Origin of the sequence: Sphingomonas sp. KRR8, assembly GCF_023559245.1 — a bacterium.
Lineage (GTDB): Bacteria > Pseudomonadota > Alphaproteobacteria > Sphingomonadales > Sphingomonadaceae > Sphingomicrobium.
Genome location: NZ_CP097462.1, coordinates 728,325 through 784,816, shown reverse-complemented (window position 1 = coordinate 784,816; position 56,492 = coordinate 728,325). Strand labels below are relative to the sequence as shown.

Genomic DNA, 56,492 nt, shown 5'->3' with positions numbered 1-56,492 from the left:
CGGCGGGCGCGCGCGGCTCAAGCGTACGGCTGATCGCGGGATCGAGCGAGGTCACCGACAGCGCAACGGCGGCGAGCCCTTCATGCGCGGCCGGGGCGATCAGGTCGAGATCGCGAAGCACCCGGTCACTCTTGGTCGTGATGGTGAAAGGATGCCGGGTCTCGACCAACACCTCGAGGATCGAGCGGGTGATCTCCCACCGCTCTTCGATCGGCTGGTAGGGATCGGTGTTGGTTCCGAGCGCAATGGGCGCCACGTCATACCCAGGCTGGCTGAGCGCCGCATGGAGCAGCTTTGGCGCGTCGGGCTTGGCGAACAGGCGGCTTTCGAAATCCACGCCGGGTGAGAGATCATGATAGGCATGGGTCGGCCGCGCGAAGCAATAGATGCAGCCGTGTTCACATCCACGATAGGGATTGACCGAGCGATCAAAGCCGATGTCGGGTGAGCGATTGCGGGTGATGATCGACTTGGGCCGCTCCACGGTGACGGTTGTCCGGCGCCTGGTCACGCCGTCCAACGCCTCGACCTGATCCAGCCAGTCGCCCTCAGCCGTTCGCTCACCCAGGTTGAAGCGGGTGGGGGTGAGATTGCGGGTGGCCCCGCGGCCGGAGATCGACTCGGCAGGCATGGCATCGAATTACACCGGGAACAAACCCGGAACAAGTCGGCTCATTCGCAGCCGTATTGCATCCGCCACATGGTTGATTCCGAATTGTAACGCTTTAGCTTCAAAGGCTTGACCGTGATCAGCCGAACTCCCGAGGTCCGCACTGGTACCGAGCGGCTCAGCCTTGCCGAGGAGCAGCGCCGTGCGGACGACGCTGACCGCGCCCGCCGCGCCCGTCAGCCCCGCAACGGCTTTCCGCTCAGTTACCTCTTTCGCAACTGAACATCAGCGCCGGCTAGCGACCGGGAAAGCGGGCCACTTGTGCTGCGCCATCTCCGTCAGGCTCGGCGCCGGCCGCCCATCGAGCTGCTCATAGACCCACATGTTCCTGAGCACTGTGGGAATATAGAAGCGCGTCTCCCAGTAGGGCACGCTTTCGATCCACAGCAGGGGGTCGCCCCGGTCGTTGACCTGCCAACGGCCAACCGGAAGCGAGCCGGCATTGTAGCTGGCGATCACCTTGGGCAGCTGGCCCTGCGTCTCCGCCCGGTTTCGCATCGCCTCAATCCAGCGCTGGCCGAACTCCATGTTGGTGGCGGGATCGCGCAGGTCGCCTGTGGGCACGTTACCGATGCGCGCCAGCACGTTCATGGTCGAGGGCACGACCTGCATCAGCCCGACGGCACCGGCAGGGCTGATCGCCTCCGCCCGGAAACTGGATTCCTGCAGCGCGTGAGCCATCGCCAGCGCCGGGTCGATCCGCCACCCGCTGCGCGGACCCCACGACGGCTTGGGATAACGGGCTGCCGAGGGCACCTGCGCCCCAGCCGGGCCGAAATGCGCCAGATAATGCTGCGTCGCTGCCAGCTCCAGCCGGCGTGCGACGTTGATCAGCCCAAGCTGGTCGGCGGGACTCCCCAACCTGGACTGGAAGCGGAGGTACTGGCCGGCAAGATCACGCTCCCCTATCCGTGCCAGCTCGACCGCCCGCTGAACATTGGGCAGCGCCTCCACCCTCGGATCGACGGTTTCCGCCAGGGGCGGAAGCTTGGTATCCATGCCAAGCGAACGCCGCGCGATCATGCCGTAGAACGTCTCGTTATATCGCGCTGCCGCCCGCATCAGCGGGGTAACTTCGGCGGGATGCCGGCACGCCATTTCGGCCCGTGCCGCCCAGTAGAGCCCGCCAGCTCGGAGCGATGTCTCATTGGCGTCCCCGCCGACGACCCGAAACAGTTGCGCCGCTGAGACACAGTCGTTCTGCCGCCAAGCCGCGAGGCCCGACACCCAGGCATTCTGAACCGCCCAATCGCCGGTTGTGCCGAGGCGGCCTGCATCGGCCACGCGTCGAGCGCTCGCATCGTCACCGCGGACGTAATAGATCCATGCCACCCGCTGCGCCGCTTCGGCCCGCGCCTCGGGCGAGAGCAGGGCCGAGCGGCTGTTGACCAGCAGCTCGGCATTGAGTGCGTCATCCACTTTGACCAACGGGTCGAGCTCTGCCCGCAGCTTGTCGGCCTCGGGCTCACCAGTGACCGACCGCGCCCGGCTGCGGCGCGGTGCATAGCCAATCGGAACCACCGCGAACCGCTGAGCGATGCGTGGCGTGTCGATGCCGCCGCGCGCTTCGGCCATGCGCTGCAGCTGGTCGGCCTTGGGCAGGTCGGGCGCTTCGATCAACAGGTCATAAAGAGCGTCAAGGCTGACCTTCGGTGAGCCCTTGGCGGTGTACAGTTCGGCCCGTGCGACCGGCGTCAGGATGTTCCTCGGCAGCGCCGCAATGCCGGCCTGAGCCGCCGCCCACTGGTTCAGGCGAATGGCGTCGAACACTCCCCGCCAGTCCTTGGGCACGGCGACCACGACGGGCGAAGAAGGTGGCGCCTCCGCCGGCGTCGCGTCACTCGGCTCGCCCGGGGGCAACGGTGTCCGGACCGGCTCGGCCGACGGCGCTGCGGCGCCTGGTGGTAGCGGCGCGAGCGGATCGTTGACGGGCTGCGACTGCGCCATAACAGCGGCGGCCAAGCCAAGGAATATACTCATGAAACCTCTTCACTCATCAGCAACAGCAGGTCACGCCATGCATGGGCCTTGTGGGGCGGATGGCTGAGCAGCTGGCGGGGATGGAAAGTGACAACGGCGGGAATATGATCGACGCGATGGATCTTGCCCCGGGCTTGAACCAGACCTTGCCCGGTGAGCGCCTTTGCTGGACCTTCGCCCAGCAGCAGCAGCCGCTTGGGAGCGACCAGGCCGATATGCCGTCGAATCTCATTTCCGCACTCGGCCGCCAGTTGCGGGTCCAACCGGCCGGCGGGCGCGGGGAAGCAGGCGAGGGCGGCGACATAAACCTGGCCGGGCGTGAAGCCGATTGCGACCAGCATCTTCTCCGTCAGGGTCCAGGCCTCTCCGGTGATCGGGCGGCCCTGGCCTGAACCGTCACGCTCGGGGAGGTCCGAAACGATCATCAGCGGTGCCTGCGCGGGACCATGAGGCAGGGCCCGACCGGCGCCGGCCTGGAATAGCGGCAGGTCGAGGCCTTCGCGCAGCCACGCCTGATATTCGTCGAGACTGCCGATCGGAGTGCGCCCGGGCTCGGCGGCGACGTGGCTGACCGCGGCGGATGCCTCGATATCGTGAGACACGCCTTTTCGCAGCCAGTCGCGCGGAGCTTCGCCGACGGGCACGTCGACGCCGGCTTCCAGCCACCAACCCAGCAGGCTGGAAGCGAGCGCTTTGTCCACTACTGACTGATCCCCACCCGACACCCGCCAATCATACCCCTTGTCGCCATTGACGCCACTATCATCTGAAGGGCAGGGCAGGGGGAATGGCCGATGGCCCGCACGGATGGACGAAGAGCGAATGAGCGAACGCGAGTCGATGGAATATGATGTCGTCATCGTGGGAGCGGGCCCGGCGGGCCTGTCCGCGGCGATCCGGCTCAAACAGTTCGCGAACGAGGCCGGGCGTGAGCTCGGCGTGTGCGTGCTCGAGAAGGGCTCCGAAGTCGGCGCCCACATCCTGTCCGGTGCGGTGATCGATCCCCGTAGCCTCGATGAACTTCTGCCCGAATGGCGCGAGGACGAGAGCTGCCTGCTCAATCGGGTGCCCGTCACCCGGAACGAGCATTGGGTGCTGACCAAGCGCAAGCACTTCCACCTGCCGCACCTGATGATGCCCGGCTTCCTCGACAACAAGGGGACGTTCACGGGCAGCCTGGCCAACCTCTGCCGCTGGCTCGCCGGCAAGGCCGAGGAGCTTGGGGTCGAGATCTTCCCCGGCTTTCCCGCCGCCGAGATCCTCTACAATGACGACGGTTCGGTGAAGGGCGTTGCCACCGGCGACATGGGAATCGCGCGAGACGGCACTCGCAAGCCCGATTACCAGCCGGGCATGGAGATCCACGCCCGCTACACCTTCTTCGCCGAAGGGGCGCGGGGCAGCCTCACCAAGCAGCTCAAGCGCCAGTTCGAGCTGGAAAAGAACTGCCAGCCGCAGGTCTATGGAATCGGCATCAAGGAACTGTGGGACATCGACCCCGCCAAGCATACGCCGGGCCGGGTCATCCACACGCAAGGGTGGCCGCTCGGCGATGCATGGGGCGGCGGCTGGATCTACCATCAGGACAACCATCAGCTGTCGATCGGCTTCGTGGTCGCACTATCTTACAAGAACCCGCACCTTTCGCCCTTCGACGAGATGCAGCGCTGGAAGCATCATCCCGCGATCAAGGAGATGCTCGAAGGGGGGCGCCGTGTCTCCTACGGCGCGCGTGCCATCAACGAGGGCGGCTGGCAGTCGATACCCCAGCTCGCATTCCCAGGCGGTGCCCTGATCGGCTGCTCGGCGGGCTTCGTGAACGTGCCCCGCATCAAGGGCACCCACACCGCGATGAAGAGCGGGATGCTCGCCGCCGAAGCAGCCTTCGAGGCGATTGCGGCAGACCGGCGAGGAGACCTGCTCGACACGTACGAACCCTCCGTCCGCAACGGCTGGGTCGGTGAGGAGCTGCGCAAGGTGAAGAACGCCGAGCCGGCCGTTGCCAAGTTCGGCGCCACCATCGGCACGCTGGTGGCGGGCGCCGACATGTGGATGCGGCAGCTCAAGGTCGGCCTTCCGTTCGAGATGAAGCATCACCCCGACCATGAGACTCTGTGGCGCCGCGACATCGCGCCGCCGATCAACTATCCGAAGCCCGACGGCGTGATCAGCTTTGACAAGCTTTCCTCGGTTTTCCTGTCGAACACCAATCATGAGGAAGATCAGCCGATCCACCTCACCCTCAAGGATCCCACCATCCCGACGCGGGTCAACTTGCCGCAATATGACGGTCCCGAGCAGCGATATTGCCCGGCGGGCGTTTACGAATATGTGGTAGAGGACGGTGCCCCGAGGCTGCAGATCAACGCGCAGAACTGCGTCCACTGCAAGACCTGCGACATCAAGGATCCCTGCCAGAACATCAACTGGGTGACTCCGGAGGGCGGCGGTGGCCCGAACTATCCGAACATGTAGTCTTGCGGGCGCAGCGCTGGCAGTCGTGCTTTTCGCGGCGCCGGCGTCGGCCGCGCGCCTCATCACCTACCGGCCGAGCGCGATGACCCTGTTTGCCGGCGCCCGTGCCGCCGAGCTGCGAGGGGACAGCCGTCGCGCCGCCTCGCTCTACGCTTCGCTTGCGGCCGCCGATCCATCGAACAAGGTGGTTGCCGACCGCGCTGTGGGCCAGGCCATTGCGTCGGGCGACATGGCGCTTGCGCTTCGCCTCATCGGCAAGCGCGCGCCGGTCACTCTGGCCGTGGACGCCCGGCTCCTCCTGGCCGCTGACGCGCTGCGCGGCCGCCGGCCCGAGCAGGCGGTGCAAATACTCCAGCTCGACGCTCCCTCGGGCAGCCTCAAGTTTCTCGCGCAACCAGTCCTGGCCTGGACCCTGATCGAGCGGCGCGATCCGCGCGCTCAGCAGGCGATCGACGCCATCCCCGCCGAAAGCGTCGCTTCGCCGCTACGGGTCGAACTCGGTGCATTTGCCTTGCTTGCGCAGCGCAACACCGCCGCTGCCGATGTGCTGGCGCGCCGAGCCATCGACGCTGGCGGCGGACGGGCGATCGCACTCCGGCTTGCCTTTGCCGACGCCTTTCTGAAGGCCGGCGACCAGGCTCGCGCCCTTGCCTTGCTCGACACTGCAGAGCCTGCCGTCCGGCGAGCCCGTGCCCTCGTTGCCGCAGGACGCCGGCCGGGCACCGGCATCGAGACCGCGGCACAGGGCTTGGCGCTCATCCTTGACGCCCTCGCCCTCGATCTCAACCGGGAGAGCGGCCAGTCCCTGCCAATTGTTCTTACCCAGATCGCGCGGTTCGCGGACCCCGACAACGATTACCACCGCATTCTGTCCGGCTCGCTGATGAGCCAGGCCGATCGGGCCGACGATGCGCTTGCCGCCTTGCGGACCATCGATGATCGCAGCGTCTACGCCTCGCAGGCTCACGACGCTGAGGTCAATGCGCTGACCAAGGCCAATCGAAAGCCGGAAGCACTCGCCCGCGCCCAGGCCTTCGCGCAGGCACGTGATGCAGACTACACCGACTGGGGCCGGCTCGCGGACGCACTGGACGCTTCGGATCGCCAGGCCGACGCCGCCAGCGCCTACGCCCGCGCTATTGCCCTGCTGCCCGCTGACCTGCCGAACGCCTGGCAATTCTATCTGCTGCACGGTGCCATGCTGGAGCGGTCCGGCCGCTGGGATCAGGCGCGCGTGTCGCTGGAGAAAGCGCGGGCACTGGCGCCGCAAAGCCCGACCGTGCTCAACTATCTCGGTTATGCGCAACTCGAACGAGGTGAGAACCTCGACGCTGCCGAAGCGCTAATCTCGGAGGCTCATCGTCTATCGCCTGACGATGCCTCCATCACGGACTCGCTTGGCTGGGCGCAGTTCAAGCGCGGCAAGCTGTCCGAGGCGATCAAGACGCTGACCGAAGCAGCAACGAAGGATGCGACCGAGGCGGAGATCCACGAGCATCTCGGCGATGCCCTCTACAGTGCCGGTCGACGGTTCGAAGCCCGTAACAGCTGGAACGCCGCTCTCGTTGTCGCCGACGACAAGGGCCGGGCCCGAATCCAGTCAAAGCTGCAGTCAGGCCTTGGCGCAACCAACGCTGCGAAGTGACGTGAGCGACGTCGCCCGCTGGAGCGAGGTCGCGCCGGCCAAGGTCAACCTCGCGCTGCACGTGCGTGGGCGGCTTCCAGACGGTCGCCATGCGCTTGAAACGATTTTCGCCTTTTGCACGGACGGCGACCGACTGTGGGGTGAGCCCGCGCCTGAACTGTCGCTGACGATCACCGGTCCATTCGCTGCCATGCTCGATGACGGTGCAGACAATCTGGTCCACCGCGCCGCAACGGCTCTGGCCAGCGAGGCGCGGGTAGGTCGGGGAGCGCGGCTGGTCCTCGACAAGCGCCTGCCGGTCGCTGCAGGGCTTGGTGGGGGATCGGCCGATGCCGCGGCGGCATTGCGTCTGCTGACGGCGATGTGGAGCATCGATCCGGCCATCGCCGAACGTGTTGCGCCTGAACTCGGCGCCGATGTCCCGGCCTGCCTGCTGTCGCTGACAAGCCGCGGCACAGGCGCGGGCGACCAGCTCCAACTCGTCGATGCGGGCGTCGCGGACATGCCGGTGCTGCTCGTCAACCCGCGCCAGGCACTCTCCACCGGGTTGGTCTTCGCCGCTTGGGACGGGCAGGACAGGGGGCCGCTGGGCGACTGGCGCATGGGGCGCAACGACCTTGAGGCACCCGCCAGGAACCTCGTCCCCGCGATCGGACTTGTGCTCAATTGGCTACGGGAGCGGCCCGGTGCGCAATACGTGCGCATGTCCGGCTCTGGCGCCACATGCTTCGCCCTCTTCGCTGACGAGGCTGCGCGGGACGCGGCCGCGGCCGCTTGTCCCACCGCCTGGTGGCACCTCGCGAGCGTGCTTCGCTAGCATGCGCCCGATCCTGACCGCCGCTGCCATGCGCACTGCCGAAGAGCAGGCGATCGCGGCCGGCACCAGCATCGAGACACTCATGGGGCGTGCCGGGGCAAGCCTTGCCCTGGCCGTTCTGCGGTTCGCGGGCCCGGAGCCCACTTTGGTTCTCTGCGGACCGGGTAATAACGGCGGCGACGGCTATGTCGCTGCCCGCCACCTTGCCGCTGCCGGAGTGGATGTCCGCATTGCCGCCATGGCCGAGCCGGTCACGGACGTGGCGCGATGGGCGCGTGGCCTATGGTCCGGGCCTGTCGAGCGCCTTGAGAATGCCAAGCCGGCGAGCGTGTTGGTCGATTGCCTGTTTGGAACGGGTCTGAAGCGCGGTCTGGAAGATGTTGTCCAGCAACGTTTATGTGATCTTTCGCGCCGTTCGCAGCTGACCGTTTGCGCGGATCTGCCAAGCGGCGTCGAAGCGGACAGTGGTGCCATTCTCTCCGCTGTCCCAAAGGCCCACCTCACGGTCAGCTTCGGCGCTCTCAAGCCGGCACATCGCCTCATGCCAGCGATGGCGTGCACGGGCCGGCTGGTGCTCGCCGACATCGGCATCGCCGCTGATCTGCGCTGGCACGAAATCACCCGCCCCGAACTTCCGCCGATTGCTCCCGATGCCCACAAGTATAATCGCGGGCTCGTCCATGCCTTGGCCGGCAAGATGCCCGGGGCGATCGCACTCGCCGCCAGCGCCGCTGCGCGCACCGGCGCCGGCTATGTGCGTGTTTCGACCAGCCGCGTGATCGAGCATCTCCCTGCCGCAGTGGTCCAGACCGATACCGCTACCCTGGCCGATCCGCGCATCGGCTGCATCCTGGTTGGCCCGGGCATGGGGGACCTGCCACAGATCCTCACCTTGGCGCTCACCAGCCATGCCCCCAAGGTGATCGATGCCGATGGGATCGGGCAGATCGGTGAGCCCGAGCGACTGCGTGGCCAGGATGCGATCGTCACCCCCCATGCGGGTGAGTTCGCCAAGCTGTTCGGGGACTTGCCCGGCACCAAGGCCGAACAGGCGCTCGCCGCCGCCGAGCGCTCGGGTGCCGTGATTGTCTTCAAGGGTCCCGACACCCTCGTCGCGTCGCCCGACGGTCGGCTCGGTTTTGCCCCGCCGGCCCCAAGCTGGCTTGCGACCGCCGGCACGGGAGACGTGCTTGCCGGAATGATCGCCGCTCTTCGCGCGCGTGGGCTCCCTGCGTTCGAGGCCGCAAGCGCCGGCGTGTGGTTGCATGGTCGTGCCGCCGAGCGGGCCGGACCAGCGATGATCGCCGACGACCTGCTCGCGTCCATCCCGCTGGTCCTGTGAGCGAAACCATCGTCCGGATCGCCGCAGGCGGCGACGGTGTCACTGGCTCGGGACGCCACTTCGCGCTCGCCGCGCCTGGCGACACGATCGACGACACCGGCGCCCTCAGCCCTGGGCCCCACCACCAGGTGCCGCCATGCCGTCACTTTCCCGAGTGCGGCGGATGCCAGCTCCAGCATGTCGATGACGCGGCCTACAGCGCGTATCTGGTCGATCGCGTCGCCGGTGCGCTTGCCCAGCACGACCTCGCAACAGACATTCGCGACCCTCATCTGTCTCCACCGCGGAGCCGCCGTCGAGCCACGCTGCGTGCGCTGAGGGCAGGGAAGGGGGTCGTTCTCGGCTTCAACGCTGAACGCTCGCATCGCGTGATCGATATGCGCGAATGTCACGTTCTTCTCCCCGAGATGTTCGCGCTGGTGGCCCCGCTGCGCTCGCTGCTCGCGACGTTGCTCGGCCGTAAGGCAGCTGGCGAAGTGCGAATGACCCTTTGTGATCAGGGTGTCGACGTGGCGCTCAGCGGCGTGGTGGCAGAGGGCCTTGCCGCCGCGGAGGCGTTGACCGACTTTGCCGATCGCTATGCGCTCGCACGGCTCAGCCTCGATGAAGGCTTCGGCCCCGAGGTCCGCTACGAACCCAGACCCGCGACGGTAACCCTTTCAGGCACTCCCGTCGCGCTGCCGCCCGGCGCTTTCCTTCAGGCAACGGAAGATGGCGAGGGCGCGCTGGTCGCCGCCGTGCTCGACGCCGTTAGCCAGCCCAGCCGAAGCGCGGACCTGTTCGCCGGGCTCGGCACCTTCACGCTGGCGCTGCCCGGACAGGTCTATGCCGCCGAAGCGGCGCGCGACGCCGTGCTCGCGCTTAAAGCGGCGCGACCAGGCCAGCCGGCCGAGCACCGCGACCTGTACCGCCGGCCGCTCACGGCTGAAGAACTGGCCGGATTTGACTCTGTCGTGCTCGATCCGCCACGCGCCGGCGCCGAGGCCCAAGTGCGCGAGCTTGCCGGTTCGATGGTGCCACGCCTTGCTTACGTCAGCTGCAATCCCGCGACCTTCGCCCGCGATGCGCGGCTGTTGGTGGACGGCGGCTTTGCGCTCGACTGGGTCAAGCCGGTGGGCCAGTTCCGCTGGTCAACCCATATCGAACTGGCCGCCGCCTTCAGCCGTGGAGCAGGCTGATCGTCGCGTGCAGCGTCAGGGCGGCGAGGCACAGGGTCGAGAGCATGAACAGCGCGAACCTGACCCGAACGACGTTGCTGGTCGCCTGCACCAGGCTGTGAACGATCCTGATCGCCACATACGCCCATGCCAAAGCGAGGTTCAGCGTCATGTGATCGCCCATGGCGACCAGGGTCAGCACGATGGCATAAAACAGCGTGGGCTGTTCATGAAGATGCGCGTAATTGTGGGCCGGCCAGTTCACCTTGCCCGGCACTGCCCGCTCCAGATCGACGCCGCGGCTCCCGGGCGGCGGTTCGATTCCGGCGCGCTTCAACGCCGGCAAGCGCGTCGCGGCCAGCCACACCAGCATCAGAAGGGTCCAGATCACGAGGGCTACCACCGGGCCCAGCAACGGATTGTGCATTGGATCGAACTCCCCCTTCTTGCCCGCTTCAAGCGGTTCTGGTCATGACTGAAGCGAAACGACCGCTGACGCAAGCATGACAAAGACTTAAGTAACAGCCTGCCGACCGTGCTCGTAAACTTGGAGCCACATGCCCGAACGCAGCGTCTTTCACGATCCAACCGGACGGCGGCGCAAGCGCTTCACGCTTGCCGCCACCCTGTTCGTGCTTCTGAACCTGCTCGCCGCGGCCGCCCTGTTCGCCTCCATCCGCCTGCTCCCGGCCGAGCCGCCGCTGCCAATCGCACTGGAACGTGGCAAGCCGCTCCCGCCTCCGCGCCAAAGCCTGCTGCGCCGGACCAGCCTCAGTATCGACCACGCATTCCAGCGTCTGCTCGGAACGCGGCCACCCAGCGCGCGCAGGGTCGGCGCACTACCCGCCGCGAGCGCCGCGGCGGCACTCGGCCAAAGGGTGAGCGTGGGTTTCTACACGCCGTGGGACCCCAGTTCGGTGGCCTCGCTCAAGCAGCATGTCGATGATCTCGACTGGCTCGCACCCGTATGGGTGACCGTGAACGGCCCGGATCATCGCCTGCAGGCCCTGCCGGACACTGCCGGACGTGCAATCATCAACAGTGCAGCCCACCGGCCGCTCATCCTGCCCGTCATCCAGAACGCCGCCAACGGTCTGTTCGACGGACCGAACACGGCCCGCCTGCTCGCCAGCCCCATGCTTCGCAAGCAATTGCTCGATCGGCTTGAACCGTTCCTCGTCGCGAACCACGCCTCGGGAATGCTGTTCGACCTCGAGGAGCTGGATCCCGCGGCACAGGCCAACTTCCGCCTGCTGCTCGGCGAAGCCAGGAAGCGCTTTGCCGCCCGCCACTGGATCATCGCCATGGCGGCTCCGGTCGGCGCCGATTGGAACCTGCGCGCTTTCGCCCGGGTAGCGGACCGCATCTTCCTCATGGCCTATGACGAGCATAGCAATGACGGCGAGCCTGGCCCGATTGCCTCGCAGGTTTGGTGGGCCAACCAGGTCCACGCCGCCTTGCTCCAGCTACCGCGCGACAAGGTGGTCGTGACGCTCGGCAATTATGCCTACGATTGGCACGGCAAGGGCGGTGAGCCGCTGTCGGTCGAGGAAGCGTGGCAGGAGGCTGCCGAGAGCGACGCCGTTCCGACCTGGGATCAGGCGAGTGGCAATTCCACCTTCGCCTTCGATGATGAGCAGGGACAGCGCCACACCGTCTGGATCCTCGACGGCGCGAGCGCCTTCAACCAGCTGAGCCTGCTCGAGCGGGCAGGGGTCCGCAACGTCGCGCTCTGGCGTATGGGCGGCGAGGACCCGTCCATCTGGTCCGCATTCGGCCGATCCGGCAAGCGCCCGCTCAACGCCGGCGCACTGCAATCCTTGCCCGAGGTCAGCAATGTCGACGTCGAGGACAATGGCGAGATTCTCCGCATCGCCTCGCTGCCTTCCCCTGGGCGGCGGCAGATCACCGTCGGACAGAACGGGCTCATCAGCAACGTCGCTTTTCAGCAGCTGCCAAAGCCCTACACCATCAGCCGCACCGGCGCCCGGCCAGGCCTTGTCGCACTGACGTTCGACGACGGCCCCGACCGGCGCTGGACCCCTCGCATTCTCGATATCCTGAAAGCCGATCACGTCCCTGCGACGTTCTTTATCGTCGGCGAGAATGGGCTGACCGAATATGGGCTGCTCCGGCGGATGATCGCGGAAGGGCATGAGATCGGCAGCCACACCTACACTCACCCGAACCTGGCGACCGTCGGCAGAAGCCGCACGCTGTTCGAGTTGAATGCGACCCAGCGGCTGTTCCAGGCTTTCACCGGTCGTTCGTTGAAGCTGTTCCGGGCACCCTATTTCGGCGATGCCGAGCCGACCACCGCGGACGAAATCGGGCCAGCACTCGAGGCGCAGCAGCGCGGCTACATCAGCGTTGGCCTGCACGTCGACAGCGAGGACTGGCGCCGTCCCGGGGTTCCGGCGATCGTTCGCAACGTCGTCGATGGCGTGCTCAGCGCCAATGCCGAGCGAAGCGCCAATATCGTCCTGATGCATGACAGCGGCGGCGACCGCGCCGAAACGATCGCCGCACTTCCGCAGATCATCGCCCAGCTCAAGGCGCGCGGTTACCGGTTCGTGCCGGTGTCGGAACTCGCTGGGCTTACCCCCGCGCAAGCGATGCCAACCCTCAGCACTGCTGATCAGGCAACCGCGCAATTTTCCCTGTTCCTGTTTCTGGCTCTTGGCTTCCTGATCACCAGCCTGGGCGTGCTCTTCGCCGTGGCGCTGGCCCTCGGCGTGGCGCGAGCGGTGGCGCTGAGCGGCCTGGCGCTGCTCAACGCCCGCCGTGAGCTCGCGCGAGTGCGCCCGCCGATCGATCCGGCAACCTTCGTCACGGTTCTGATTCCGGCCTACAATGAGGAAGCGGTGATCGAGCGCTCTGTTCGCACCGTCCTCGCCAGCACCCACGTGCGCCTCGAAGTGATCGTGATCGACGACGGCTCGAAGGATCGCACCTCCGCCATCGTCCGTGAGCAGTTCGGAAAGGAGCCGCGGGTTCGCCTCCTGACCCTCGAGAACGGCGGCAAGGCCCGCGCCTTGAACCAGGGTCTTGCCATCGCCGGGGGCGAGGTCGTCATCGCTCTCGACGCGGATACGCAGTTCGAGTCGACGACCATCGCGCGGCTCGCCCGCTGGTTCGCGGCAGACCCCAGGCTTGGCGCCGTCGCGGGCAATGCAAAGGTCGGCAATCGGGTCAATCTCGTCACCCGCTGGCAGGCGCTGGAATATGTGACTGCTCAGAACCTCGAGCGGCGCGCCCTGGCCTGGCTTGGCGCAATGACCGTGGTGCCGGGCGCGGTGGGCGCCTGGCGCCGTGCGGCGATCGCCGACGTCGGTGGCTACCCTGCGGATACGCTCGCTGAGGACCAGGACCTCACCATCGCCGTCCAGCGTGCCGGCTGGCAGGTCACCTACGATCAATCCGCCGTCGCCTGGACCGAGGCGCCCCACACCATCAGGCAACTCGCCCGCCAGCGCTTCCGCTGGGCGTTCGGCACCATCCAGTGCCTGTGGAAGCACAAGGGTGTCATGGCCACCGGCGAGCCGCGCGGTTTGGCGTTCATCGGACTACCTCAGGCCATCCTCTTTCAGCTGCTGTTTGCCCTCGTCTCGCCGCTGATCGACCTCGCGCTTATCGTCAGCGTCACGACGACTGCGCTGTCGATCCACGATCATGGGCTGACCTATGTGCAGGGCGACCTCAGCCGGATGGCGACCTTCTGGCTGCTGTTCGCCGCGATCGACCTCGTCGCGGGACTGATCGCCTTCGCACTCGAACGGCGCGAGAAGTGGCGCCTGATCGTGTGGCTGCTGCCCATGCGCTTCGTCTACCGGCAGATCATGTATTATGTGGTGATCAAGGCGACCGTGCAGGCGCTGCGCGGGCCCAAGGTGGGCTGGACCACCGTTGCCCGCCGCGGCTCCGTGGAGATGGCTCCCACGGCCCCGCGGCGGGTGCTCGAACCGTCAGACTAGGCGAGCAGGGCGAGGGCGGCGAGCAGGATCAGGCCGAACAGCGCAAGGCTCGCCAGGAAGAACAGTCCAAAGCGGTACCTGACGATGTTCGACGTCACCTGCACCAGGCTATGCGCCACCCGCAGCACGACATATGCCCAGGCGAGCCACACTGCCACCCGGCCTTCCGCGCACATCACCATCAGCAGCAGGCACACCGCGTAGAACAGCGGCGGCTGCTCCAGCAGGTGGTTATAGTTGTGCGCCTTCCACTGCACTTCCTTCGGCAGCACCTCGTCCAGAGTGCTGCCAGTGCCGCCGCGCAGGCCCTTGAGGTCGATCCCGGCCTTCATCATGGCCGGGATGCGCGTCAGGTACATCCAGAAGAAGATGACCATCGTCCAGCCGAGCAGTGCCAGCATCGGCGCTGCAAGTGGTGCTTGAGACATGAAGAAACCCTCCCCCGAATGGCTCCGGAGGAGGGTTGTTCATTTAGTTACCGAAAGCAAATCCGGCTTAGTCGAACAGCTTGGCGAATGCCCGTTTGGCGCGGGTCTTCCAGTGCCCACGATGGTAGGCGTCAGAAGCCAGCAGCGGCAGTACCGACGTCGCTTCAGCGAACACCATCTGTTCAAGCGCGGTCGAAACCTTGCCCCAGCTCGCCGCTTCCTGAAGGGTCGAGGAAGAACAGGCGCCGTCGCGCACGTCCGCGACGGTAATCTGCACGGCATACTTGTGCACCTCGACATCGTCGTGGCCGAGGATCTCCGCACAGACGACGGTGTCCTGTGTGAAGTTCTTCGGCACGCCGCCGCCGATCATCAGCAGCCCAGTAGTGCCCGCCTTGATCTTGATGTCCGTCAGCTCGCGGAAGTCCGCGATGGCGTCGAGCACCATGTACGGCTTTCCTTCCTTCATCCGGTCGACCTGGTGCTTGACCAGCCCGAAGCCGGCCGAGCTGTCGACGAACGCCGGGCAGAAGATCGGCACGTCATGCTCGTAAGCGAGCTGGACGAGGCTGCCTTCCTTCTTGGCGTTGCCTTCGCTTAGCCACTTGCCCATCTCGCGGATGAACGCGCGGCTGGAATAGGGCTTGGGCTCCAGGCTGTCGGCGATCCGGCCGATCGTGAAGTCACAGTCCTGCAGCTGCGTCTCGTCGATGTAGGTGTCGTAGATGCGGTCGATGTAGAGCGAGCGCAGCGTGTCATCGTCAGGGATTTCAAGCGCTTGATAGTGCTTGTGGCCAAGCGCTTCGAAGAAATCCATGTCGACGATCGATGCGCCGGTGGCGACGATGGCGTCGACCATGTTGGAGCGGACGAGCTCGGCATAGAGATCCATGCAGCCGCCGGCCGAGGTCGAGCCGGCGATCACCAGGATGACGGAGCAGTCCGGGTCGGCCAGCATCTGATTGTAGATGCCGGTCGCGCGCGACAGGTCGCGGCTGGTGAAGCTCATCTTGCCCATCGCATCGACGATCGGGCGGGCATCGAACTTGGTGATGTCGATGTGCTCGACCGTGCTCGACAGGAGCTCGGCCTTGCGCGTGTCGTTGATCTTGGTCTCGGTGTTCATGTCCAACTCCAATGAGCCCCCTCCCGCATGGCGCGGAAGGGGGTCATAAACAGCGGCGTGTCGTTCACATCGGAGGGGACAGCCTCACCCTCCATTACCGCTCACCGCCTTGGCAGTGAGCGTATTGAGTTACAGCTTCACCACGTTCGAGCGCTGATCCTCACGGGTCACCGCAGCGTAGAGGCTGGCCATCGGTTCATCGGTGACGATCACCGCACTCGCGGTCGCCGACCCGAAGCCGTTGAAACCGGTTCGCATGGCCGACCCGTAAGCGCCGAGCATGCCGATCTCGATATAGTCACCCGCCTGAACGTCGGCTGGCAGCTCAAACGGTCCCGCCATGCGATCGAGGTCGTCGCAGGTCGGCCCGTAAAAGCTGAATGGCATCGGGCGGGTGTCCGACTCCGGCTCACGAACCAGTGCCACCGGAAAGCGCCAGGCGATGTGCGCCGCATCGAACAGCGTCCCATAGGCACCGTCGTTGATGTACAGCTCGTCACCGCGGCGCTTTTCGACCCGCACCAGGACGCTGGCATATTCCGCGCACAGCGCGCGACCGGGCTCGCACCATAGTTCGGCCGAGTAGCTGATCGGCAGCTTCTCGAACGCTTCGTGGATCACGGCGAAATAGGTTTCGAGCGCCGGCGGCTCCATTCCCGGATAGGAGGACGGGAAACCGCCGCCGACGTCGACAATGTCGACCGTAACCGCCGCCTCGACGATCGCGTTGCGGACGCGTGCCATCGCCTCGGCGTAAGCGGCAGGGGTCATCGCCTGGCTACCGACATGAAAGCAAAGGCCGAGCGCGTCCGCCGCCTGGCGAGCGGCCATCAGCAGCGCCTTCTGCTCGTCTGCCGCGGCGCCAAACTTCGACGCGAGGCTGAGCTTGGCATGCTCGCTCGACACCCGGAGGCGGACCAGCAGGTTGAGGTCGGTAGCCGCCACACCCTCGGTCGACGTCGCCGACACGATCTTGTCGAGCTCCTCCATGCTGTCGAGGCTGAAGGTCTTCACGCCATGCTGAAAATAAGCCTCGGCAATCGCTTCCTCGGCCTTGACCGGGTGCATGAAGCACAGGGTCGCTTGCGGCAGCGTGCCCGCGACCAGCCGCACCTCGCCAATCGACGCCACGTCATAATGCGTGACCCCGCCGTCCCAGAGCACCTGCAGCAGGTCAGGGGAGGGATTGGCCTTGACCGCATAGAGCGAACGGCCCGGAAACTTCTCCACGAAGAAGCGGGCGGCACGGCGGGCGGCATGCGGACGAAGAAGCGTGACCGGCTGCACCGGCTTCGACTTCGCGATTTCGGCCGCACCGGAAACAACGGCGGGTCCGAACGGGGCGGACGCTAGCCCCAGCGCGCGATGATGCTTGTGCAACTCAAGGGACCTCCAAATGCCTCGCGGCAATCATTGACGAAAAGCTGCCTTGCGGTTGGAAGTCCCATGGGGCAGCGGAGGCGCGATATATGGGGGGGGTCCCCTTAACGCAACATTTTTGTCGTATCCTTTTTTGCATAGCGGCCACGCTTCGTCGCTGCCCGGACACACCTCGGCCAAGTTCATGAATCTACAAGAGAAAGATGTACTGAAGTGACGATTGATCGTGACTCGATTGTGGCAGCGGCGCAGCGCCTCGGCGGGCTGGTCGAGCGAACCCCGCTACTCGAAGCAGATCTTCCGGGGGGACGGGTCTGGCTCAAGGCCGAATCCCTCCAGACGGGCGGCAGCTTCAAGCTGCGCGGGGCAACCAACCGCCTCCTCCAGTTGAGCCAGGCGGAGCGGCGGGCCGGTGTGGTCGCCTTTTCGTCCGGCAACCACGCTCAGGGCGTCGCCCTTGCGGCGGCGCGCCTGAACATTCCCGCGATCATCGTCATGCCATCCGATGCGCCGGCACTGAAGGTCGCCGGCACTCGCGCGCATGGGGCCGACATCGTCTTCTATGATCGCGCCACCGAGGATCGCGTGACCATCGCGGCAGCCTTGGCCGAGCAGCGCGGCGCCGTCCTCGTGCCAAGCTTCGACGATCCGGACATCGTGGCCGGCCAGGGCACCGCCGGGCTTGAAGTGGTGGAGCAATGCCCGGAGCCCGTGCGACGCATCCTCGTCTGCACCGGAGGCGGCGGGCTCGCCGCCGGTATCGCGCTGGCGGTGCCGCAGGCCGACATCGTGTGTGTCGAGCCGAAGGGGTGGGACGACATGGGCCGCTCACTGGAAAAGGGCGCGATCGAGCCGGTCGGCCCCAACCCGCCACCAACCCTTTGCGACGCGCTTCAGACGCCGCTCGTCTCGCCAATCACCTTCGGCATTCTCGCGCGGAGCGGTGCTCGCGGGGTTTCGGTCAGCGAGGAAGAGGTCAAGGGCGCAGTGCGCTGGGCCTGGGAGAAGCTTCAGTTAGTCGTAGAGCCTGGTGGCGCGGTGGCGCTCGCCGCGCTGCTGGCCGGCAAGGTGCCCATCGAGAATGGTACGGTGGCAACGCTGTCCGGCGGAAACATCGACCCCGCGCTGCACCTCGCAATCGTCAGCGGTAGCGTCGCTTAAGCTGCCGCGGTCCGATATTCGCCGGGGTTCACGTGAGCCGGTGAACTCCGCTCAATGCTCCGGGTCAGTTCTTCCAGCTCGGCTGCCAGCGTTTGAAGCTCTGCCGCCAGAGCCTTAGGATCGACTTGCGCCAGATTTGACGATGCATCGAGCAGCGTATCGAGCATCATCGCGATGCACGGCAGGATGGTTTCCTCGATCCGGTCGAACGCCTCGGTGAGGCGCGCCTGCTGTTCGCGCACGTTCATGAGCGTGCTAGTTAACCTGAGCGAGTTAAGAAATTGCCAAGCAGGAGGGGGCGTTGAGCGGAATATTGGCGGCGATCTTCTCGGTGGCGGTGATCGCCGCCTTTATCCTACTGGCCTTTGGCATCCGCCTGACGATCGGACCCGAGCACCGCAAGAACGGCGCCCTGATGATCATCGCTGGTGCCGTGATCCTGGTGAACGTCCTGATCTGGACGATCTAGCGGCGTCCGACCGGCGCCTTGGGCAGCGGCTGCGCCAGACGCATGTCGACGTAATCCTCGACGAGTTTCATGAGGACATCCATCTCGTTGGCGAAGAAGTGGTTCGCCCCCGGGATGGTCTCGTGGTGGATCGTGATGTGCCGCTGGGTCCGAAGCTTGTCGACCAGCTTCTGCACGGCGGCCGGCGCGACGACCTCGTCGGCCTCGCCCTGCACGATGATGCCCGACGAAGGGCAGGGCGCCAGGAAGCTGAAGTCATACATGTTCGCGGGCGGGGCGATCGAGATGAAGCCCTTGATCTCCGGCCGGCGCATCAGCAGCTGCATTCCGATCCATGCGCCGAAGCTGACACCCGCGACCCAGGTCTGCTCCGCTTCCGGGTGGATCTGCTGGACCCAGTCCAGCGCGCTTGCCGCGTCTGACAGCTCGCCGACACCATTGTCGAACACGCCCTGGCTCTTGCCGACTCCGCGAAAGTTGAATCGCAGGGTGGCAAAGCCGCGCTTCACGAATGCCTGGTAGAGCAACTGCACCAGCTTGTTGTTCATCGTGCCGCCCGCCTGCGGGTGGCTATGGAGGATCAGCGCGACCGGCGCGCGCGGGCGCACCCCCGGATGAAAGCGGCCTTCGAGACGGCCCTCGGGCCCGGGAAAGATGACTTCGGGCATGACCCTCTAAACGCTTAAGGTGTGACTATGATGTGGCCGCGCCTATATAGGCCGGGTTCATCAACAGGCAATCGGCGGCTTTTTTACCCGTTCCATGACAGGCCAGCGCATCTATCTCGACCATGCGGCGACAACGCGCGTGCTACCCGAAGCGCGAGTGGCGGTAGACGATGCGATGGCCCAGTGGGCCAATCCGTCCAGCCCCCACGCCGACGGCCGCGCCGCCCGCGCCATGCTTGAGCGCGCCCGATCGGATGTCGCCGACGCTCTGGGCTGGCCCCATGACGTCATCTTCACCAGCGGTGCGAGCGAGGCGCTGGCAATCGCCGGTGCCCGCGCGACCGTTCGCGGCCGGTGGCACGGCGCGACGGAGCATGAGGCGGTTCCGGCGGCCATGGGCGAGCTCAGCCGTGTCCTTCCAGTGACGGACAATGGCCTGATCGACCTTGCAGCACTGGGTACCGCACTGGCCGAAGGGCCCGCGCTCGTCGCCATCCAGCAGGTCAACAATGAAACCGGCGTCCTCCAGCCGCTCGATGAGATCGCCGATCGAGTCCGCGCGGCCGGGTCATTGCTGCTCGCCGATTGCGCCCAGGGCGCCGGCAAACTCCGGCTCCCGGATGCCGACTTCATCGCCGTTTCCGCCCACAAGCTTGGCGGCCCACCTGGCGTCGGCGCGTTGCTGGTCAAGGACTTGGGCACGCTTGCTGCCATGGGAGGGCAGGAGCGGGGCTACCGCCGCGGCACGCACAACCTCCCCGGCATCGCCGGTTTCGCCGCCGCCCTGACCACCCGCGCCTTTGCCGACGCCATGCCGCGGATCGTCGAGCTGCGTCGTCAACTCGAGGCGGCGCTTTCGACCACCATCATCGCATCCGACACACCCCGCAGCCCGGCCATCGGCGCTTACGCGGTCGAAGGCGTCACAAGCGCCGCTCTGCTGGTCCAGCTCGACCTCGCCGGTTTCGCGGTGAGCGCCGGGAGTGCCTGCTCGTCCGGCTCGATGAAGCGCAGCCATGTCCTCACCGCGATGGGCGTGCCGCCCGACGTGGCCGACAGCACCATTCGCATCAGCTTCGGTCCGTCAACCACCGAAGGCGAAGTCGACGCGGTCGCCGCCGCGGTTCGCTGCATCGCCAAGCGTGCCCGCGCCGCATGATCTACCTCGACTACCAGGCAACCACTCCGCTCGCGCCAGAAGCGAAGGCGGCGATGCTCCCCTGGCTTGAGAATTACGCCAATCCGCACAGCCCCAATCGGGCGGGCCGCGAAGCCGCCGCTGCGATCGAGCATGCCCGCGCCCAGGTCGCGTCGGGGCTTCCGCAGGCCGGTGACGTCATCTTCACCTCCGGCGCGACCGAGGCCCTCAACCTTGCCCTGGGCGGCGTGGTGCTTCCGGGCCGGGATGAGATCGTGACCGTCGACAGCGAGCACGCCGCCGTGCTCGACACCTGCGAATGGCTGGAAGGACAGGGCCGCACGGTCAGGCGGATGCCCGTCGGTTCCGACGGCCTGCTGGACCTTGAACAACTGAGGGCGGCGATCACGAGCCGAACCGCGCTGGTCGCGGTCATGCTTGTGAACAACGAGATCGGAGTCATCCAGCCCATCCACGAGATTGCGGCGATCGCGCACCAGCACGGCGCGCTCATGCTGTGCGATGCCGTCCAGGGGTTCGGCCGCATGGCGGTCCCCGAAGGTCCCGATCTCATTGCCTGCTGCGCCCACAAGATCCACGGTCCCAAGGCGATTGGAGCATTGTGGGTCCGTGATGGCGTCAACCTCCATCCGCTGATCCACGGCGGCGGACAGGAGCGCGGGCTGCGATCAGGAACCTTGTCGCCCATGCTCTGCGCCGGCTTTGGTGCCGCCGCGGCCGTCGCGATTACTCGCCGCCAACAGGATGCGGTCCACGTCGAGCGACTCTGGTCGGTCGCCCTGGACGCCCTGGGTCCGGGCTGGACCGTCAACGGCAGCACTGACCAGCGCTACCGCGGCAATCTCAACATCCGCCGTGAGGGCCTGGACGCGGCCCGTCTGTTGTCCGACCTGCGCGGCATCGCCTTCAGCCTCGGCAGTGCCTGCGCCAGCGGCTCGGGGCGCCCCAGCCATGTGCTTCGCACTTTGGGCCTTGGCGACGGTGTCGCTCGCTCGTCGATCCGGCTCGGCTTCGGCCGCTACACGACGGAGGATGAACTGGCTGACGCCTGCCGCCAGATCACAGCTGCCGCTGACGTGCAGTCGCGCTGGGTCGCATGACACGCGTCCGCTTTCTTCGCGCGGACGGCAGTCTCGACAAGGAGGTTGACGGTCCCGCTGGTGCCCGACTGCTTGACGTCGCGCAGGAGGCCGGCCAGCCCCTTGAAGGCACGTGCGGCGGGCAGATGAGTTGCTCCACCTGCCATGTCATAGTCGCGCCAGACGACTTCGCACGGCTGCCGGCCGCCAGCGAGGATGAAGAGTATCTCCTCGACCTTGCCCACGAGGCCACGGCGACGAGCCGACTTGCCTGTCAGATACGCCTGTCGGAACGGCTGGAGAGCCTTACGGTGCGAATGCCCGGCTGACGGCACGGCGGCAGCTGCGCTGCGGCAGTGCCCGCTGCGCGGGTGGGAGCCGGAACGACCCGGGACGTAATCGTTGTGGCTGCTTCCTTCCGGACCTGACCAGGTTGGCGACAGCCCCGTCCGCCCGACTCCCGGGCGGCCATATGGCGGGCAAGGTGCAACAGCGCAAGCCGCGGGTGTCCCGCATGACAGCGGGGCGTGGCCATCCTACATCAGACGCAATGACCGACGAATCGCCCCAGGACGAACCCGGCCTCGGCCTCGACCTCCCGGCCCAGCCGCTGGAGAAGAGCGCCGCATCCTCGCCCTATCGGGTCCTTGCCCGTAAGTACCGGCCGCAAAGCTTCGCTGAGCTGATCGGGCAGGAGGCGATGGTCACGACGCTGGCCAACGCCATTGCATCCGGCCGGATCGCCCATGCCTTTCTGCTCACCGGCGTGCGCGGGGTCGGCAAGACCTCTACCGCGCGGCTGGTCGCGAAGGCGCTCAACTGCATCGGCCCGGACGGGCAGGGTGGGCCGACCATCGATCCATGCGGGGTGTGCGAGCCATGCCGCGCCATCGCCGAGGGGCGCCACATCGACGTGACGGAGATGGACGCCGCCAGCCACACGGGCGTCGATGACGTCCGCGAGATCATCGAGGCGGTGCGCTATGCGGCGGTGAGTGCCCGCTTCAAAATCTACATCATCGACGAAGTGCACATGTTGTCCAAGAATGCCTTCAACGCGCTGTTGAAGACGCTCGAGGAGCCACCGCCGCACGTCAAGTTCCTGTTCGCCACGACCGAGGTCCAGAAGGTCCCGGTCACTGTCCTGTCGCGCTGCCAGCGGTTCGACCTGAAGCGCATTCCGGCCGAGAAGCTGGCCGAGCACTTCCGGCGGGTGGCGGAGCTTGAAAACGTCGAGGTGGAGCCCGAGGCGTTGGCCATCGTCGCGCGCGCCGCTGAGGGCTCGGCGCGTGACGGTCTGTCCATCCTCGACCAGGCGATCGCGCATGGCGAGGGTCGGGTCACCGCCACCGAAGTGCGGGCAATGCTGGGTCTCGCTGACCGTGGGCGGGTTCGCCAGCTGCTCGCGACCGTGCTCGACGGCGATGCGCAGGGCGCGCTGGCCCAGCTTGATGAAGCGCATACGCTGGGCCTCGACCCTGCGGCCTTGATCCGTGGGCTGATGGAGACGGTTCACGCGGTCACCCGGGTGAAGGCTGGTGCCACGGCCGACGTCCTGTCGTCCGCCGAAGAACGCGAGGCCGCCGAAACCCTCGCCGCGAAGCTCGGCTGGGCCAGCCTGCACCGGCTGTGGCAACTGCTGCTGAAGGGGCTCGCCGACGTCGGCCAGGCGCCCGACCCGCAGGAAGCCGCGGCGATGGTCCTGCTGCGCGTCATCCACGCCGCCGAGCTCCCGGATCCCGCCACCATACTCGCGCAGCTGCAATCGGGTGGGGCCGTCTCGATCGGCGCCCCGGCACAGGCGTCGCGTGGGCCGGCGGCAGCCACCACTGCCTCGTCGGCCAGCCTTCCGGCCACGTTCGGTGAGCTGGTCCACCGGCTCGAAGCGTCGGGACAGGCGCTGCTTGGCCTCAAGCTGCGGGATCAGGTCGGGGTTGTCCGCTTCGCTCCGCCCGAACTGGCGCTGAAGCCCCTGAAGCCGCTTGGCACGGACTTCACGCGCGAGCTTGCGGCCCAGCTCAAGGGCGCCACCGGCGTGACCTGGACGGTAACCCTTGCCGAAGGGGAGGCCGAACCATCCCTGAAGCAGCAGGACGACATGGCGGAAGAGCGAGCGCGTGCCGCCGTGCTCGCGGACCCCGCCGTCGCCGCTGCGCTCGCCGCATTCCCCAACGCGACGCTCGAGTCCGTCGCCAGACCAGGAGCGTAACAGCATGCCCGAAATGCCCGACCTCAACGCCATTCTTGAAATGGCCCAGAATGCGCAGGCCGAACTGCAGCGCGCCCAGGACAATCTCGACAAGGTCGAGGTCGAGGGTCAGGCTGGCGGCGGACTGGTGAAGATCCGCTCGAGTGCCAAGGGGCGCATCATCGGTGTCAGCATCGACGACAGCCTCCTGCAGCCGTCCGAGAAGACGATGGTCGAGGATCTGATCGCCGCGGCCCTGAATGACGCGCGGCTGAAGGCCGATCAGGTTGCCGCGACCGAGATGCAGCGGATGCAGTCCAGCCTGCCGCTCCCGCCCGGGTTCCAGATGCCGGGCATGTAGCCCGCCGTCCTGGCGCGGCATTACGAGTAGCCGCGCTTGACTCCGTACCGGCGGCTGGCACTCTCCGCTCCTCAGCGGAGGGTAGACCGATGTCAGCACTAGGCGCGATGCAGGACTGGCCTCTCCGGGTCATGCGCCTCGTCGACCATGCCGAGCGCGAGCATTCCTCTCGCGAGGTGGTCACCGCCTGGGCTGATGGCAGCATCACTCGCACCAACTGGGGTGAGATCGCGGGCCAGGCTCGGCGGATGGCGAAGGCGCTGGAGCGGCTCGGCATCCGAAGGGGGGACCGCGTCGCCACCCTGGCGATGAACCATGCCCACCATCTGACGTCATGGTATGGCGCGATTGGGATGGGAGGCATCCTCCACACCATCAATCCCCGCCTTTTCGCCGATCAGCTGACCTACATCGCCAACCACGCCGAGGATCGTATCCTCCTCTACGACAAGGCCTTCGCGCCGCTGGTCGAGAGCATGAAGCCGTCGTGGCCGACGATCGAACATTATGTCTGCATGGACGATGGCGAGTTCGCGGCGTGGCTTGCGGGCGAGGATGACGATTACCGCTGGGTCGACGGTGACGAGCGTGAGCCCTGCGCGCTTTGCTACACCAGCGGCACAACCGGGCATCCCAAGGGCGTGCTGTACGAGCATCGCTCGACCATGCTTCATACACTGATGGAGGTGACGCCCGATGTGTTCGGGCTGACCGCCCGCTCCGTGGTGCTGCCGATCGTGCCCATGTTTCACGCCAACGCCTGGGGGGTGCCGTGGGCGGCGCCGATGACGGGCTGCAAGCTGGTGCTTTCCGCCGACTACCGTCCCCAGCAGATGTGCGAGCTGTTCCGGGACGAGGGGGTGACCCACTCGGCGGGCGTGCCGACCATCTGGATGGGGATGATCGACTATATCGAACGAACCGGGACAAGCCTGTCCGAGCTGAAGAGCGTCACCATCGGAGGCTCGGCCGCCCCCCGGGCGATGGTGGAGTGGTTCCGAGCGCGCGGAATCAACGTTGGCCACGCGTGGGGCATGACAGAGACATCGCCGATCGGCACCTGCGGCGCTCCGCCTGCGGGGTGGGAGGATTTCACCGATGGCGAGCAGCTCGACTACATCACGCGCCAAGGCCGCATCCCGTTCGGGGTCGAGCTGCGGATCGTGGACGACAAAGACCGTGAGCTGCCCCGTGACGGGGTGGCGACGGGTCGCCTGCAAGTACGCGGACCGTGGGTCGTGAAGCGCTACTTCAAGGCGGAAGAGGACGCGACGGACGCGGACGGCTGGTTCGACACGGGCGATGTGGCGGCGCTTCACCCGGACGGGACGATGCAGATCACCGACCGGTCCAAGGACGTGATCAAGTCTGGCGGTGAATGGATCAGCTCGATCGAGCTTGAGAATGCCGCCGTCGGCTGTCCCGGGGTCGCGGAGGCCGCAGCCATCGGCATTGTCCACCCCAAGTGGGACGAGCGTCCGCTACTCCTCGTGGTCCGTTCGGAGGGCAGTAACGTCACGCCAGCCCAGATCCAAGACCATCTGGCCGGCCATGTCGCCAAATGGTGGCTGCCCGACGCAATCGAGTTCGTTGACGAGCTGCCGCACACCGCGACCGGAAAGTTGAGCAAGAAGACCCTGCGCGAACAGTTCGCCGGCTATCGCTTTCCCGACGCGGTCGCGATGGTGGGGCGCTAGCCTGACCTAGCCAATCGGCTCCGCATCTCCTATCTGCGCCGCCAACCACCAACACCGTTTGACAAGGATCACGCGACCCCATGGCCGCCCAGTACGCCTACGTGATGAAGAGTCTGACCAAGACCTTCCCCGGCGCCGCCAAGCCGACGCTCAGCAACATCAACCTGCAATTCTATCAGGGCGCCAAGATCGGCATCGTCGGCCCGAACGGCGCGGGCAAGTCGACCTTGATGAAGATCATGGCCGGTATCGACAAGGAGTATACCGGCGAAGCCTGGCCGGGCGAGAACATCACGGTCGGCTACCTCGCGCAGGAGCCGGAGCTGGACCCCAACAAGACGGTGCTCGAGAACGTCAAGGACGGCGCTCGCGGTACTGCCGACATGGTCGACCGCTTCAACGCGATCAGCGCCGAGATGGGCGATCCCAAGGATGACACCGATTTCGACGCGCTGATGGCCGAGATGGGTGAGCTTCAGGAGAAGATCGACGCCGTCGATGGCTGGACGCTCGACAATCAGCTTGAGATTGCGATGGAGGCCCTGCGATGCCCGCCGTCGGACTCGCCTGTCACCGAGCTGTCGGGCGGTGAGAAGCGCCGGGTCGCGCTGACCCGGCTGCTGATCCAGAAGCCCAGCATCCTGCTGCTCGACGAGCCCACCAACCACCTGGATGCCGAAAGCGTCCAGTGGCTGGAGAACCATCTCAAGGAATATGCGGGCGCGGTGCTGATGATCACCCACGACCGCTACTTCCTCGACAATGTGGTGGAGTGGATTCTCGAGCTCGATCGCGGATCTTATTATCCGTACGAAGGAAACTACTCCACCTATCTGGAAAAGAAGGCGAAACGCCTTGAGCAGGAATCGCGTGAGGAGAGTGGCAAGCAGAAGGCCTTGCAACGCGAACTCGAGTGGATCCGGCAGACCCCGGCAGCCCGCCAGTCCAAATCCAAGGCGCGTATCCGCAAGTTCGAGCAGCTGCAGGACGCCCAGGATGATCGCCGCATTGGCAAGGCCCAGATCGTCATCCAGGTGCCCGAACGCCTAGGCGGCAAGGTCATCGAGGTCGAAGGCATCTCCAAGGCCTATGGCGACAAGCTCCTGTTCGAGGACCTGAGCTTCACTCTGCCCCCGGGCGGCATCGTCGGCGTCATCGGGCCGAACGGCGCCGGCAAATCGACCCTGTTCAAGATCCTCACGGGCAAGGAGCAGCCGGACAGCGGCAAGGTGTCTGTCGGCGAGACCGTGCGCCTCGGCTACGTCGACCAAAGCCGCGACCATCTCGATCCCAAGAAGAACGTCTGGGAAGAGATCAGCGACGGCCTCGACTACATGAAGGTCAACGGCCAAGACGCTTCGACCCGCGCCTATGTCGGCGCCTTCAACTTCAAGGGCCAGGATCAGCAGAAGAACGTCGGCAAGCTGTCGGGCGGTGAGCGCAACCGCGTTCACATGGCCAAGATGCTGAAGCAGGGCGGCAACGTCCTGCTGCTCGACGAGCCAACCAACGACCTCGACGTCGAGACGCTGGGCGCGCTTGAGGATGCGATCGAGAATTTCGCCGGCTGTGCCGTGGTCATCAGCCACGACCGGTTCTTCCTCGACCGATTGGCAACTCATATCCTGGCGTTCGAAGGCGACAGCCACGTCGAATGGTTCGAAGGCAATTTCGAAGCCTACGAAGAGGACAAGCGCCGGCGCCTCGGTCCGGAAGCGGACCGCCCGCACCGGACCAGCTACAAGAAGCTGGCGCGGTAAGCTGCCGGGATGTCAGGGGGCCCACCGCGGGTGGAAGAGAGCACGCAACCGGCCATGTGGGTGAAAAGCCGACAGTTCACGGGCCGGATCGTAACCGTCACCAACGACAAGATCTTCGATGAGCCGGTGTACAATTACACCGATCAGTTTGCCTATGTCTGGGAGGAGTTTCCCCGATGCGCATCGAAGGGCTGGCCAAGCGAGCGACTTGAGTGCTCGGTTGATTTACGCCAGCTTGCCGGCGTTCATTCCGGGGGGATCTGACCATGACTGCCTATCCGCTGACCGTCGCCACGCTGCTGGTCGCTCTCTTCATTTACATCTGGTCCATCGCTCGCGTGGGCGGCGCGCGAGGTCGCCACCAGGTGCAGGCGCCGGCGGTGACCGGTCATCCGGAGTTCGAGCGCATCCTTCGCGCACAGCAGAATACGGTGGAGCAGCTGGTCGTCTTCGTACCGCTGCTCGCTCTAGCCGCCGCTTTCTGGGGTGATCGCTGGGGCGCCCTCTACGGCGTGGTCTGGTGTATCGGCCGGGCGCTCTACATCGTCACCTACGCGCAGGACGCCCAGAAGCGCAGCACAGGCTTCATGATCACGGCCCTGTCCACCCTCGTGGTCATGCTGGCCTTGGTCGTGACCCTAGCGCTCCGCATAGTCTAGTCGATCTCGCTGGTTCCGCTGAACGGGCGCCTGCAAGCGCGAGGAGCACTGCACCTTTTGCACCGCAGCATGGCCGTGGTAAGCGCGCGGCCATGACTTCGACCAACGACATCCGCCGCAGCTTTCTCGATTACTTCGAAGGGCAAGGCCACGCCCGTGTGCCCTCGGCGCCGCTGGTGCCGCATAACGACCCGACCCTGATGTTCGTCAACGCCGGGATGGTGCCGTTCAAGAACGTGTTCACGGGCTTGGAAAGCCGGCCGTACTCGACCGCGACCAGCAGCCAGAAGTGCGTCCGGGCGGGCGGCAAGCACAACGACCTCGACAATGTCGGCTACACCGCGCGCCACCACACCTTTTTCGAGATGCTCGGCAATTTCTCGTTCGGAGATTACTTCAAGGAACGCGCGATCGAGCTGGCCTGGGGCCTGCTGACGAAGGAGTGGGGCCTGTCGCGCGACCGGCTGACGGTCACCGTTTACCATACGGACGACGAAGCGTTCGGGCTGTGGCAACGGATCGCCGGGCTTCCCGATCACCGCATCATCCGCATCGCCACCAAGGACAATTTCTGGGCGATGGGTCCGGACGGCCCAAGTGGTCCCTGTTCCGAAATCTTCTTCGACCACGGCGACCATATTCCGGGCGGCCCTCCCGGCAGCCCGGACGAGGATGGCGATCGCTTCGTCGAGATCTGGAACCTCGTGTTCATGCAGCACCTGCAGGAGAACGATCAGATCGTCTCCGACCTGCCGCGGCCGTCGATCGACACCGGCATGGGGCTGGAGCGGGTCGCCGCTGTGTTGCAGGGCGTGCACGACAATTATGACACGGACACCTTCAAGGCGCTGATCCACGCTTCGGAAGAGTTGACGAAGACCAAGGCGGAAGGCGCCCAGCAGGCCTCGCACCGGGTCATCGCCGACCACCTGCGCTCATCGGGCTTCCTGGTGGCCGACGGTGTGCTGCCGGCCAATGAGGGCAGGGGCTATGTCCTGCGCCGCATCATGCGCCGAGCGATGCGCCATGCGCATCTCCTCGGAGCAGCCGAGCCGCTGATGCACCGCCTCGTGCCCGCATTGGTCGCCGAGATGGGCGCTGCCTATCCCGAGCTGGTCCGTGCCCAGCCGTTGATCGAGGCCACGCTGCGACAGGAAGAGACCCGCTTCCGCCAGACGCTGACAAACGGCTTGCGGCTCCTCGACGAGGCGACGGCATCACTTGAGGCGGGCGGGACGCTGCCGGGCGAGACCGCGTTCAAGCTCTACGACACTTTTGGCTTCCCGTACGACCTGACCGAAGACGCGCTCCGGGCGCAGAACCTCGCGGTCGATCGCGCCGGGTTCGACGCCGCCATGGCCGAGCAAAAAGCGCGTGCGCGCGCTGCCTGGAAGGGCTCGGGCGAGAAGGCGTCGGACGAAGTTTGGTTCGACGTTTTGGAAGAAGTCGGCCCGACCGAGTTTACCGGATATAGCGGCCACAGCGGCGAGGGCGTCGTGGTCGCAATCGTTAAGGAAGGTAAGCGAGCGAACGAAATTGATCGGAACGACGGCGGCTATATCGTCGTCAATCAAACCCCATTCTACGCCGAGAGTGGCGGCCAGGTTGGTGACACGGGAGTTCTCGTGAGCAGTGGCGGGGCTCACGGAACAGTCTTGGTGACCGACAAATTGCTCGGCAAATTACATGCGCTGTACGTCAAGGTTAATGATGCGCCGTTGAGGGTCGGCGACACAGTGAAAATGCAGGTCGACGAGGAGCGCCGCCGCGCCATCCGCGCCAACCATTCGGCGACCCACCTGCTCCACGCCGCGCTGCGCCACCGGCTCGGCACTCACGTCAGCCAGAAGGGCAGTCTAGTCGCACCGGATCGCCTGCGCTTCGACTTTTCGCATCCGTCGGCACTGACCGCCGACGACATCAGCGCGATCGAAGCCGAGGTGAACGCCCACATTCGCCACAACCAGCCGGTCACCACCCGGCTGATGACGCCCGACGAGGCGATCGCCGAGGGCGCGATGGCGCTGTTCGGCGAGAAATATGGCGACGAGGTACGCGTGCTCTCGATGGGTCTCGACAGCGACAGGACCTATTCGGTGGAGCTGTGCGGCGGCACCCACGTCAACGCGCTGGGCGATATCGCGCTGTTCAAGATCATCTCGGAGAGCGCGGTCAGCTCGGGCGTTCGCCGGATCGAGGCGCTGACCGGGGAAGCGGCGCGGCAGTGGCTGATCGCCCGCGACCAGCGGCTGCGCGACATCGCTGCAAGCCTCAAGGCCGCACCCGACGAGGCGCCGGCGCGTGTCGCCGCGCTCGTCGAGCAGGCCCGCAAGCTCGAGCGCGAGTTGGCCGAAGCCCGCAAGCAGCTCGCCATGGGCGGCGGCGGCGCGGCGCAGGCCAGTGGACCTGAGGACGTGGCCGGCTTCCAGTTCATCGGCCGTGTTGTCGAAGGGCTCGATCCCAAGGCGCTTCGTCCCGAGATTGACGCGCTCAAGAAGCAGCTGGGCTCCGGCGTCTCCGCGCTGATCGTGGTGAATGACGGTCGCGCCAGCGTGGCAGCGGGCGTCACCGACGACCTGCTCGGCCAGGTCTCGGCCGTCGAGCTCGTCAAGGCCGCCGTGGCGGCATTAGGCGGGCAGGGTGGCGGCGGTCGTCCCGACATGGCGCAGGGTGGCGGCCCCGATGGCAGCAAGGCGGCCGAAGCACTGACCGCCATTAAGGAAGTGTTGGCAAAGGTCAGCGTCTAACTCGAACCATCAAGAGGGGGGAGGGACTGATGCTGCCGGCGGCGTTTGCTCTGCTGGTACAGGCGGGGGCGCCTGCGCTGATCTCGGCGCCGATCATCATGCCAGCCCCACCGCCGGTGATCCGACCGATGCCGCGGGTCGACACCCGACCCGTCGTTACCTTGCAGGTGCGCGTGACCGGGGGCGGTCAGCAGCTCTACTCCGACCTGATGCGTGTCGGGGCGAGCGGCGCCAATTACAGCCAGAACAGTCGCGACGGCGCGGAGCAGGCCTGCCCCGGCGGCTACAATGTCCAGGTCCGCAGCCTGAACGTCTCCGTTTCACCCGACTACGGCGAAGACTCCAGCATCCGGGTCAGCGCCTCATGGAAGCGGCCGCAAGGAGAAGGCTGCGGCATGGGCTCGCGCACGGCCGAGGTGGAACAGACGGTTTCGATCGCACCGGGCCAGACGGTCAGGGTCACCGGCGATGCGGGCCTGGTGGTCGAACTTACCCGCCGCTGAGTTCCTGTCTGCGCCGGCCCAGCGCCGGCTCCTCGCTGAGCTCGCCTTCCTCCCGGATGAGCGCACGCAGTTCACAGCGCTTCTCGTGGATGGAGGCGATGACCGGTCCCATGGCGACCCCGATGTCGACCAGCACGGCCTCGCTGATTTGAAGGCTGCCCTCCATCGTTTCGGGCACGGCGTCGGTCGCACCGGCCTTGTACAGCTGGGCGGCATGGGCGCCGTCCCTCGCGCGGGAGACGATGGTCAGCCGAGGGCAGGCGGCCCTTATGGTGCGGGTCAGGCGATTGGCGAGCACCGGATCGTCCATCGTCAGCACCAACGCCGCCGCATCGCGAAGACCGAACCGCTCCACGGCATCGCCCTTGGCGACGTCACCGAAGATCACGCGGTAGCCAGCATCACGCGCCGCCGCGACGGCGTCGATGTCGCCCTCCACCGCGAGATATGGCTTGCCATGGGTGTCGAGCATGTCGGCCACGAGTCGTCCCACCCGGCCAAAGCCAAAGATCAGCGTCAGCCCGGCCGTGTTGCCAGTGCCGCTGCTGAGCGCATCCGGGTCGATCCGGCGCGAGAGCCGTCGGCCAAAGGCCGCCAGCAGCGGCGTTACCGTCAACCCCAAAGCAGTGATGATGGTCCAGAAACCGGCCTGGGCAGTGCTGATGACCCCTGCCGCAGCCGCCGCGCCGAGCACGATTAGCGTCAGCTCCGACGGGCTCGACAACAGCAGCGCCGCCTCGACCGCGACACCCCGGCGGCGGCCGCGCCAGCGTAGAAGCGCCATGGTGACGCCTGTCTTGACCAGCAGCACCACGGCAAGTGCCCCGATCAGTAGCGGCCATTGCGCAGCGATCGCGGGAAGATCGAGGCGAAGACCGACGGTGATCAGGAATACGCCCAGGGCAAGGCCGCGCAGAGGGGCGGTGATCACCTCCACCTCGGCGTGATAGTCGGTTTCGGCGATCAGCAATCCGGCGAGCAGCGCGCCGAGGCTTGCGCCGAGCCCGACCCAATCGGTGGCGATGCTGCACAACATCAGCACCAGCAGGCTGATGGAGAAGAATAGTTCGGGGCTCTTCGTGCGCGCGGCCTGGGCGAACAGCGGCGGAAGCATGAAGCGCCCGGCGATCAGCAGGCCGCCGACGACCGCCGCTCCAGCCGCGAGCGTGGTCAGCAAGGAATTGGAGCTGGCCCCGCCGTCCAGGAGGAAGAGGAGCGGGACCAGGCTCAAGTCCTGGAACAGCAGGATCGCCAGGGCGGCGCGACCGACCTGCGTCGTCGTTCCGGCAATGGGGAGCACCAGTGCGGTGGAACTCATGGCCAGCGCGAGGCCGAGCACGACAGCCGGACCGACGTTCGTGCCCATCGCCAAGCCAGCGCCGAGCAACAGGCCGGTCAGCAGCATCTGCAACCCGCCGAGACCAAACACCGTCTGGCGCATGGCGTGGAGCCGGCGGAAGCTGATTTCCAGCCCGACGGCGAATAGCAGCAAGAGAATGCCGAACTCGGCGAAGGGCTCGATCCCGTGGGGGTTCGTGATGCTGAAGGCCTTGAGCCATGGGTACTGGCCAGTCATGCCGCCCAGCAGAAACGGTCCACCGATCACACCGGTGAGGATGAAGCCCAAGACCGGCGAGATCCTGAGCCTCGAGAAAGCGGGGATCACCACGCCCGCTGCACCGAGCACTGTCAGCGCGTCTGAGAGCGCCGGACTGATCTGAATGCCGTCGGCCATACCGCCTTTAAGCCGTTGCGAATTGAAGGAGCCAATCTTTTCATCAGCTCGTTTTTGCGTCGTTCGAAAAGAGGATTGGAGCGATGGCAGAAAAGACGTTCAAGGCGGGCGACAAGGTGCAGTGGGATTCGAGCGGTGGCCACTCGGTCGGCAAGGTCGAGAAGAAGCTGACCAGTCCGATGATGATCAAGGGCCACAAGGTCGCCGCGTCGAAGGACAATCCAGAATATCTGGTCAAGAGCGACAAGAGCGGAAAGGAAGCCGCGCACAAGCCAGGCGAACTGAAGAAGGCCTGATTTCCGGGACGAAATGCGGGCAGCACGGCGCGTTGGCTGAGCCGTGGATGCCCGCGCCGGTGCGCAGGTTGGCAAGTCGGGGAGCAAACGCGAACGGGTAGCCCCCGTCGCGTTTGCTCAACTGCTAGTCTCCGAAGTAGCGGTCAGGCCGCTTGGCCAATTCCCTCGGCCTGCATGGCCTTTTCGAGGTTGGCGCGGATCGCCTCGAAGAACTGCTCGGTGGTCATCCACGGCTGGTCCGGCCCGACCAGGATGGCGAGATCCTTGGTCATCTGACCGGACTCGACCGTCTCGACGCAAACGCGCTCGAGCGTTTCGGCGAACTTCACCACCTCGGGCGTCTCATCAATCTGGCCGCGGAACTTGAGGCCACCGGTCCAGGCGAAGATGGAGGCGATCGGATTGGTCGAGGTCGCCTTGCCCTGCTGGTGCATGCGGTAATGGCGGGTGACGGTGCCGTGCGCGGCCTCGGCCTCCACCGTCTTGCCGTCCGGAGTCATCAGCACGCTGGTCATCAGACCAAGCGAGCCGAAGCCCTGCGCGACCTGGTCCGACTGGACGTCGCCGTCGTAATTCTTGCAGGCCCAGACGAACTTGCCGCTCCACTTGAGGGCGGAGGCGACCATATCGTCGATCAGGCGGTGCTGATATTCGATGCCCTTGGCCTCGAACGCCGCCTTGAAGTCCGCGTCATAGACTTCCTGGAAGATGTCCTTGAAGCGGCCGTCATAAGCCTTGAGGATGGTGTTCTTGGTGCTGAGGTACACGGGCCAGCCGCGGTTAAGACCGTAGTTGAGGCTGGCGCGAGCGAAGTCGCGGATGCTCTCGTCCACGTTGTACATGCCCATGGCGACGCCTGAGCTCTCGAATTCGAACACCTCATGCTCGATCACCTGGCCGTCGTCGCCGGTGAACTTGATGGTCAGCTTGCCCGGACCCGGGACGCGGAAGTCAGTTGCCTTGTACTGATCGCCGAACGCGTGCCGGCCGATCACGATCGGGTCGGTCCAGCCCGGAATCAGCCGCGGCACGTTGGCGATGACGATCGGCTCGCGGAAGACCACGCCGCCCAGAATGTTGCGGATGGTGCCGTTGGGCGACTTCCACATCTTCTTGAGGCCGAACTCCTCGACCCGCTGCTCGTCGGGAGTGATGGTCGCGCACTTCACGCCGACGCCATATTGCTTGATCGCATTGGCGGCGTCGACCGTGACCTTGTCCTCGGTCTCGTCACGATGCTCGATACCGAGGTCGTAATACTTCAGGTCGATGTCGAGATAAGGGAGAACCAGCCGCTCACGGATCCATTGCCAGATGATGCGGGTCATTTCATCGCCGTCGAGTTCGACGACGGGGTTCTTCACCTTGATCTTCGCCATGGGGCTTCGGTCCTGCTGTTCTGATGTCTTGTAGAGGCTGCGTGGAATGGGCGGCGCCCTAGCGTTGGCGGGGCGCTCTGGCAACTTGGGCGGAACATGGGGTAGGGGCTCATCCCATGGCTGAACTTCCCAATCCCGACAGCAACCTGACCAACATCAAGTGGCGCTTCCCATCCGTCCATCCGGAGGGCCGCAAATATGTGGTGATCGCCGCCGGCATCACGCTCCTGCTGTATTGGCTGAGCCATTTCCTGGGCTGGCTGATGGTCGGAGTGACGATCTGGGTCGCGGCCTTCTTCCGTGATCCGGTGCGGACGACGCCGCTTGATCCCAGGCTGGTGGTCGCGCCCGCCGACGGGCTGGTCACCCAGATCAAGCGCGTTCCGGCGCCGCCCGAACTGCGCAGCACGCTGGGCGAAGGTGAGTTCACCCGCGTGTCCATCTTCATGAGCGTGTTCGACGTTCACATCAATCGCTCGCCGATCGCTGGGCGGGTGAGCCGGATCGCCTATATTCCGGGCAAGTTCGTGAACGCCGACCTCGACAAGGCCAGCGAGGATAATGAGCGCCAGCACTTCGTCGTGGAAAGCCCTGATGGAGTGAAGATCGGCTTCACCCAGATCGCCGGCCTGGTTGCCCGCCGGATTCTTGCATTCGTCAAGGAAGGCGATGCCGTCACCGCGGGTGAGCGCATCGGCCTCATTCGCTTCGGCAGCAGGGTGGACGTCTTTCTGCCCGCCGGCACCGGCTCGCGCCTGCTGCTTGGGCAGCGGTCGATCGCCGGCGAGACGATCGTCGCCGAACTCGGCGTCGATCCGGGGCTGACGGGCTCCGCCCAATGAGGTCGGCGGCATGAGCCTCGCGCCGCAAGCGCCCGCTGGGCTGACGCTTCGGGCAATGGCGCCGAACGCGATTACGGCGGCGGCGCTGTGCCTTGGCTTGACGGGCGTTCGCTTCGCCATCGGCGGGGAATGGGACAAGGCGCTTGGCAGCATCATCCTGGCCGGCGTGCTCGACGGGCTCGACGGTCGGATCGCGCGGCTGCTGAAGGCCAACAGCAAGTTTGGGGCTGAGCTTGATTCGCTTTCGGATAATATCGCTTTCGGGACGGCTCCGGCGCTGATCCTGTTCCTCTGGTCATTGAAGGATGCGCCGCGATTCGGGTGGACGGCGGCACTGGCCCTGGCCGTCTGCTGCGCGCTTCGCCTCGCCCGATTCAACAGCCGGATCGATTCGATTGAGCAGCCGCACAAATCCGCCGGCTTCAACACCGGCGTGCCGGCGCCGGCCGGGGCGGGCCTCGCCTTCATGCCCGTTTACCTGTGGCTGGTGAGTTCAGGCACGGGTTACGAACACTGGTTCCGCAGTTGGCCACTGGTCATGGCCTGGACCCTATTCATCGCCCTCCTGATGATTTCGAGCATTCCGACCTACAGCTGGACATCCTTCCGCATCCGGCGGTCGGTCCGGCTGTTCGCGCTCGCGGCCATGGCCTTGCTGGTCGCAGCCCTGGCGACGGAACCGTGGTGGACGCTGCTGGTCGTGTCGTTGATCTACCTTGTGCTCATCCCGCTCGGGTTGGCGTCTTACGCGAAGGTCAGGCGGCGACGCGCCAGCGAGGCTCGGCGCGCATCGGCTGTACCCGCACCAGACGCGGGCTGAACCGAACAGTCACTGGTCGGTTCAGAGCAACAGTCTGAAACGTTTCGCCACGGAGCGCCGCGACGATCTTCGCGCGGCTTCCGCCAATGGTAGCCTGCAAGGCGAGTAGCGCGATACCGAGCGCGGCAACAAAGGGGATGGTGGCAAGAGCGGTCAGCAACATTGGCGATTTCCTTCGCTTTCCTGGGTAACCACTTCCGATTCGGTTCGTTCCGAATTGAAGAAGAAAACCCCTGTTCTGGGCCGATGTTCTTTCTTTGTTCCCGTCCTGTCAAGCGACTTTGCAACAAGGGTCCGCTTGCCAGGCCGGCCGCCTTGCTCTAACGGCGCGCTCCTCAACCCCGCATGGGTGGCAACATAGCCCGGTGCGACGGCGGCCTTTCGGCTTCCATCGTTCCCGCCGCCCAGAGGCTTAACCGGAAGGAATCATCCTATGGCGAGCACGCTCGTCACCTTGCAGCAATTGCTCGAAGCCGGAGCTCACTTCGGCCACCAGACCCACCGCTGGAACCCGCGGATGAAGCCGTACATCTTCGGCGACCGCAATGGCGTTCACATCATCGACCTGTCGCAGTCCGTGCCGCTGTTCGCGCGCGCCCTCGACTTCGTTCAGCAGTCGGTCGCCCGCGGCGGAAAGGTGCTGTTCGTCGGCACCAAGCGCCAGGCGCAGGACGCGATCGCCGACGCGGCGCGCGCTTCGGGACAGCATTTCGTCAACCATCGCTGGCTCGGCGGCATGCTGACCAACTGGAAGACCATCTCGAACTCGATCAAGCGCCTCAAGAGCCTTGAGGAGCAGCTGTCGGGTGACACCGCCGGTCTGACCAAGAAGGAAGTCCTTCAGCTCACCCGCGAGCGCGACAAGCTCGAGAAGAGCCTCGGCGGCATCCGTGACCTTGGCGGCCTGCCGGACGTCATGTTCGTGGTCGACACCAACAAGGAAGAGCTGGCGATCAAGGAAGCCAACGTCCTGGGTATCCCGGTCGTGGCCATCCTCGACAGCAATTCCAATCCGCAGGGCATCGCCTTCCCCGTCCCGGGCAACGACGACGCCAGCCGCGCCATCCGCCTCTACTGCGAAGCGGTCGCTTCGGCTGCCAACAACGGCAAGTCCGGCGGCGCGCAGGTTCGCGGTGAGGACTTTGGCGCGATGGCCGAGCCGCCGGTCGAAGCCGCGGTCGCCTAACTCACTCGATTCAAGGATAAAGCACATGGCTGAGATCACGGCCGCCAGCGTCAAGGAGCTGCGTGAGCGCACTGGCGCGGGCATGATGGATTGCAAGAAGGCGCTGGCCGAGAACAACGGCGAAATGGAAGCGTCGGTCGACTGGCTGCGCGCCAAGGGCCTCGCTGCCGCCGCCAAGAAGTCGGGCCGCACCGCGGCCGAGGGCCTGGTCGGCGTCGCCGTCTCGGGCACCCGTGGCGCGGTCGTCGAGGTCAACTCGGAGACTGACTTCGTCGCCAAGAACGAGCAGTTCCAGGAGTTCGTCCGCGAAGTCTCGCAGCTTGCGCTGCAGACGGGCGGCGACGTCGAGGCGCTCAAGGGTGCGGCTTATCCGGGCGGTGGCACCGTCGAGGAGAAGCTGACCAACAACATCGCCACCATCGGCGAGAACCAGTCGCTTCGCCGTGCGGCGCTGCTCGAAGTCGCCGAGGGCGCTGTGGTGAGCTACGTCCACAATGCCGTCGCGCCCAACATGGGCAAGATCGGCGTGCTGGTCGCGCTCGAGGGTTCGGCTCCGGCCGAGACGCTCAACGCACTCGGCAAGCAGCTGGCGATGCACATCGCCGCCGCCAACCCGCTGGCGCTGCACGCCGACGAGCTCGACGCCGAGCTGCTGGAGCGTGAGCGTGCCATTGCCAACGAGAAAGCGAAGGAAAGCGGCAAGCCCGCCAACATCGTCGAGAAGATGGTTGAAGGCGCGATCGCCAAGTTCAAGAAGGAAAGCGCGCTGCTGAGCCAGCTGTTCGTCATGGACAACAAGACTCCGGTCAGCGACGTCGTGAGCCAAGCGGGCAAGGATGCCGGCGCTCCGGTGCACCTCAAGGCCTTCATCCGCTTCCAGCTGGGCGAGGGCATCGAGAAGGCGCAGAGCGACTTCGCCGCCGAAGTCGCCGCCGCCTCGGGCGTTCCGCAGCCGGTCGCCTGAGCAAATCGCCACAAGCGAACAGGAAAGGGCGGGGCCGAAAGGCTCCGCCCTTTTCGCATGCGGACGGTTGGCAAGCGCCGGGGAGGCTCATAGAAGCGCCTCGCTCTTCTTCGCTGCCCAAGGAAACCAATCTCTCCATGACCCGCCAGCGCTTCAACCGGATCCTGCTGAAGCTGTCAGGTGAGGCGCTGATGGGGCCTGGCCAGTTCGGCATCGACCCGGAGACGGTGGCCGGCCTTGCCGCCGAGATCGCCGCCGCCAAGGCGCAGGGCCATGAGCTCTGCCTGGTGATCGGCGGGGGCAACATCTTCCGGGGCATGGCCGCCGCCGCGCGCGGCTTCGACCGGGCGACCGGCGATTACATGGGCATGCTGGCGACTGTGATGAACGCGCTTGCCGTCCAGAATGCACTCGAAAAGGCTGGCGTCGACACCCGCGTTCAGTCGGCGATTCCGATGGCCAGCGTCAGCGAACCTTATGTCCGTCGCCGCGCCCTCCGGCACATGGAGAAGGGCCGCATCGTCATTTTCGCTGCCGGCACGGGCAATCCTTATTTCACCACCGACACCGCCGCTGCCCTGCGCGCGGCCGAGATGGGCTGCGATGCCCTGTTCAAGGGCACCAGCGTCGACGGCGTCTACGATGCCGACCCCAAGAAGGTCAGCAACGCCAAGCGCTATGAAACGCTGAGCTATTCGCGCGTTCTTGCCGACAACCTCAAGGTGATGGACGCCGCCGCTGTGGCGCTTTGCCGTGACAATGAAATCCCGATCGTCGTCTTCAACATCCGCCAGCCGGGCAATCTTGCCCGCGTGCTGGCCGGCGAAGGCACCGCGACGACCGTTCAGACCGAAGGAGCTTGAGAATATGCCCTCCTATGACAAGGCCGATGTGCAGCGCCGCATGCACGGCGCCGTGGAAGCCCTGAAGCACGACCTTGGCGGTCTGCGCACCGGGCGCGCGTCGACCGCGCTGCTCGATCCCGTCCAGGTTGAGGTGTATGGCGCGAACATGCCGCTCAACCAGGTCGCGACCGTTTCGGTGCCTGAGCCGCGGCTGATCTCGGTCCAGGTGTGGGATCGCTCGAACATGAACGCGGTCGAGAAGGCGATCCGCAGCGCCGGCCTTGGCATCAACCCGATCACCGACGGGCAGATGATCCGCCTGCCGATCCCGGATCTGACCGAGGAGCGCCGTAAGGAACTGGCCAAGCTCGCCAGCCAGTATGCGGAGAAGGCGCGCATCGCCGTTCGCAATGTCCGCCGAGACGCGATGGACGCGCTCAAGAACGACGAGAAGAAGAAGGAAATCTCCGAGGACGAGCACAAGCGGCTCGACACCGAGGTCCAGAAGATGACCGACGACACGATCAAGGAGATCGATGGCGCGGCTCAGGCCAAGGAAAAGGAAATCCTCAACAAGTGACGATCCCGGCTACCCCGCGTGCGCCGGACGCCGCCGCGGGGCGCCCGGGCTCCGCCGACGAGGCGTCCGCGCGGGTTCCCCGCCACGTTGCCATCATCATGGACGGCAATGGCCGGTGGGCCGAGCGTCGCGGCTTGCCGAGGGTGGCCGGTCACCGTGCTGGTGCCGAGGCGGTTCGCAACGCCATGCAGGCGGCGGTGGACGCGGGCGTCGAGTGCCTCACCATCTACGCCTTCTCGAGCGAGAACTGGCGCCGTTCCGAGGAAGAGGTCAGCGACCTCAAGGGCCTGCTGCGCTTTTACGTCGAGCGTGAACTTGCCACGCTTCAGAAGCAGGGCGTCCGGCTCAAGCTGATCGGTGAGCCCCGCAGCTTCGGGGACGAGTTGTTCGCCCGGCTCGAGCGGGCGGTCGAGCAGACCCGCGACAACAAGCGGCTGACCCTCGTGGTCGCCCTGAATTACGGCAGCCAGGCGGAGATTGCCGCCGCTGCCCGCCAGCTGGCCGAACGCGCGGTCGCGGGCGACATCGTCCCGGCCGACATTGACGAGCAGGCGATCGCGGACCTCCTTCAGACCCGCGACCTGCCGCCGCTCGATCTCGTCATCCGCACTTCGGGCGAAGTGCGCTTGAGCAACTTCCTGCTGTGGCAGGCGGCCTATGCCGAGCTCATCTTCACCGACGTGTTGTGGCCTGATTTCGACGAGGCGGCGTTTGGCGATGCGCTTGCGGATTACGCCCGCCGTCAGCGGCGGTTCGGCGGCCGGTGAGCGAACTCGCCCTGCGGAGCCTCGCCGGGCTCGTGATGGTCATGATCGCGCTGCTTGCCGAGTGGCTGGGCGGGACGGTCTTCGCCCTCTTCGTGGCCGCTGCGGCGACCGGGATCTACTACGAGTGGTCACGGCTGGTGAAGGGCTGGGGCGTCGGCTGGCATCTGGCCGGCTTCGCTTATGCGCTGCTGCCGGCGCTGGCTTTGCTGTGGGTGCGCGAGCGGGCGGGAGTGCCGGCGGGTGCCAAGGGCTTCGAACTCGTACTTTGGGCTTTCATCGTGACCTGGTCGGCCGACATCGGCGCCTACTTCACGGGACGGACGTTTGGCGGTCTCAAGCTTGCCCCATCGATCAGTCCCAACAAGACCATCTCGGGCCTCGTCGGCGGCTTGATCGCGGCCACCCTGCTAGGCGGCATCTGGGCTCAGTCGACGCACCTTTCCTGGCCATGGCTGGTGTTGGCGCCGCTATTCGCGCTGGCGTCCGCTGGCGGCGACCTGTTCGAGAGTTGGCTCAAGCGCAAGGCGGGGGTGAAGGACTCCGGCTCGCTCATCCCGGGACATGGCGGCGTGCTTGACCGCCTCGACGGTCTCATCCCGGTGGCGACGCTGACTGGACTGGCGGTCCTGGCGGGGCTGCAATGAGCCGACGCAAGGTCTCCATCCTCGGTGCAACGGGCTCCATCGGCCAGTCGACGATCGATCTTCTGACCGCCGCGCCCGAGCGGTTCGAGGTCATCGCGCTCACCGCCGCCAGCAATGTGGTCCAGCTTGCCGCCGACGCGAAGCGTCTGGGTGCACGTTTCGCCGCCGTCGCGGACGAGCGATTGCTCCCTGAGCTCCGCGAAGCACTGGCCGGCAGCGGTGTTGAGACCGGCGCGGGGCTAGAGGCGCTGGCTGAAGCCGCGGCGGGCGAAGCCGAATGGGTCATGGCCGCCATCGTCGGCTGCGCCGGACTAGAGCCGGTCATGGCCGCAATCGCTGCTGGCAAGACGGTTGCCCTCGCCAACAAGGAAGCGCTGGTCACAGCGGGAGCGCTGATGACGGACGCAGCCCGGCGTTCCGGTGCCACCATCCTTCCCGTCGACAGCGAACATAACGCGATATTCCAGTGTCTTGCAGGGCAAGACATCGAGCGCGTCTCAAGACTGATCCTCACTGCAAGCGGTGGCCCGTTCCGCACGCGCTCGGCGGAGGAGATGGCGCGCGCGAGCCCTGCCGAAGCGGTAGCGCACCCGAACTGGTCGATGGGCGCCAAGATCTCCGTCGACAGTGCGACGATGATGAACAAGGGTCTTGAGCTGATCGAGGCTCATTACCTGTTCGGAATTCCTTCCGAGCGGATCGACGTGCTCGTCCACCCGCAGTCTATCGTTCACAGCCTGGTCGAATATGCCGACGGGTCCATGCTGGCGCAGCTTGGACCTTCCGATATGCGGGTGCCGATTGCCCACACGCTCGCCTGGCCGGAGCGGATGGAGACCAAGGTCGTGAGGCTCGATCTGGTCGCCGCGGGGCGGCTCGACTTCGAGGCGCCCGATCCGGGGCGTTTCCCAGCCCTGCGCCTTGCTCGCCAGGCGCTGGAGCAGGGCGGTGCGGCGCCGGCGGTGCTCAACGCCGCCAACGAGATCGCCGTTGCGGCCTTTCTCGAGAACACCATTCATTTCGGGGACATCGCTCGCTTCGTAGAGCAGGCGTTGCAGACGATGAACGAACCCGCGCCCGCCACCATCGCCGAGGTCGTCAACCTCGATCGGAGGACCCGTGACCGGGTCCGTGTCCAAGTCGCCGGTATCGCCGCCTGATGCTCGCTCAGCCGCCAGTCTGGTTGATCGTGGTCGCATTCCTTGCCGCCATCGGCCCGCTCGTCTTCATCCATGAGATGGGCCACTATCTGGTAGGCCGCTGGTGCGGGATCGGGGCGAAGACCTTTTCCATCGGCTTCGGGCATGAGATCGCCGGCTGGACCGACAAGAGGGGCACCCGCTGGAAAATCGGCTGGCTTCCTTTGGGCGGCTATGTTCGCTTCAGCGGCGACATGGATCCGGCCAGCATGGGCAAGGATTTGGATCAGCTAACGCCCGAGGAGCGCGCCGAGGCATTCCACGCCAAGGCGGTATGGCAGCGTTTCCTGGTGGTACTGGCGGGGCCCGCTGCCAACTTCCTGCTCGCCATCCTGATTTTCGCCGGCTTCTTCATGGCCTATGGCGTTCCGCGCACGCCACCGGTGTTCGCGGGTGTCGCCCAAGGCAGCGCCGCGGAGAAGGCCGGCTTTCAGCCGGGCGACCGAGTGCTGGCGATGAACGGGCGCGAGATCGATACCTTCCGCGAGCTGAGCTCCTATACGGTGATGCGGCCCGGTGAGCGCGTCGTCGTGCGGATCGAGCGGAACGGCCGCGCCTTCGACACTCCGCTGACGCTCGGCCGCGCCGTGGAGGTCGATCGCTTCGGGCAGCGGTTCGAGGTCGGCCGCCTTGGCGTGGCCACGCCCAAGCCCGTCTTTGCCAAGGTCGGTCCGTTGGAGCTGCTGCCGCAGGCCATCGCCGCGACCTGGGGCACCACCCGCTCGATGGCGGAGGGTATCTGGCAGCTGATCAGTGGCCGCCGTCCGCTGAACGAGCTGCACGGGGCGATCAAGATGGCGCAGATTGCCGGTCAATTCGCCACGCTTGGTCCCATCGACTTCATCCAGCTGATTGCGCTCTTCTCGATAAACCTCGGGTTCATCAACCTGCTGCCAGTCCCCATGCTCGACGGCGGGCACCTCGCCCTCTACGTGGTCGAGGCGGTTCGCCGCCGTCCGCTTGGCGAGCGGGCGCAGGAATGGGTGTTCCGGGGCGGCTTGGCTGCCATCGCGACCCTGTTTCTGTTCACCACCTTCAACGACCTGGGCTCATTCGGCCTGTGGGAGAGAATTGGCCATTTGGCGGGCTAATGCTTGAACAAGTCGGGCGTCTGGGGCAGGGCGGGCGCCAAATTCGATGGTCGTGTGCGGGGGCGGCGCCATCATCCATCCATGAAGCGGGGACGCGCGTGAATTCCAATGCAACTCTGACCACCAGCCGCCGTCTTGGCGCTGCGCTGCTGATCGGAACCGTTCTGTCCGGCTGGGCCGCTCCTGCGCTTGCTCAGGCTTCCGCTCCATCGCCTGCTCCGGCTCAGCCCGCAGCCGCTCCCGCGACCGCCGCGACTGCTGCGCCTGCACCTCAGCAGCGGGTGATCCGCTCCATCTCCGTGCGCGGTGCCGAGCGTCTGGAGCCGGAGACCGTCCGCTCCTACGCCAATCTGGCGCCCGGCCAGACTTACGACGCCGAGAAGCTCGACCAGGCCATCAAGGACCTCTACGCGACCGAACTGTTTGCCGACGCGCAGATCGAGGGTGCGGACACCGGCAATCTGGTGATCGCCATTCGCGAGAACCCGGTCATCAACCGCATCGTGCTGGAGGGCAACAAGCGGATCAAGGACGACAAGATCACGCCCGAGATCAAGCTTGCGCCGCGGCAGATCTTCACTCGTTCCAAGGTCCGCTCCGATGTCGAGCGGATCATTGAGCTCTACAAGCGCCAGGGCCGCTTCGGTGCACGTGTTGAGCCGAAGACCGTCAACCTCGACCAGAACCGCGTCGACCTCGTGTTCGAGATCAGCGAAGGTCCGTTGTCGAAGGTCCGGGCGATCAACATCATCGGGAACAACGCTTTCCCGGACGGTCGCCTCCGCAAGGAGATGTATACCAAACAAGCCGGCGGGCCGCTGGGCTTCATCAAGTCCAACGACACCTATGACCCCGATCGTCTGGCCGCCGACCAGCAGAAGCTGCGCGCCTTCTACCTGACCCAGGGCTATGCCGACTTCCGGGTCGTCTCGGCACTGGCGGAGCTCACGCCCGACCGTCGTGACTTCGTCATCACCTACGTCGTCGAGGAAGGGCCCCGCTACAAGTTTGGGAAGATCAGCTCGGAATCGGCGATCCGTGATCTCGATACCAAGACGATCGACCGCCTCACCCAGGTCAAGCAGGGCGACTGGTTCAACGCCAAGGCCATCGAAGATGCCGTCACGCGGCTGCAGGAAGCGGCGGGCGCGCTTGGCTATGCCTTCTCGGACATCGAACCGGACTACGGCCGTAATGCCGACACCAAGACGATGGACATCACCTTCCGGGTGAATGAGACTCCGCGCGTCTATGTCGACCGGATCGACATCAGCGGCAACACCGTCACCCGCGACAAGGTGATCCGTCGCGAATTCCGCATCAATGAGGGCGACGCGTTCAACACCCTCAAGGTCAAGCGCAGCCAGGACCGGATACAGAGCCTCGGCTTCTTCCAGGACAAGCTTGAGATCAAGCAGACCCAGGTCGCTCCCGACCGGGTGGCGCTTGGCGTCGACGTCGAGGAGAAGTCGACCGGCCAGCTGTCCCTGTCGGCCGGTTATTCGAGCCTGGAGCGGTTCATCATCTCGGCCTCGGTCGAGCAGAGCAACTTCCGCGGCCTCGGTCAGGTGCTGAGCGCCGGCATCAACTATTCGCGCTATTCCAAGTCGATCCAGCTGGGCTTCACGGAGCCATATCTGTTCGACAAGCCGATCCTGGCTGGCGTGGATGTGTTCCGCCGCGATCTCAACAGCTTCAACTTCGTCGGGAATACCCGCAACACCACCTACAGCCAGGTTTCGACCGGTGGTGGCCTGCGGCTTGGCTTCGCGCTCAACGAGTTCGTGACCATCGGCACGCGCTACACGCTGCAGAACGACAAGCTGACGCTCGATCCGACGACCTTCTACACCAACGGCGTCTGCGACCCGTTCAAGGCTGGCCAGTATCTCTGCGACCAGCTCGGCAATCGGCTCACCAGCTCGGTTGGCTATACGGCGGTCTACGACAACACCAACGGCATCCGCGCCACCCGTGGCCAGCGGCTGATCTTCGGCCAGGATTTCGCCGGCCTCGGGGGCGACGTTCGCTATGTCCGGACCCGCGCCGACGCGACCAAGTTCTGGAACCCGTTCGGTGGCTTCATCCTGTCGGCCCATGCTGAGGGCGGCTACATCGCCGCGCTGCAGTCTGCTCCGAACGCGAACACCGATGCGGTGCGCATCACCGACCGCTTCTTCGGCCAGCAGCTGCGCGGGTTCGACATACGCGGTATCGGTCCGCGCATTCGCCGTACGGCCTATAACGCCGACGGCACGCTGGCGGCGACGAATAACAACATCGTCGATAGCCTCGGCGGCCGCGCTTATTACATGGGCCGGATCGAGCTGGAGTTCCCGACCAGCTCGGGCCTCCGCAGCCTTGGCATCCGCCCGTCGGCCTACATCGACGCGGGCTCGGTCTTCGGACTGAAGCGCCCGTCCACCCTCAACTTCATCGCGCGCTGCCTCAACACCACGACCGGCGCGCTGGAGCGGACCATTCTTCCGGGTGACACCAACCTGACCTGCAATACGACAACACAGACGCAGGTTCAGGGCTTCCGTGAAGAATATCTGGGCGATTCGCCCAAGCCGCGCCTCTCGGTCGGCATCGGCTTCAACTGGACCTCGCCCTTCGGTCCTCTCCGCATCGACATCGCCAAGGCCCTGCTCAAGCAGGAAGGTGACGATACCAAGCTGTTTTCGTTCAACGTAGGAACTCAATTCTGATGAAGACCAAGCTTTTCGTCGCGGCCCTTGCCGCCACCGCGCTCGTTCCCGCCGCCGCGCAGGCCCAGCGCGTTCCGGCCGCCGTTGTGGCGGTGGTCGACACCGACCAGATCAGCCAGTCGTGCACCGCATGCCGCGCCGCCTCGACCTCGCTGCAGAGCCAGGAGACGACGCTGCGTCAGCGCGCCGCCACCCTGCAGCAGCAGATCCAGACCGCGGGCGGTCCGCTCCAGCAGCAGGTCGCCGCCCTGAATGGCAAGGAGCCGGACGCCGCGCTCAAGGCCAAGATCACTGCCTTCCAGAACCAGCAGCGCTCCGCGCAGCAGGAGCTTGAGCAGGGTCAGCAGCGCCTCGCCTCGACCCAGGCGAACGTGAACCAGCAGATCAGCGCCAAGCTGCAGACCATCGTTGCCAGTGTCTCGGCGTCGCGTGGTGCCAATGTCACGATCGCCAAGGCGGACGTGATGTTCGCCGCTCCGTCGGTCGACATCACCAGCGAAGTGCTCGCGCAGCTCAACCAGCAGCTGCCGGCCGTCAGCGTCACTCCGCTGCCGCAGTCGCAGCAGCAGACGCAGGGCCGCTAAGGCATGGCGGACGGCGGCAGCGCGGGACTTGGCCCGCTCGACATTCGGGCGGTCATGGCCGCGCTGCCGCACCGCTATCCCATGCTTCTGGTCGATCGGGTCAGCCGTCTCGACAAGGACCAGAGCATCACCGCGATCAAGGCGGTGACCATCAACGAGCCCTTCTTCGCCGGTCATTTCCCCGGTCGCCCGATCATGCCCGGCGTGCTGATCGTCGAGGCGCTGGCCCAGGCTGCGGGTGTGCTCGCGGTGGAAAGCCTCGGTCTCGCCGGCTCGGGCAAGCTGGTTTATTTCATGGCCATCGATGGCGCAAAGTTCCGCACTCCGGTGGAGCCGGGTTGCCTGCTCGAGCTTAATGTCGAGTTCGTCCAGAAGCGCAGCAGCGTTTGCAAGTTCAGCGGACGGGCGCTGGTCGAGGGCAAGCTGGCGGCTGAGGCCAACTTCACCGCCATGATTGCCGACCCGCCAGCCGCCTGACGGACGTCAGGGACTGCTCACGTCCTGAGCGGGGACCCGGAACACCTGCTCGAACCTGGCTGAGGCAAGCACATCCGCTGGGCTTCCGTCGGCAGCAATCCTGCCACCCTCCATCACCAGAACACGGTCGAAGCGCTCCAGCTGATGCAGGTCGTGCAGGGTGAGCAGCACCAGCGCGCCTCCGCGCGCCGCCTCCCGCAGCAATCCAAGCACATGCAGCACCCAGTAAGGGTCAAGATGCGAAAGCGGCTCGTCGAGCAGGAGCAGGCTCGGCCGGCCCGCCAGCAGACGTGCCAGCAATACCCGGCTTCGCTCGCCAGTGGAGAGCTGGTCCACGGGGCGGTCCACCAGCTTTTCAAGCTCCAGCGCATGGATGACTGTCGTCAGGCGCTCCGGTGAGAGGTCACTCGCGCCAAGCCGAAGCAGGTCGTGCACCGGGATCGGCCACGCGAGCTCGCGCCCGGCCGCCAGGTATCCAAGCTGCTGAATGCGCCGCGAAGGCGGCATGTGGTCGAGGTCCTCACCGCCGATCAACACCGTGCCGCCGGGCCGCTCCACACGCGCCAGCGCCCGCAACAGGCTGGTCTTGCCGCTGCCATTGGGTCCGATGATCGCGGTCATCGTTCCCGCCTCGAATAGCAGATCAGTGGGCTCGAGCCGCCCGGCCAGGCTGACTGCCGAGGCGTTGAGCGCGGGCAGGCCGGTCATGCGCTGTAACTTCCGGAGCGGCGCAGCAGCACCCAGAGAAACAAGGGCGTGCCGATCGCGGCTGTGACCACGCCGAGCGGGATCGTCCGTCCCATGGGTGCAAGCCTGGTCAGGAGGTCGGCCCCGGTCAGTAGCGCCGCGCCAAGTGCCGCGGCCGGTAGCAATGCCCTGCCGGGATGCCCTCGGCACAGGCGCCGCGCGGCGATGGGCGCGATCAGGCCGACGAAGCCGACCGCGCCGCAGACCGAGACGCAGGCGCCGACCGCAATGGCGCTCGCCGCCACGACGCCCCGGCGCAGGCGCACGGGATCGTTGCCCATGGCGGCGAGAATGTCTTCGCCCAATGCCAGCCGGTCCAGCACATGGGATTGGCGCGCCAGCCATGTTCCGGCGATCAGCGAAGGGAGCAGGGCCGCCGCGGCCTGCGGCAAGCTGCGGTCTTCAAGGCTGCCCATGAGCCATGCGAAACTGTCGTAAAAGGCGAAGGGAGAGGGCGCCAGTGCCAGCGCAAGGCTGGTCAGCGCTCCTCCCACCAGGCTGATGGCCAGTCCCGCCAGGAGCAGGTTGAGTTGGTCGGCCCGGCGACCTGCGATCGCCAGCAGCAGCAGGAGCGCGAGCAGGGCGCCACCCGCCCCACAAGCGGCCAGTGGCAATGGGCCACTCAGGCCGAAGAAATAGCCGCCGACCACCGCCCCCAGCGCGGCGCCGCTGCTGCTTCCCGTAATGTCGGGTGAGGCGAGGGGATTGGCGAAGATCGCCTGCAGCGAAGCCCCGCTCAGCCCGAGCGTCGCGCCATAACCCAATGCGAGTAGCAGCCGGGGCAGCCGAAGCTCCACCAGCACGGCCCGTGCAAGCGCTGGGTCAGCCTGCCCCAGCATTGCAAGGGGCACCCAAGGCAACAGCAGCGCCGCCGCTGCTAAGGTCAGCAGCGCCGCGGCAATGGCAAGGAGCCAGCCTCGGCTCAATGCGGGGCTCTGCGCAGGCGCGCGACTTCATCGATCATCGGCAGGCCGCCACAGGTCCATGCCCGCCCGTCCGTGCGGATCATCCGGCTCGCAAGCCGTTGCACCAGCGGATGTTCCAACCAGGCTTGCTGCCGGCTATATTCGTCGGCGCGATAGTCGCTACGGATCAGCCACTTGGGCGGTGCTGCTACGATTGTTTCAAGGCTCAGCCTCGCATTCGGCAGGGCCCGCTGCCGATAACCGGCGAGCCTCATCCATTCGGCTCCAAGCGACTGCGGGGATAGCGAATTGCCTCCGCCACTGATGAACGCCGCATCTGCCGCAACAGGCTGGCTTGCGCGCAACTGATCGATCGCGCGCAGGGTCGTGGCTGCCTTGCCCTGCTGGCCGAGCAGGCGCCCGACCACAACCACCTGGGAGCGAACATCGGCAATTGTCCGCGGGTATTGGAGGATGACGACGCTCATTCCGAGCCGCCGGGCGATCTCGCCTGTGGCTCGGCCGGCTCCGCCCATGGTCAGAACCACCGTCGGCCGGGCGGGCAGGGCACTCTCCAGCGTTCCACGGTTCCGCTGATAGCGCCTCGCCTCGCGCCAGCGGGCGCTGTCGCCCGCTTCGCCCGAGAGGTAGCTCAATGACGCGATCTGCCCCGGGTCGGCCAGCGCAAGGACATATTCGTCCGTGCACAGGTTGAGCGAGGCGATCCGAGCCGCGCTAGCGAAGGCCAATGCGAAGGCCGGCATCGACGCTTGCTCCTTCCGTGCGATAGCCGACCACGTCCTGGTAGGTCCGGTCGAACGCATTGGCGACCCGCCCGAACAATTGGACCCGCTTGTTCAGCTGGTAACCAATTCGGGCTCCAGCCAGCCAATAGCCCTTGAGCGTCAGTGTCCGGGCAGGGAACACGTCGAAATCGGTGTCCCGCCGATCACCGACCAGAGCCAGGCTCGCTCCATAAGTCCAGCGCTGCTTCTGGCCGTCGAGAACCAGGCTGCCGCTGTGCTTTGGCCGCCGCAGCTCCTGAACCGGTCGATCGAGTGCGTCACGCCGCTCGCTCGCCTTCAGGTAAGCGTAGTTGGCGGCCAATCGCAGGGTAGGGGACAGCTGCCACTCGCCCTCCAGCTCGAGACCCGCACGCTTGCTGGTGCCGGTTGCATTGGCGGTGGTCGACTGGAAGGTGGGCAGAAAGACGTCGACGATCTCGTCGTGCAGCCTCTGGCGGTAGATGGTCGCCCTGACGCTGACCGGACCGGAGGCGTAGCGGATGCCGGCCTCCCAACCTGCTGAACGCTCTGGTTTCAGGTTTGGGTTGCCGACGAAGCTGTCGGGAAAGAAGCCGTACAGGTCAAAGAAGGTCGGCTGCGCGATGCCTTCGCCATATGATCCGGTCAGGGCCCATCCACGGCCAAGCGACAGCAAGGCCGAGCCGCGGAACGTGGTGGCATCCTTGAAGCGATTGAACGCGTCACGGCGCACGGCCATATCCGTGGTCAGCGGTCCTGCCTCGGCACGCCATTCGGCCGTCAGCGCCTCGTGTGCACGCGAGCGGCGCTGACCGGTGGCGCCCGAATAGACGGCGTCGCTTGCGGTGAAGCGCTCTTTGTCGGCATCTCCGGCGAGAATGAAGCGGTGATGGACTGCCCCGGTGGTCAGCTCGCGGGCGAGTTGGAAACCCACCGAGCGGCGCTCGCCCGCCGTCTGGTTGACGAAATCTCCCGCCAGCAGGTTGCGATTGCGTGAGGCCAGGATCGATGCCGAGGCCGTGACTTGCCATCCGCCCTCGCGCCAATCGGCATTTACCCCGATCGCACCAAGCCGGTTGCGGGTTACGTCAGCGGTATCGGCGTGGACGAAATCCTTGTACCCGTCATAGGCGGATCGGCCGCTCACGCCGAAGCTGGTCGCCGCAAAGGTCAACTGGTCGCTGGGCCGCCACTCGACCCGGGTGCGCAGCGCAAGGTTGGCGTAGCCGTCCTTGTCGCCGCCCGGAGCGCCGAAGCTGTCGATCCCCGTCGCGCGCTGAACGCCGCCTGCAACGCTTGCCGACACATTGCCTTGCGTGACGTTTGTCCGGCCGCCCGCACGGGCAAAGCCGAACGAGCCCCCTTCGACAGACAACTGGGGTGAGGCACCCGCGTCCGAGCTCAAGGCGATGACCCCGCCGATCGCCTCGGACCCCCACAAAGCGGATTGCGGACCGCGCACCAGCTCGATCCGATCGGCCAGGTCCGCACCCACAAGCTCGAAGCGCGGCACGTTGCCTGCGGCCGGATCATTGGCGCGGATGCCGTCGATGAACAGCAGGGTCTGGTTGGCTTCGGCACCGCGGATCCGAACCTCGGTGATCGAGCCGGCCGGTCCCGATGTCGCCACCGCCACCGAGGGCAGCAGCCGCAGCACGTTTGACAGCAGGGGCTCGCCCAGACGGTCCAGGCGCTTGCTGTCGACGATGCTGACCGACGCGGCCGTTCGCTCCCGCTGTTCGGGCGCGCGCTCGGCGGTGACCACGACGGTGGGTGGCTGCACGGCAGCTGGCGTATCGGCAAGGAACAAAGGCAAGGGGCACTCCTCTCGTAACGACATGATTGTCGTCACGGAGGGCGGCTGCCCACGTCCCCAGTCTGACCCCGGACAAGGAAACGGACGACGGAGCCAGGGCAAGTATCGGACTTGTCCGCGATCGCTGGGAAGCGAAGGCGGCATACCGTTCCGGGCAGAGCGCCGGTTTCGCACCGGCTTCCTTGACCCCTGATCCTGCGGCGGCGTGTCGTCGCGACCCTTCAGCTTGTCAAGTCGCCACCCCGCCGCTAATGGGCGCGGCAACCTTCCAGGCTGGTCGGAACCAGCCATCTCTCAAAGGACCTGACCCATGAAGAGCGGCGTTCACCCCGACTATCACTTCATCACCGTCGAGATGACCGACGGGACCAAGTACCAGACCCGTTCGACCTGGGGCAAAGAGGGTGACACCCTCCACCTCGACATCGATCCCAGCGTCCACCCTGCCTGGACCGGCGGCAACAGCCGTATGCTCGACCAGGGTGGCCAGGTCGCGCGCTTCAACAAGCGTTTTGGCGGCCTCAGCCTCACCAAGAAGTAAGTCGGCCAACCTCCGGTGACGCAGCGCTCGGCTCCTACCCTGGAGACCGAGCGATTGCGTTTGCGCGCCTGGCGCAAGGACGATTTTCGCCCTTATCACGCAATCCTGCAGGAGCCGGAAGTGCATCGCCACTTCGGCCCACAGCCGATGGGGCAGGAGGAATGCTGGCGTCGGCTGATGGCCGCGGTGGGCGGCTGGAGCCTGAATGGCTTCGGAACATTGGCCGTGGAGCGCAAGTCCGACGGCAAGCTGCTCGGCAATGTCGGCCTATTCACCGCGTGGCGGGAGATTGAGCCTCAGTTCGGCGATGAGCCGGAGATGGGCTGGATCATGGCGACCGAAACCCATGGCCTAGGCTTGGCCATGGAAGCATGCCGCGCCACGCTGGACTGGGCAGAGGCTGCGCTCGACCCGACGCCCGTCTGGGCGATCATCTCAACGGCGAACGAGCCCAGCTTTCGACTGGCCGAGAAACTTGGTTTTGAGCGGCTGAGCGTGGTCGACTACCACGGACCAACCGCCGTTCTGCGTCGGCCTGCCTGGGGCTGATCACCAGCCGCCTCCGCCGCCTCCTCCACCGCCGCCACCCGAAAAGCCGCCTCCACCCGATCCGCTCGACGAGCCTGGCGCCGTCGATGCCGAGCTGATGGCGCTCGACAGGCTTGATCCGACGTCACGAACGAAGCCGCCAGGATTGTCCCACGGCTGGTGCGAGCCGGAATACCACAGGAAGCTCTGCTGCTGGCCCGGCGCCGCGGCTGCGGCCGCCAGAGTCGAGCGGAAGCGGTCGGCCCACTTGTTCTCCACCTTCAGCGCGATGGCGTAGGGAAGGTATCTCTCGAACAACTCGACCGTTTGGGCGGGACCGCCGGTCATACGCTCAAGCCGGTCCTGTTCCGCGATCGACAGATACTGCTTGAAGCCCGCGATGGCATCGAGAGTCTTGCGGCCCTCGGCCGTCGGGGCCGACAGCCATTTGAAGGCCGACAGCGCAAGCGGCACCGCCAGCAGCGGGCCGAGCAGGGGGAGGGGGCCGGTCATCTCGACCCCGGCGAGCGCGATCGGCAGGCTGACGAACAACACCACCACACCCGCGATCCCGGCGAGGATCGTCCACAAGGTGCGCATCCCGCCGCGCGCGCCTTGGCGCAGAAAGAGCAGGAACAGTGTTGCCGCAAGCGCGCCCAGGCCCATCATCAGCCAGCCGCCGGCGACCCCGGCGGCGAGGCCCATCGCGGTCGCGGTCAGCCACATCCCGCCCAGCACCAGCGCCAGCCCGATGATCGCCCAGTCGAGGTTGCGCTTGAACAACTTGCCGTCAAACCGCTCCTTGAGCGGCATTTCGAGGGCCTTGGACGCTGCCGAGAATTTACTGTGATTTTCCTGCTTCATCTCGAGCGACTGGTCGGGCATCGCAATCAGCGCGTCGAGCATCGCGGCTTCCTCGTCGGGAAGCGGCGCGGTGCCCTGCAGTCGGTCGATCCGCGTCGTGTCCTTGGCGAACCAGCCGCCGTCCTCCTCGGTCAGGCGGACGTGGCCGCGGACGCCGAGGTCGACCAGCGCCGCCGCGAAGGCGCGATTGTCGCAGGTCATCGTCTCCAGATAGCGCATCGCTGCCGGCGACAGGTCGGGGGGCGGGGAGAATAAGGGCACCACCGGGCCCGCAGCCGGATCGCGTCCGACCCGCCGCCAGGCGCGCCAGAAGAAGCCGAGCAGCGCGACCAGCACCGCCGCGCCGGTCAGTGGCGGGCCGTAATCGGCGAGCCAGTAACCCGCCTTAAGGGTACGCGAGGGCGGCGACACCACTCCCTTGGGGAAGGCGAGCGCAATCGTCAGGCCCTGATAGGCGTCGAGCGGGGCGGTCGCTTCGATCCGGATCTCGCCCGGCCGTTCGGCCGTGACGGTGGCGTTATGGTCGGCCGACCCTTGGCTGCCGGTGTAGAAGGCACGCTGCCCGAAGGTGGCTGGGGCGGGCAGGATCACGGTCGCGCTGGCCTGGTCGATGGGGAAGATCCAGCCATTGCCCGTGACGTTCCAGTAGAGCTCGTCATACTTGTCGAAGAAGCCGAGCTCGCGGGTCGCGCGATAGTGGATCGTGTACCGATGCTCGCCCTGCGGCACGATGCGCTCCGGATCGCCGATCCTGACCCGAATGCCGTTGCCGATCGACTGGGTGCTGCTCGGCTCGGGCTCGCCGTCGCGGGTAGTTCCGATCAGGCTGAAACCGACCTTAACCAGCCCGCCGTGCGGGGCGCGGTAGCGGGTCGGGAAGTCGCGAAAGATGCCATGGTTGATTCGCTGGTTCTCGACCGTGACGTCCAGCGTTTCGGTGACGTCGAGCGCGCCGTCCTTTTGGATCAGGATGCGCGAATCGTAGCTGCGGATCCGCTCCTCGGCCGCGGCCCGCACCGGAACGAGGGCCAGCAGCGCCAGCAGCGCTGCCGCGAGACGACTCATCGGCTCAGGCCGCCGGCTTGAAGCTGACCTTGGGCGCCGACTGGATCGAGCTGTCGGCATCCTCGTAATAGGGCTCTTCGCTGAAGCCCATCGGCCGGGCAATCAAGACCGCCGGGAAGCTCTGGATGCCAGTATTCAGGTCCCGCGCCGTGGCGTTGTAATAGCGACGCGCGCTCTGCAGCTCACCTTCGATGCTTCCAAGCTGCCCTTGGAGATCAAGGAAGTTCTGGTTGGCCTTGAGATCGGGGTAGGCCTCCGCAACGGCCATGAGCCGGCCCAACATACCGGTCATCTGCGCGTCGGCCTGCGCGGTTGCCGCGACCCCGCCGCCGGCCGCCTGCACCGCATCCGTGCGATGCCTGGTCACCGCCTCAAGCGTGTCGCGCTCGTGCCCGGCATAGCCCTGAACCGTCTCGACGAGGTTGGGAATGAGATCGGCCCGGCGGCGAAGCTGCACCGTGATCCCGCTGAACCCTTCTTTCGTCAGTGCGCGGAGCCGCACCAGCCGGTTGTAGAGCCCCACTGCATACAGCAGCAGCAGGACAACGATCCCGATGACGATCCAGCCGACAAGCCCCATGTTCATTCCCCCAAAACTGCCCGCAGCGACCATAAGCGGACAGGAAGGCGCATGCTAGGGCTTGCCGGGTTCTTCATCGACCGGAGGTGCCCGTCCGTAGACATCGTCGAAGCGGACAATGTCGTCCTCTCCGAGGTAGGTCCCGCATTGCACCTCGACCAGGTGCAGCGGCACCTTGCCGGGATTGGCGAGCCGGTGAACGGTTCCGGCACTGATGTAGGTCGACTGGTTCTCGTGCAGCAGGAAGGTGCGCTCGCCCACGGTCACCTCCGCGGTGCCTGCAACGACCACCCAATGCTCCGAACGGTGATGGTGCAGCTGGCTGGACAGCTTGGCGCCGGGTTTCACGACAATCCGCTTCGTCTGGAAACGTTCATCACGATCGGTGGTCTGATAAGTGCCCCACGGCCGATGGATGACGCTCGGCAGGTCGCCGGTCTGCTCACCGCGTTCCTTCAGGGTGTCGACGACCGCCCGCACATCCTGGCTTCGGTCCTTGGGGACGACCAAAACCGCATCGCGGGTCGCGACCACGATCATGTCGTTCAGCCCGACGCCCGCAACAGTCATCCCTTCGTAGCCGTAAAGCAGGCTTCCACGGCAATCCACCGCCACCGCCTGACCGCGGGTGGCGTTCGCCTGCCCGTCCTGATCAGCGCGGGCCCACAATTCACTCCACGAGCCGAGGTCCGACCAGCCAGGGGCGACCGGCACCATGGCAATGCGATCGGAGTGCTCCATCACCGCATAGTCGATGGAGATGGCGGGGCAGGGGCCGGCCTCATTCTCTTCCCTTGGGCGGAAGAATTCACCGTCGGTGCTGCCCTCAACAATGGCGCGGCGGGCCCAGGCGGCCACCTCGGGCGTATGCACCTTCAGCTCCGTGAGGATGTCACCGGCCCGGAACAGGAAGATGCCCGCGTTCCAGAAGTAGTCGCCCGACCGGAGGTACTCTTCGGCCGTTGCCAACGGTGGCTTTTCGACAAATCGCTCCACCTGGTGAATGCCCGCTGAGTCGTTGGGAGCGAGCTGTGCCCGAATGTAGCCGTAGCCCGTTTCCGGTCGGGAAGGAGCGATGCCGAAGGTGACGAGCTGTCCCTGTTCCACGCCGGCGAGT

Annotated in this window: 54 protein-coding genes, 1 other RNA gene and 1 riboswitch (2 of these 56 cut by a window edge); of the genes, 36 read left to right on the top strand and 19 right to left on the bottom strand. The window is 65.9% G+C overall.

Annotated elements, in window-relative coordinates:
* Positions 1-631, bottom strand: partial view of a PA0069 family radical SAM protein gene (locus tag M8312_RS03995; RefSeq protein ID WP_250119091.1) — the 5' portion only. Its footprint begins 440 nt before the window's first position; only the first 631 of its 1,071 coding nucleotides appear in the window; it begins with the start codon at positions 629-631; its stop codon lies beyond the left edge, outside the window.
* 114 nt (positions 632-745) lie between these two features.
* On the opposite strand from M8312_RS03995, the gene M8312_RS03990 reads away from it, so the two are divergent.
* On the top strand, positions 746-892 hold the full coding sequence (locus tag M8312_RS03990; RefSeq protein WP_250119090.1) for a hypothetical protein: 147 nt from the start codon (positions 746-748) through the stop codon (positions 890-892).
* Between the two features lie 3 nt (positions 893-895).
* On the opposite strand, the gene M8312_RS03985 is transcribed toward M8312_RS03990, so the two are convergent.
* A complete protein-coding gene (locus M8312_RS03985) occupies positions 896-2,650 on the bottom strand; it encodes a lytic transglycosylase domain-containing protein (protein WP_250119089.1) in 1,755 nt (584 codons plus the stop codon).
* Complete coding sequence (locus tag M8312_RS03980) at positions 2,647-3,351, bottom strand: uracil-DNA glycosylase (RefSeq protein WP_250119088.1); 705 nt, start codon at positions 3,349-3,351, stop codon at positions 2,647-2,649. The genes M8312_RS03985 and M8312_RS03980 overlap by 4 nt, the downstream gene beginning before the upstream one ends.
* A 121-nt stretch (positions 3,352-3,472) precedes the next feature.
* Here M8312_RS03980 and M8312_RS03975 point away from each other — a divergent pair, with 121 nt between their 5' ends.
* The 5 genes from M8312_RS03975 to M8312_RS03955 are packed head-to-tail and all read left to right on the top strand — an operon-like array spanning position 3,473 to position 10,107.
* Entirely contained in the window at positions 3,473-5,125 is a 1,653-nt protein-coding gene (locus M8312_RS03975) for an electron transfer flavoprotein-ubiquinone oxidoreductase (protein WP_250119087.1), read from the top strand.
* A gap of 25 nt (positions 5,126-5,150) precedes the next feature.
* Positions 5,151-6,770 (top strand): tetratricopeptide repeat protein, encoded by a 1,620-nt coding sequence (locus M8312_RS03970; RefSeq protein WP_250119086.1) that lies wholly within the window; start codon positions 5,151-5,153, stop codon positions 6,768-6,770.
* A gap of 1 nt (position 6,771) precedes the next feature.
* Positions 6,772-7,587 (top strand): 4-(cytidine 5'-diphospho)-2-C-methyl-D-erythritol kinase, encoded by an 816-nt coding sequence (locus M8312_RS03965; RefSeq protein WP_250119085.1) that lies wholly within the window; start codon positions 6,772-6,774, stop codon positions 7,585-7,587.
* Between the two features lies 1 nt (position 7,588).
* Complete coding sequence (locus tag M8312_RS03960; RefSeq protein ID WP_250119084.1) at positions 7,589-8,929, top strand: NAD(P)H-hydrate dehydratase; 1,341 nt, start codon at positions 7,589-7,591, stop codon at positions 8,927-8,929.
* Positions 8,926-10,107 (top strand): class I SAM-dependent RNA methyltransferase, encoded by a 1,182-nt coding sequence (locus tag M8312_RS03955; protein WP_250119083.1) that lies wholly within the window; start codon positions 8,926-8,928, stop codon positions 10,105-10,107. Before M8312_RS03960 ends, M8312_RS03955 begins: the two co-directional genes overlap by 4 nt.
* On the opposite strand, the gene M8312_RS03950 is transcribed toward M8312_RS03955, so the two are convergent.
* A complete protein-coding gene (locus M8312_RS03950; protein WP_250119082.1) occupies positions 10,088-10,513 on the bottom strand; it encodes an MAPEG family protein in 426 nt (141 codons plus the stop codon). The genes M8312_RS03955 and M8312_RS03950 overlap by 20 nt on opposite strands.
* A gap of 130 nt (positions 10,514-10,643) precedes the next feature.
* Between M8312_RS03950 and M8312_RS03945 the strand changes: the two genes are divergently transcribed.
* On the top strand, positions 10,644-14,060 hold the full coding sequence (locus M8312_RS03945) for a trifunctional glycoside hydrolase family 18/polysaccharide deacetylase/glycosyltransferase family 2 protein (protein WP_250119081.1): 3,417 nt from the start codon (positions 10,644-10,646) through the stop codon (positions 14,058-14,060).
* Here the strand turns inward: M8312_RS03945 and M8312_RS03940 are convergent.
* The 3 genes from M8312_RS03940 to M8312_RS03930 all read right to left on the bottom strand — a co-directional run bounded on the left by M8312_RS03940 (position 14,057) and on the right by M8312_RS03930 (position 16,994).
* Positions 14,057-14,488, bottom strand: a complete 432-nt coding sequence (locus M8312_RS03940) for an MAPEG family protein (RefSeq protein ID WP_250119080.1) — start codon at positions 14,486-14,488, stop codon at positions 14,057-14,059. The genes M8312_RS03945 and M8312_RS03940 overlap by 4 nt on opposite strands.
* A 67-nt stretch (positions 14,489-14,555) precedes the next feature.
* Complete coding sequence (locus M8312_RS03935; protein WP_250119079.1) at positions 14,556-15,614, bottom strand: 1,9-bis(guanidino)-5-aza-nonane synthase; 1,059 nt, start codon at positions 15,612-15,614, stop codon at positions 14,556-14,558.
* 129 nt (positions 15,615-15,743) lie between these two features.
* Entirely contained in the window at positions 15,744-16,994 is a 1,251-nt protein-coding gene (locus tag M8312_RS03930; RefSeq protein ID WP_250119078.1) for a type III PLP-dependent enzyme, read from the bottom strand.
* Positions 16,995-17,207: 213 nt separating this feature from the next.
* Between M8312_RS03930 and M8312_RS03925 the strand changes: the two genes are divergently transcribed.
* Positions 17,208-18,155 carry a threonine ammonia-lyase gene (locus tag M8312_RS03925; protein ID WP_250119077.1) on the top strand — a complete coding sequence of 316 codons (948 nt, stop codon included), beginning with the start codon at positions 17,208-17,210 and terminating at the stop codon, positions 18,153-18,155.
* Here the strand turns inward: M8312_RS03925 and M8312_RS03920 are convergent.
* The gene (locus M8312_RS03920; protein WP_250119076.1) at positions 18,152-18,403 is read right to left on the bottom strand and encodes a hypothetical protein; all 252 of its coding nucleotides are present in this window, start codon (positions 18,401-18,403) and stop codon (positions 18,152-18,154) included. The genes M8312_RS03925 and M8312_RS03920 overlap by 4 nt on opposite strands.
* A 53-nt stretch (positions 18,404-18,456) precedes the next feature.
* On the opposite strand from M8312_RS03920, the gene M8312_RS03915 reads away from it, so the two are divergent.
* On the top strand, positions 18,457-18,624 hold the full coding sequence (locus M8312_RS03915) for a hypothetical protein (RefSeq protein ID WP_250119075.1): 168 nt from the start codon (positions 18,457-18,459) through the stop codon (positions 18,622-18,624).
* Here the strand turns inward: M8312_RS03915 and M8312_RS03910 are convergent.
* Complete coding sequence (locus M8312_RS03910; RefSeq protein ID WP_250119074.1) at positions 18,621-19,292, bottom strand: alpha/beta hydrolase; 672 nt, start codon at positions 19,290-19,292, stop codon at positions 18,621-18,623. The genes M8312_RS03915 and M8312_RS03910 overlap by 4 nt on opposite strands.
* A gap of 94 nt (positions 19,293-19,386) precedes the next feature.
* Here M8312_RS03910 and M8312_RS03905 point away from each other — a divergent pair, with 94 nt between their 5' ends.
* Genes M8312_RS03905 through M8312_RS03895 form a run of 3 tightly spaced genes read left to right on the top strand, consistent with a single transcriptional unit; the run spans position 19,387 to position 21,859 of the window.
* Positions 19,387-20,451, top strand: a complete 1,065-nt coding sequence (locus M8312_RS03905) for a cysteine desulfurase family protein (protein WP_250119073.1) — start codon at positions 19,387-19,389, stop codon at positions 20,449-20,451.
* Positions 20,448-21,551 (top strand): cysteine desulfurase family protein, encoded by a 1,104-nt coding sequence (locus M8312_RS03900; RefSeq protein ID WP_250119072.1) that lies wholly within the window; start codon positions 20,448-20,450, stop codon positions 21,549-21,551. Before M8312_RS03905 ends, M8312_RS03900 begins: the two co-directional genes overlap by 4 nt.
* Complete coding sequence (locus M8312_RS03895; protein WP_250119071.1) at positions 21,548-21,859, top strand: 2Fe-2S iron-sulfur cluster-binding protein; 312 nt, start codon at positions 21,548-21,550, stop codon at positions 21,857-21,859. Before M8312_RS03900 ends, M8312_RS03895 begins: the two co-directional genes overlap by 4 nt.
* A 38-nt stretch (positions 21,860-21,897) precedes the next feature.
* Here the strand turns inward: M8312_RS03895 and ffs are convergent.
* Positions 21,898-21,995, bottom strand: an RNA gene (gene ffs / locus M8312_RS03890) — signal recognition particle sRNA small type.
* 85 nt (positions 21,996-22,080) lie between these two features.
* On the opposite strand from ffs, the gene M8312_RS03885 reads away from it, so the two are divergent.
* From M8312_RS03885 to M8312_RS03850, 8 genes are all read left to right on the top strand, one after another.
* A complete protein-coding gene (locus tag M8312_RS03885) occupies positions 22,081-23,739 on the top strand; it encodes a DNA polymerase III subunit gamma/tau (protein WP_250119070.1) in 1,659 nt (552 codons plus the stop codon).
* A gap of 13 nt (positions 23,740-23,752) precedes the next feature.
* Positions 23,753-24,079, top strand: coding sequence for a YbaB/EbfC family nucleoid-associated protein (locus M8312_RS03880; protein WP_250119698.1), 327 nt, complete (start codon positions 23,753-23,755; stop codon positions 24,077-24,079).
* 89 nt (positions 24,080-24,168) lie between these two features.
* Positions 24,169-25,776 (top strand): long-chain fatty acid--CoA ligase, encoded by a 1,608-nt coding sequence (locus M8312_RS03875; protein ID WP_250119069.1) that lies wholly within the window; start codon positions 24,169-24,171, stop codon positions 25,774-25,776.
* Between the two features lie 80 nt (positions 25,777-25,856).
* Positions 25,857-27,536 (top strand): energy-dependent translational throttle protein EttA, encoded by a 1,680-nt coding sequence (ettA, locus tag M8312_RS03870; RefSeq protein ID WP_250119068.1) that lies wholly within the window; start codon positions 25,857-25,859, stop codon positions 27,534-27,536.
* Positions 27,537-27,566: 30 nt separating this feature from the next.
* Positions 27,567-27,800 (top strand): hypothetical protein, encoded by a 234-nt coding sequence (locus tag M8312_RS03865; protein ID WP_250119067.1) that lies wholly within the window; start codon positions 27,567-27,569, stop codon positions 27,798-27,800.
* A gap of 2 nt (positions 27,801-27,802) precedes the next feature.
* Positions 27,803-28,195: an MAPEG family protein gene (locus M8312_RS03860; protein WP_250119066.1), complete on the top strand. Its 393-nt coding sequence runs from the start codon at positions 27,803-27,805 to the stop codon at positions 28,193-28,195.
* A gap of 92 nt (positions 28,196-28,287) precedes the next feature.
* Positions 28,288-30,942 carry an alanine--tRNA ligase gene (alaS, locus tag M8312_RS03855; protein WP_250119065.1) on the top strand — a complete coding sequence of 885 codons (2,655 nt, stop codon included), beginning with the start codon at positions 28,288-28,290 and terminating at the stop codon, positions 30,940-30,942.
* Between the two features lie 29 nt (positions 30,943-30,971).
* A complete protein-coding gene (locus M8312_RS03850; protein ID WP_250119064.1) occupies positions 30,972-31,445 on the top strand; it encodes a hypothetical protein in 474 nt (157 codons plus the stop codon).
* Here the strand turns inward: M8312_RS03850 and M8312_RS03845 are convergent.
* Complete coding sequence (locus M8312_RS03845; protein WP_250119063.1) at positions 31,432-33,180, bottom strand: cation:proton antiporter domain-containing protein; 1,749 nt, start codon at positions 33,178-33,180, stop codon at positions 31,432-31,434. The genes M8312_RS03850 and M8312_RS03845 overlap by 14 nt on opposite strands.
* An 83-nt stretch (positions 33,181-33,263) precedes the next feature.
* Here M8312_RS03845 and M8312_RS03840 point away from each other — a divergent pair, with 83 nt between their 5' ends.
* On the top strand, positions 33,264-33,476 hold the full coding sequence (locus tag M8312_RS03840) for a hypervirulence associated TUDOR domain-containing protein (protein WP_250119062.1): 213 nt from the start codon (positions 33,264-33,266) through the stop codon (positions 33,474-33,476).
* Between the two features lie 143 nt (positions 33,477-33,619).
* On the opposite strand, the gene M8312_RS03835 is transcribed toward M8312_RS03840, so the two are convergent.
* Entirely contained in the window at positions 33,620-34,855 is a 1,236-nt protein-coding gene (locus M8312_RS03835) for an NADP-dependent isocitrate dehydrogenase (protein ID WP_250119061.1), read from the bottom strand.
* A 116-nt stretch (positions 34,856-34,971) separates the two neighbouring features.
* On the opposite strand from M8312_RS03835, the gene M8312_RS03830 reads away from it, so the two are divergent.
* From M8312_RS03830 to fabZ, 13 genes are all read left to right on the top strand, one after another.
* Positions 34,972-35,697, top strand: a complete 726-nt coding sequence (locus M8312_RS03830; protein ID WP_250119060.1) for a phosphatidylserine decarboxylase — start codon at positions 34,972-34,974, stop codon at positions 35,695-35,697.
* A 10-nt stretch (positions 35,698-35,707) separates the two neighbouring features.
* Positions 35,708-36,517, top strand: coding sequence for a CDP-alcohol phosphatidyltransferase family protein (locus M8312_RS03825; RefSeq protein WP_250119059.1), 810 nt, complete (start codon positions 35,708-35,710; stop codon positions 36,515-36,517).
* Positions 36,518-36,950: 433 nt separating this feature from the next.
* A complete protein-coding gene (gene rpsB, locus M8312_RS03820; protein ID WP_250119058.1) occupies positions 36,951-37,703 on the top strand; it encodes a 30S ribosomal protein S2 in 753 nt (250 codons plus the stop codon).
* Between the two features lie 25 nt (positions 37,704-37,728).
* The gene (gene tsf / locus M8312_RS03815) at positions 37,729-38,667 is read left to right on the top strand and encodes a translation elongation factor Ts (RefSeq protein WP_250119057.1); all 939 of its coding nucleotides are present in this window, start codon (positions 37,729-37,731) and stop codon (positions 38,665-38,667) included.
* 137 nt (positions 38,668-38,804) lie between these two features.
* Complete coding sequence (pyrH, locus tag M8312_RS03810; RefSeq protein ID WP_250119056.1) at positions 38,805-39,530, top strand: UMP kinase; 726 nt, start codon at positions 38,805-38,807, stop codon at positions 39,528-39,530.
* Between the two features lie 4 nt (positions 39,531-39,534).
* A complete protein-coding gene (gene frr / locus M8312_RS03805) occupies positions 39,535-40,092 on the top strand; it encodes a ribosome recycling factor (RefSeq protein WP_250119055.1) in 558 nt (185 codons plus the stop codon).
* Entirely contained in the window at positions 40,089-40,859 is a 771-nt protein-coding gene (gene uppS, locus M8312_RS03800; RefSeq protein WP_284070200.1) for a polyprenyl diphosphate synthase, read from the top strand. The genes frr and uppS overlap by 4 nt, the downstream gene beginning before the upstream one ends.
* The gene (locus M8312_RS03795; RefSeq protein ID WP_250119054.1) at positions 40,856-41,503 is read left to right on the top strand and encodes a phosphatidate cytidylyltransferase; all 648 of its coding nucleotides are present in this window, start codon (positions 40,856-40,858) and stop codon (positions 41,501-41,503) included. The genes uppS and M8312_RS03795 overlap by 4 nt, the downstream gene beginning before the upstream one ends.
* Entirely contained in the window at positions 41,500-42,663 is a 1,164-nt protein-coding gene (locus M8312_RS03790) for a 1-deoxy-D-xylulose-5-phosphate reductoisomerase (RefSeq protein WP_250119053.1), read from the top strand. The genes M8312_RS03795 and M8312_RS03790 overlap by 4 nt, the downstream gene beginning before the upstream one ends.
* A complete protein-coding gene (gene rseP / locus M8312_RS03785) occupies positions 42,663-43,793 on the top strand; it encodes an RIP metalloprotease RseP (protein WP_250119052.1) in 1,131 nt (376 codons plus the stop codon). Before M8312_RS03790 ends, rseP begins: the two co-directional genes overlap by 1 nt.
* 98 nt (positions 43,794-43,891) lie before the next feature.
* Positions 43,892-46,504 (top strand): outer membrane protein assembly factor BamA, encoded by a 2,613-nt coding sequence (bamA, locus tag M8312_RS03780; RefSeq protein ID WP_250119051.1) that lies wholly within the window; start codon positions 43,892-43,894, stop codon positions 46,502-46,504.
* Positions 46,504-47,088 (top strand): OmpH family outer membrane protein, encoded by a 585-nt coding sequence (locus tag M8312_RS03775; protein ID WP_250119050.1) that lies wholly within the window; start codon positions 46,504-46,506, stop codon positions 47,086-47,088. Before bamA ends, M8312_RS03775 begins: the two co-directional genes overlap by 1 nt.
* Before the next feature lie 3 nt (positions 47,089-47,091).
* Positions 47,092-47,565, top strand: coding sequence for a 3-hydroxyacyl-ACP dehydratase FabZ (gene fabZ, locus M8312_RS03770; RefSeq protein ID WP_250119049.1), 474 nt, complete (start codon positions 47,092-47,094; stop codon positions 47,563-47,565).
* Between the two features lie 6 nt (positions 47,566-47,571).
* Here the strand turns inward: fabZ and M8312_RS03765 are convergent, their stop codons facing one another.
* The 4 genes from M8312_RS03765 to M8312_RS03750 are packed head-to-tail and all read right to left on the bottom strand — an operon-like array spanning position 47,572 to position 51,797.
* Entirely contained in the window at positions 47,572-48,273 is a 702-nt protein-coding gene (locus tag M8312_RS03765) for an ABC transporter ATP-binding protein (RefSeq protein WP_250119048.1), read from the bottom strand.
* Positions 48,270-49,238 (bottom strand): FecCD family ABC transporter permease, encoded by a 969-nt coding sequence (locus M8312_RS03760; protein ID WP_250119047.1) that lies wholly within the window; start codon positions 49,236-49,238, stop codon positions 48,270-48,272. Before M8312_RS03760 ends, M8312_RS03765 begins: the two co-directional genes overlap by 4 nt.
* A complete protein-coding gene (locus M8312_RS03755) occupies positions 49,235-49,981 on the bottom strand; it encodes an ABC transporter substrate-binding protein (protein WP_250119046.1) in 747 nt (248 codons plus the stop codon). The genes M8312_RS03760 and M8312_RS03755 overlap by 4 nt, the downstream gene beginning before the upstream one ends.
* Entirely contained in the window at positions 49,953-51,797 is a 1,845-nt protein-coding gene (locus tag M8312_RS03750; RefSeq protein ID WP_250119045.1) for a TonB-dependent receptor plug domain-containing protein, read from the bottom strand. Before M8312_RS03750 ends, M8312_RS03755 begins: the two co-directional genes overlap by 29 nt.
* A gap of 80 nt (positions 51,798-51,877) precedes the next feature.
* Positions 51,878-52,031, bottom strand: a riboswitch (cobalamin riboswitch).
* A 76-nt stretch (positions 52,032-52,107) separates the two neighbouring features.
* Here M8312_RS03750 and rpmE point away from each other — a divergent pair.
* Together rpmE and M8312_RS03740 are read left to right on the top strand one after the other, a co-directional pair.
* The gene (rpmE, locus tag M8312_RS03745; protein WP_250119044.1) at positions 52,108-52,338 is read left to right on the top strand and encodes a 50S ribosomal protein L31; all 231 of its coding nucleotides are present in this window, start codon (positions 52,108-52,110) and stop codon (positions 52,336-52,338) included.
* 54 nt (positions 52,339-52,392) lie between these two features.
* Positions 52,393-52,887: a GNAT family N-acetyltransferase gene (locus M8312_RS03740; protein WP_250119043.1), complete on the top strand. Its 495-nt coding sequence runs from the start codon at positions 52,393-52,395 to the stop codon at positions 52,885-52,887.
* On the opposite strand, the gene M8312_RS03735 is transcribed toward M8312_RS03740, so the two are convergent.
* The 3 genes in view from M8312_RS03735 to M8312_RS03725 are tightly spaced (at most 48 nt apart) and all read right to left on the bottom strand, a layout consistent with a single transcriptional unit that may run on beyond the window.
* On the bottom strand, positions 52,888-54,795 hold the full coding sequence (locus M8312_RS03735) for a DUF2207 domain-containing protein (RefSeq protein WP_250119042.1): 1,908 nt from the start codon (positions 54,793-54,795) through the stop codon (positions 52,888-52,890).
* Positions 54,796-54,799: 4 nt separating this feature from the next.
* Positions 54,800-55,381 carry a LemA family protein gene (locus tag M8312_RS03730; protein WP_250119041.1) on the bottom strand — a complete coding sequence of 194 codons (582 nt, stop codon included), beginning with the start codon at positions 55,379-55,381 and terminating at the stop codon, positions 54,800-54,802.
* 48 nt (positions 55,382-55,429) lie between these two features.
* Positions 55,430-56,492, bottom strand: partial view of a mannose-1-phosphate guanylyltransferase/mannose-6-phosphate isomerase gene (locus tag M8312_RS03725; RefSeq protein ID WP_250119040.1) — the 3' portion only. It continues 386 nt past the right edge of the window; 1,063 of the gene's 1,449 nt are visible here — the last part of the coding sequence; its start codon lies beyond the right edge, outside the window; it ends in the stop codon at positions 55,430-55,432.

Bases quoted from the DNA above. Each gene is read 5' to 3' on its own strand.
- M8312_RS03985 (WP_250119089.1), bottom strand. From the start codon at position 2,650: ATGAGTATATTCCTTGGCTTGGCCGCCGCTGTTATGGCGCAGTCGCAG.
- M8312_RS03900 (WP_250119072.1), top strand. From the start codon at position 20,448: ATGATCTACCTCGACTACCAGGCAACCACTCCGCTCGCGCCAGAAGCG.
- M8312_RS03735 (WP_250119042.1), bottom strand. From the start codon at position 54,795: ATGAGTCGTCTCGCGGCAGCGCTGCTGGCGCTGCTGGCCCTCGTTCCG.
- rpsB (WP_250119058.1), top strand. From the start codon at position 36,951: ATGGCGAGCACGCTCGTCACCTTGCAGCAATTGCTCGAAGCCGGAGCT.
- M8312_RS03895 (WP_250119071.1), top strand. From the start codon at position 21,548: ATGACACGCGTCCGCTTTCTTCGCGCGGACGGCAGTCTCGACAAGGAG.
- M8312_RS03950 (WP_250119082.1), bottom strand. From the start codon at position 10,513: ATGCACAATCCGTTGCTGGGCCCGGTGGTAGCCCTCGTGATCTGGACC.
- frr (WP_250119055.1), top strand. From the start codon at position 39,535: ATGCCCTCCTATGACAAGGCCGATGTGCAGCGCCGCATGCACGGCGCC.
- M8312_RS03945 (WP_250119081.1), top strand. From the start codon at position 10,644: ATGCCCGAACGCAGCGTCTTTCACGATCCAACCGGACGGCGGCGCAAG.
- M8312_RS03940 (WP_250119080.1), bottom strand. From the start codon at position 14,488: ATGTCTCAAGCACCACTTGCAGCGCCGATGCTGGCACTGCTCGGCTGG.
- rpmE (WP_250119044.1), top strand. From the start codon at position 52,108: ATGAAGAGCGGCGTTCACCCCGACTATCACTTCATCACCGTCGAGATG.
- M8312_RS03790 (WP_250119053.1), top strand. From the start codon at position 41,500: ATGAGCCGACGCAAGGTCTCCATCCTCGGTGCAACGGGCTCCATCGGC.
- M8312_RS03730 (WP_250119041.1), bottom strand. From the start codon at position 55,381: ATGAACATGGGGCTTGTCGGCTGGATCGTCATCGGGATCGTTGTCCTG.
- M8312_RS03975 (WP_250119087.1), top strand. From the start codon at position 3,473: ATGAGCGAACGCGAGTCGATGGAATATGATGTCGTCATCGTGGGAGCG.
- M8312_RS03860 (WP_250119066.1), top strand. From the start codon at position 27,803: ATGACTGCCTATCCGCTGACCGTCGCCACGCTGCTGGTCGCTCTCTTC.
- M8312_RS03825 (WP_250119059.1), top strand. From the start codon at position 35,708: ATGAGCCTCGCGCCGCAAGCGCCCGCTGGGCTGACGCTTCGGGCAATG.
- M8312_RS03830 (WP_250119060.1), top strand. From the start codon at position 34,972: ATGGCTGAACTTCCCAATCCCGACAGCAACCTGACCAACATCAAGTGG.
- M8312_RS03935 (WP_250119079.1), bottom strand. From the start codon at position 15,614: ATGAACACCGAGACCAAGATCAACGACACGCGCAAGGCCGAGCTCCTG.
- M8312_RS03905 (WP_250119073.1), top strand. From the start codon at position 19,387: ATGACAGGCCAGCGCATCTATCTCGACCATGCGGCGACAACGCGCGTG.
- M8312_RS03835 (WP_250119061.1), bottom strand. From the start codon at position 34,855: ATGGCGAAGATCAAGGTGAAGAACCCCGTCGTCGAACTCGACGGCGAT.
- M8312_RS03920 (WP_250119076.1), bottom strand. From the start codon at position 18,403: ATGAACGTGCGCGAACAGCAGGCGCGCCTCACCGAGGCGTTCGACCGG.
- M8312_RS03840 (WP_250119062.1), top strand. From the start codon at position 33,264: ATGGCAGAAAAGACGTTCAAGGCGGGCGACAAGGTGCAGTGGGATTCG.
- M8312_RS03885 (WP_250119070.1), top strand. From the start codon at position 22,081: ATGACCGACGAATCGCCCCAGGACGAACCCGGCCTCGGCCTCGACCTC.
- fabZ (WP_250119049.1), top strand. From the start codon at position 47,092: ATGGCGGACGGCGGCAGCGCGGGACTTGGCCCGCTCGACATTCGGGCG.
- M8312_RS03875 (WP_250119069.1), top strand. From the start codon at position 24,169: ATGTCAGCACTAGGCGCGATGCAGGACTGGCCTCTCCGGGTCATGCGC.
- pyrH (WP_250119056.1), top strand. From the start codon at position 38,805: ATGACCCGCCAGCGCTTCAACCGGATCCTGCTGAAGCTGTCAGGTGAG.
- rseP (WP_250119052.1), top strand. From the start codon at position 42,663: ATGCTCGCTCAGCCGCCAGTCTGGTTGATCGTGGTCGCATTCCTTGCC.
- M8312_RS03880 (WP_250119698.1), top strand. From the start codon at position 23,753: ATGCCCGACCTCAACGCCATTCTTGAAATGGCCCAGAATGCGCAGGCC.
- M8312_RS03775 (WP_250119050.1), top strand. From the start codon at position 46,504: ATGAAGACCAAGCTTTTCGTCGCGGCCCTTGCCGCCACCGCGCTCGTT.
- M8312_RS03910 (WP_250119074.1), bottom strand. From the start codon at position 19,292: ATGCCCGAAGTCATCTTTCCCGGGCCCGAGGGCCGTCTCGAAGGCCGC.
- tsf (WP_250119057.1), top strand. From the start codon at position 37,729: ATGGCTGAGATCACGGCCGCCAGCGTCAAGGAGCTGCGTGAGCGCACT.
- ettA (WP_250119068.1), top strand. From the start codon at position 25,857: ATGGCCGCCCAGTACGCCTACGTGATGAAGAGTCTGACCAAGACCTTC.
- M8312_RS03845 (WP_250119063.1), bottom strand. From the start codon at position 33,180: ATGGCCGACGGCATTCAGATCAGTCCGGCGCTCTCAGACGCGCTGACA.
- M8312_RS03850 (WP_250119064.1), top strand. From the start codon at position 30,972: ATGCTGCCGGCGGCGTTTGCTCTGCTGGTACAGGCGGGGGCGCCTGCG.
- M8312_RS03755 (WP_250119046.1), bottom strand. From the start codon at position 49,981: ATGCCGGCCTTCGCATTGGCCTTCGCTAGCGCGGCTCGGATCGCCTCG.
- alaS (WP_250119065.1), top strand. From the start codon at position 28,288: ATGACTTCGACCAACGACATCCGCCGCAGCTTTCTCGATTACTTCGAA.
- M8312_RS03960 (WP_250119084.1), top strand. From the start codon at position 7,589: ATGCGCCCGATCCTGACCGCCGCTGCCATGCGCACTGCCGAAGAGCAG.
- M8312_RS03765 (WP_250119048.1), bottom strand. From the start codon at position 48,273: ATGACCGGCCTGCCCGCGCTCAACGCCTCGGCAGTCAGCCTGGCCGGG.